This is a genomic window from Pedobacter insulae (genome assembly GCF_900113525.1).
Classification (GTDB): domain Bacteria; phylum Bacteroidota; class Bacteroidia; order Sphingobacteriales; family Sphingobacteriaceae; genus Pedobacter; species Pedobacter insulae.
In genome coordinates this window covers 57,672-115,342 of the sequence record NZ_FOPP01000003.1, presented here as the reverse complement: position 1 = coordinate 115,342, position 57,671 = coordinate 57,672, and the positions used below count along the sequence as shown (strand labels likewise).

The following is a 57,671-nucleotide window of genomic DNA, read 5'->3' as shown; positions in this document are numbered from 1 at the left end:
AAGAAATGATATATCCCTCCTCTGCCATGGGTTCCGATAACGATTAATTCAGCTCCCCATTCATCTGCCTGCTGTATAATACCATGCGTAGCCGTATCAATAATTGATAAATAAGTTGTGGCTATTCCCATGCCATGTTTATTGGCAATTTCTTCTAATAAAAGGTGGCTATTTTCTTTACTGTTATCATAAGCTTCTAAAAAGACCGGTGCTAAAGTAAAATCTGGATTAACCGAAGCAGGTGCAGGCTCAATAATATTGACCAATGCAACCTCAGCATTAAATTTTGAGGCCAGTTCGTAACCTGCTTTCGCAGCCAATTCAGAACAAACACTGTTGTCAACTGCGATTAAAATTTTTTTAAAGTTCATGATGCGTAGATTTGGTGAATATTTAATTAAAAGTAACAAATTTTTGGCTTAAATGTTTGGTTATAAGGGTTAATCCTTATTTTTGGCTATGGAAATTTATCACCTTTGCAGAGTTGCTGTTGCGCCGCTAAGAAATGAACCTTCAGACAGGAGCGAGATTGTATCCCAATTGCTATTTGGGGATCGTGTTAAGCTTTTGGAAAAAACCGAGAAGTGGTGTAAAGTAATTACCTATCATGATGATTATGAGGGATGGATGGATTACAAGCAGCTGAAGTTGATTACTGAAGACGAATTTTTAGCTGAACAAAATTATACATACTTAACGCCTGTTCAATTAGATAATACTTTAATTGCCAGCGATGGGACTAAATACTATTTAACTCCAGGTAGTACCTTGCCAAATTATAAAGATGGCTTTTGTGAGATAGGAGAGGAGAAGTTCCGTGTGACTTCTTTACCTTTTGTGCCGAGAAAAGAAAATTTCAGGAAAGAAGTTGAAGGAAATGCTAAGTTTTTCGAAAACACCTCTTATTTGTGGGGAGGAAGAACTTTTTTTGGAATTGATTGTTCTGGCTTTGTTCAAACCGTGTATAAATTAAATGGCTTACAGTTAAAGAGAGATGCTTCGCAACAGGCCGAACAGGGAGAAACTGTAGATTTTCTAGAGTCTGCAGTGCTGGGTGATTTAGCATTTTTCGACAATGAAGAAGGGAAAATTACCCATGTTGGCTTAATGCTAAACAATCACCAGATTATTCATTCTGCCGGAAAAGTTCATATTGATCCGATTGATGGACAGGGTATTTATAGCGCAGAATTAGGAAGATATACGCATAAATTGAGGATTATCAAACGGTTTTTTTAAGAGACTAGCCCGTCAGTTCTTTCATTAGTTTATCGAAGTTGCCTTTCAACTCTGCTAGTTCCTGTTCAACTTTCGCTAATCGTTCCGCTAGCTCGTTATTTCCTTTTGATGGAACTTCATTTAAATACTCTTCCTCAATTGCTTCAACATCACCAGCAAATAAATGCATATAACGAACTTCTTTCTGACCATGCCTACGTGGTAATTGCTTAATATAGGAAGGAGATTCGTTAGCCAGTTTTTCTAGCGTTTGTTGTACTTCTTCTAAGGTTTCAAACTCATATAATCGTCCCGAATTGGTGTTTATTTCACCGGGTGTTTGCGGGCCTCTTAAGAAGAGCAGGCACATAATGGCTACTTCGGAAGGAAGGAGTGGGAATACAATTGCAAAATTGTGCTTGTATTTAATATTACGGATTGACCCCCCTGTTGCAGTAGAAATTAATCCTGCAATTTTTAAAGAATTTAATGCTGTAATGATTGTGGACTCATCATATTGCACCACAGGTTTCCGCGATGTTTTTTGATTGCACGCTGCGACTAAACCATTCAGTGTCATTGGATAGTAGTCTGGAGTAGTTTTGCATTTTTCCATTAATGCTCCTAAAACTCGTATTTGTTCGGCCTCTAGTATTGGTAAAGCTTTTGGTGTGTCCATTTGCTAAAGTTAACCCAAATAGACAAAAAATAAAATCTAAATTAAGGTTAATTCCCAGATCATCACTTTTCTATCATCACCCGTTGAAATTAAATACTTTCCATCATCAGACCATATCATTTTATTGATGGAGTGACTATGACCCTTGTCAGTTTTCTCTAAGCTTAAATTCTTATACAATTTAAAGTTCTCAGCATCCCACAACTTAATACTTTTATCCTGGCTACAAGTTGCAAAATAGGGGAGATAAGGATGAAATATAATACTGTAAATGCTAAATAAATGCGCTGGGACATTTTGACTTAATTCATAGTTGGGTAAATCCCATATTTTTAACTGCGCGTCTCTACTGCCCGATATCAAATATTTGCCATTAGGTTCATAAGCCATTGAAGTTACTGCAAAGGTGTGGGCTTCCAGGGACTGCTTCACACTATAATCACTTAAATTATAAATCCGGATTAAATGATCTTTACATCCAAAAGCAATCTCGGTTTCGTCGGGAGAAATTGCAATAACCCTTATGGTGTCATAGGCTGCTTGGAAGCGGTAGATTTCTGTAAAGTCTATCAATGACCAAACGGCAACGGTTCCATCTTCTCCAGTAGTAATTAATTCATTCTTGCTTTTAACAGTTTTAATATCAAAAATTGGTTTTGTATGCGCGTTGATTCGGATAATTACTTTCTCTTCACTTAAATCGTATATCGTGAAGGCTCCACTTCTTTCACCTATAAATAATTGGTGATCCTGTACATGGAGGGCATAAACCGAGCTTTGAACTGGCATTTTTACTTTTGCAAAAGCCATTTCCTTCAACGACCATTCTACTACACCCTTGTCATTTCCAGCGCTAAAAAACATTCCCTCTACATCAGCATTCGCTAACGCATAGACTGGATTTTGATGGCCTGAAAGGGTTTTTAAGTGTTTTAGCATATCCGGTACCTTTCGCTTTATTTATGTCGTTTTTCTAGGTTCAATGCGATGTCTTCCAAAGTCTTCCCTTTTTCTCTCAATAAGAACATTAAGTGAAAAATTAAATCCGACGCTTCATTTACAAAATCTACATCAGTTTCCGCAAGCGCAGCAATCACTGTTTCAACACCTTCTTCGCCAACTTTCTGGGCAATTTTATTTAAGCCCTTCTTGCGCATCTTGTCGATATAAGAACCATCAACTGGATTTTCGTACCTGTCAGATATAATATGCTCTAATTCAAATAGAAAGTTCTGATTATATTCCGTGTTAAAACAACTTCTGCTTCCGGTGTGACAAGTGGGACCAACTGGATCAGCTTTGATTAAAATTGTATCCTTGTCACAATCAACAGAGATTGATTTTACAGTTAAAAAATTACCGCTCTCTTCTCCTTTTGTCCATAGTCGATTTTTTGAACGGGAGAAGAAAGTCACTTTACTTTCTTTTTGCGTTTTTTCAAAGGCTTCTGCATTCATATAACCTAACATCAAAACCTCTAAAGTTTGGTTATTTTGTACAATTACGGGAATTAGTCCATTGGTTTTTTCCCAGTCGAGTGTGTTTATATTGATTTTCATTTTTTGTTGTATTTCCGTCATTGCGAAGTATGAAGCAATCTCTGCTAAAGTATTGAGATTGCTTCGTACCTCGCAATGACGCTTTGTACCTTGCAATGACGCTTTGTACCTTGCAATAACGCGTGTGTTTTATATTCTTACAGGAATTCCGTTCTGTCTTAATTCTTGTTTCAGTGCTGGTATCAAAATCTCTCCATAATGAAATACGGAGGCTGCTAATGCTGCATCAACCCCAGCTTTTTGAAATACTTCTGTAAAGTGAGCAGTTTCTCCGGCCCCGCCTGAAGCAATAATTGGGATATTAATCGTTTTATTAATCTTTCCCAACAACTCACAATCGAAACCCTTCTTAGTACCGTCATGGTCCATGGAAGTTAATAATATTTCTCCTGCTCCTAAATCTTCAGCCCTTTTTATCCAGCTTTCCGTTTCAAGGGCTGTGATGAGTCTGCCTCCATTGAGATGAACAATGTTTTTGCCGTTGATATGCTTTGTATCCACTGCTAACACTACAAATTGAACACCAAAATTTTTGGCTAAATCAGCAATTAAACCTGGGTTTTTTACTGCCGCAGAGTTAATACTGATTTTGTCGGCCCCAGCGTTTAAAAGGGCTTCCGCATCGGCAATTTCCGTTATCCCACCGCCTATGGTAAAGGGGATATTCAGTTGCCTGGCTACGGATTTAACCATCTCGATCATTGTTTTTCGTCGCTCATGAGTTGCGGTAATGTCTAAAAAAACAAGTTCATCGGCGCCCTGTTCTGCATATTGCGCAGCTAATTCAACAGGGTCGCCCGCATCGCGCAAGTCGACAAAGTTTATACCTTTAACCGTACGGCCGTCTTTTACATCAAGGCAGGGGATAATTCTCTTACTTAACATTTTTTTGTAGTTACTTTCTTCCTCTCGAGTCACTCGTCATTGCGAGTCACTCGTCATTGCGAGGTACGAAGCAATCTCTCACTAGATTGCTTCGTACCTCGCAATGACGCTATAATTAAAGACTTCGGTTAGATTGTTGACAGCGCCTTTAAGTTCCATTCTTTAATTTCTTCAATGGAGATTCTGTTCTCATAGATAGCTTTGCCAACCACCACACTTCGAATGTCATACTTAGCCAGTTCTTTAATATCTTCTATAGAACTTACTCCTCCAGAAGCAATTAACTTAATCATTGGGGAATGATCCAGTAGTTTTCTATACAAATCAACGGCCGCACCTTCCAATTTGCCATCTTTGTTAATATCAGTGCATAAGAACCGGAAAAAACCCAAAGCGAGACATTTATCAACATAATCCATCAGTTTAATCGGAGAACTTTCCATCCAACCCGAATATTTGATAACTTCATCCAATACGTCTATAGCGATCACAATTTTATTGGCATAGTTGTCTTTTTTTACGAAGGCAGCACTCAGCGCCGGTAAAAAATCCGGATTGCTAATAGCTTGAGTGCCTACAATAACCCGATGTATTCCCGAGTCAAGCAGATTATTTACTTGGTCAATTGTTCTTATTCCCCCGCCATACTGCACGCGCATTTCGGTTTTTTTAATAATGTTGAATAAGGTTTTCTGATTGCTAAAGTCTCCTTTAGCGCCATTTAAATCAATAATATGGATGAAATCTGTGCCATTTGAACGATACCGTTCGATCATTTCTTCAATAGAAACATCGTACTCCGTTTTTTGATTGTAATCGCCTTCACGTAAGCGAACGACTTTACCATCTAAAATATCAATTGCAGGAATTATGTACATTTTATAAACTTAGGTTTGAAAAATTTTTCAATAAACGTTCCCCTTCTTTACCCGATTTTTCTGGGTGAAATTGAACGCCGTAAAAGTTATCCTTTTGTATTGCAGCAGAAAACTTATCTCCATAGTGAACGGCTGCGATATCAAAAATAGGGTTATATTCAATAAAATAAGAATGCACAAAGTAAAATTGTGTTTCAGGAGCAACACCCTCGAATAAGAAATTGTTTTTAAAAGCTATCTTATTCCATCCCATGTGAGGAATTTTAATGCTCAAGCCTTTATCAAAAAGTTTAGTTTTTAATGGAAATATAGCTAAAAGCTCTGCATTTCCTTCTTCAGAATGTGCGGTGAGTAATTGCATGCCAACGCAAATGCCAAGCACAGGAACTTTTAGTACTTTAATGGCATCAACCATGCCGGTTTGGGTAAGTTTTTGCATCGCAGCACCTGCGTGACCCACTCCAGGGATAATGATATGGCTATATAAATCCAAGTCGGCAACGGTATTTACCATACCATAGGTAATATCCTGTCTCGTTAAAGCTGCGGTAAGGGAAAAGATATTTCCTGCGCCGTAATTTATGATTCCTATCATTTTTTTAATTGCTCCTGGTTCATTTTATAAAAGCCCTTTTGTACTCGGTAGTACCAATTTTTCGGCATCTCTTTTTACCGCCATTTTAATTGCTTTTGCAAAAGCTTTAAATATAGCTTCTATTTTATGGTGTTCGTTATCACCTTCAGCTTTAACGTTCAGATTACATTTTGCCGCATCACTAAATGATTTAAAAAAATGGTAAAACATTTCTGTAGGCATATCGCCCACTTTTTCACGCTTAAATTCGGTATCCCACACAATCCAGTTTCTGCCTCCAAAATCTATTGCGACTTGGGCCAAACAATCATCCATTGGTAAACAGAAGCCATACCTTTCAATACCTAGTTTATTTCCCAGGGCTTTGGCAAAGGCCTCGCCTAAAGCAATTCCGGTATCTTCAATTGTATGGTGCTCATCTATGTGTAAGTCGCCATTGGCAATCACTTTTAAATCCATACCTCCATGTCTGGCAATCTGATCTAACATATGGTCGAAAAAGTTCAGCCCTGTTTTTATCGTTGCTTTTCCAACGCCGTCTAGATCTAACTCAATGGCAATGTCGGTTTCATTTGTTTTCCGATGATGCTTTATTTGCCTAGCTCCAGCTCGTAAAAAAGTATAGATATCTTCCCAATTTTTAGTTTCCAAAGCGATAATATCTGTTAATGTATCGGCTTTTTCCATTCCTTCACTGGCACCAAGTGCGTCGTTCTGACGTAAAAAGATAGCTTTCGCGCCTAAATTTCTCGCTAAAAGCACATCATTTAATCGGTCGCCAATTACAAATGAGTTCGCAAGATCATAACCTTCCCCAAGATATTTTGTCAATAAGCCTATGTTCGGTTTGCGGGTAAGTGCATTGTCTCTTGCGAAAGTCCTGTCAATTACAACCTCGCTAAAAATTACCCCTTCATTGGCAAAAGTGTCTATCATAAAATTATGTACCGGCCAAAAGTTTTCTTCGGGGTTAGAAGATGTGCCCAGACCGTCCTGGTTCGTTACCATAACTAGCTCGTAGTCTAGTTCATTAGCGATTTTAGACAGGTAATAAAGGGCTTTTGGATAGAATTTTAATTTGGCAAAGCTATCTACCTGCTCATCTTCTGGTTCGACATTCAAAGTGCCATCTCTATCAATAAATAATATCTGCTTCATTATATTTTTGCTAAAACAGTAAGTAGTTGGTTATTTTCATCAATTGTGCCTATCGTTATTCTTAAACATCCTTCGCAAAGCGAAACTTTTGAGCGATCGCGGACGATAATGCCTTCATTAACCAATGCGTTATAGATATTTAATGCATCAGTTACTGCTACTAATATAAAATTAGCATCCGAAGGATAAACTTTTTTAACTATGGAGATTTTTTCCAGTTCGGCTGTTAACCTGGCTCTCTCGGTAACAGTTGATTTTATCCATTCGTTTACCTGTTGGATATTGCTCAATGCGGCTAATGCAAGATCTTGTGTGGCCTGATTGATATTATAGGGCGGTTTAACTTTATTTAAGATATCGATAACCGGTACGGAAGAGAAAGCCATGCCCAAACGCAATGCCGCTAATCCCCAAGCTTTAGAAAAGGTTTGCAAAATCACCAAATTGGCATATTCTATTAATTCCTGTATAAAGGTTTTTTGCTTAGCGAAATTAATATAGGCTTCATCAATCACTACTAGACCTTTAAAGTTGGCCAAAATGGTTTCGATATCGGTTCTGTTGATTGAGTTTCCTGTGGGATTATTCGGAGAACATATAAAAATCATTTTGGTATTGGCATCTATAGCTTCGGCTATTTTCTCCAAATCCAATTGAAAGTTTGGTAGTAAATCTACCTTTCTTAGCTCAATATCATTGATATTAGCCGAAACTTCATACATACCGTATGTTGGGGGCAAGATGATCACATTGTCTTTGCCGGGGTTACAGAATGCTCGAAACAACAGATCAATTGCTTCATCGCTCCCATTGCCTAAGAAAGTATTTTCGATTGGGACGCCTTTAATTTTACTGATCGCATCCTTTAAATCTAATTGCAGCGGATCTGGATAGCGATTATAGTTTGCCGGCAATGGTGAGCCATAACTGTTTTCGTTTGCATCTAGGAATACACTAGCCTGTCCTTTAAACTCATCTCTTGCGGTAGAGTATGGTTTTAAAGTTTTTATATTTTCTCGTTGTAAGTCTTTGATATTCATTTAGCTTGGATGTTTCTCTAATTTTTATTTTCCTTCAACCTTATTGTAATTGCATTCTTATGGGCTTGTAAACCTTCGGCCGCTGCCAAAACCTCTACTGTAGGCCCAATATGGTGTAAACCCTGTGCAGATAAATGCTGAAAAGTTATTTTCTTTAAAAAAGTATCAACTGAAACTCCAGAATAAGCTCTGGCAAAACCACTGGTTGGCAAAGTGTGATTTGTTCCCGAAGCATAATCGCCCGCACTTTCTGGAGTTAAATTACCTAGAAATACAGAACCCGCATTGATAATGAAAGGGATGAGTGGCTCGAAATCGTTGCATGCCAGAATTAAATGCTCCGGCGCGTAGGTATTACTAAAGTCCATTGCCTGCGTTACAGTTTCTGCAAAAACGATATACGAGTTTGCCATTGCGCGAGCTGCCATGTCCTTTCTTGGTAATTCAATTATTTGCTTTTCAACTTCCATTATTACCTCTTCTATTATTTGTTGGGATGTGGAAACCAAGATGGCCTGACTGTCACTTCCATGCTCTGCCTGGGCCAGCAAATCGGCCGCAACAAATGCAGCATTGGCAGTCTCATCTGCAATGATCAAAACTTCGGAGGGGCCAGCGGGCATATCGATTGAGACCGTATTTTGGACCATCTTTTTTGCTTCGGTAACATAACGATTTCCCGGACCAAAAATCTTATCCACTTGAGGAATTGTTTGGGTTCCGAAAGCCATTGCACTTACCGCCTGGGCACCACCAACTAGGTAAACTTTTTCGATGTCCAGAAGGGTAGACACGTAGGCGATATAGCAGTTAATTTTGCCGTCATTTTGTGGAGGTGAACAAACAACAATTTCTTTGCAACCAGCAATTTTTGCTGGAATTCCCAGCATTAAAAAAGTGCTTGGTAAAACCGCCGTTCCTCCCGGAATATACAAACCAACTTTTTCAATTGCCCTTGTCTCTCTCCAGCAATTCACACCTGGCATGGTTTCTACTTTAGCTTCTACTTGTAGTTGCGTCTCGTGAAATTTATAGATATTTTGATAGGCTATGTCAATAGCATTTTTTACTGATTCTGGCGTTTGATGAGCAAGTTCAGCGAGCTCTGCCTTTCCTATAAAAAGTGAAGATAATTTAACCTTGTCAAATTGTTCTGCGTAGGAGAGGAGTGTGGTGTCTCCACCGTTTTTTACAGCGTTTACAATGTCTTTTACGGTAGAAAACACGAGATTGTCATCCTCAACTTTACGAGAACATAGTTCTTTGACTTTTTGTTGAGTTAAATCTTTATAATTATAGAGTTTCAATATGTTATCTTTTTAATTTAACTATTAGTTAATGTAAAATGTAGCGTGTAAATGTATTATTGAATTAATTTAAGTAATGATTTTCTCAATTGGCATTACCACTATTCCCTGAGCACCTGCGGATTTTAAGCTGTTTATTTTTTCCCAAAAATCTTGTTCCGCTATAACCGAGTGAACGGCAACCCATCCTTCTTCGAACAATGGAACTACAGTTGGACTTTTTACGCCGGGCAATAAATCAACTACTGCTTGTAAGTTTTCTTTCGCTACATTTAAGACAACGTATTTAGTAGCTTTTGCCCTCAGCACAGATTGAATTCTTTGCATCAATTCTAAGACCTCTGCGTTCTGTTCCATTCCCTTGCTACAGATTAAAACGGCTTGCGAATCCATGACATTTTTGAATGGTTTAAGCCCGTTATTTTTTAGCGTTCCGCCAGTGGATACGATATCGAAAATGGCATCGCTTAACCCTAATCCGGGTCCAATTTCTACCGAGCCAGAGATGTTTCTGATCTGCGCATCGACATTGTTTTCTGAAAGATATTTTTGTAAAATTATGGGGTAAGATGTAGCGATTGCTTTGCCATTTAATTGCGACAATTCTGTGATGTTGCTATTGTTTTGAACCGCAATTTTTAGGGTGCATTTTCCAAATCCCAAGGGTTGCAAATAAGACACATCTGCCCCTGCTTCAATGATTACGTTTTCTCCAACGATGCCTAAATCTGCGATGCCATCTTGGACGTATTCTGGAATATCATCATCTCTTAAGAAGAGGATTTCTAAAGGGAAATTCGCAACACTTGCAATTAATGAGCTTTTGTAGTTTTCGAAGGAAAGGCCACAATTTTTAAGAATTTCTACGGATTTTTCGTTTAACCTACCCGATTTTTGGATAGCGATTTTAAGTGTTTTCACTTGTTATAAAATTAGGAATAAGAAATATTGAGTCTGTTTTAAAAAATCGTTTTGCGTACAAAACATTATACTATCTATCGCCACAATGGCGATGATGTAAATGTACGTGATGATTTAAAACTTGAATCATAATATTGCTTTTCTTTCCGTAATTTTGTAGGGAATAGGCTACAAATATAGCTTTGTTATTGTAAATTCAAAAGAATTTGCCATTTAATTTGTTTGATATTGCTAAGTATTTCATTATTATCATTTGCTAAATCCGCTGTAAAATTGAAAAAAACACTTCTGTTTGCCCTGTGTTGTCTGTTTTTTAGCTCGTGTGAATTGTTTACGCCTAAGCCGGAAATAGGCTTAGTTTTGGCTGAACATTTCAATAATAAGTTATATAAAAAATTTGACACTGTATCCTATAACCAAGTTTTCCTCGAGAAGCTGAAAGAATTAAGAAACCACTTGTCGAATCCGAAAATTACTAGTGCTCATTATAAGCAAAATGAGTATAAACCGCTATTGGTGACAAGGTTTTATGCAAACGGAAATTTAGATAGCCTGAGAAAATATATCGAAAATAGTCAGGCAGACGGGTTCAATCCTAAAATTTTTGGTGTTGATGAGTTGACCAGGCTTTTAGCAATACTGAATAGAGACAGATTTAAGACAATAGAAGAAGTTTATCCACTCATTGCCGAGTTGGAAATTAAAACAGCGGATGCTTTATTAAGGTATCACACCTTTATGAAGTACGGAAGCATAAATCCGAGGAAATATTTTAACCGATACTACATAGCTGTTAAACGCCCTGATAGTGTACAATTAGATTCGGTTTTAAATACTGCTGATCTTCTTGCTGTTTTAAGAGCTTCGCAACAGAACAATAAGGCTTATTTGGATTTAAAAAAGGCTTTGGCTTTTTACAGAGATAGCTTAAAAACAGAAAACCATTCGGCAATTACGCTCATAAAGTTGAATATGGAACGTATGCGTTGGCAAATGCCCATTAATTTGGAAGAAGCAGTGGTGGTGAATATTCCGGATTTTTCTTTAACCTGGTTTTTAAAGCAAGATACATTGGCGCATATGAATGTTTGCGTGGGGGCAAAAAGAGAGGAGACTTATGCGGAGAAAATGAAGGTTTTTTTGAAGAGTAGAAAATTGGATGACAAACCTAAAAATCATGAGACACCGCAATTGGTTAGCGTTTTTAATGCGGTACAAGTAAACCCTATCTGGAATATTCCCGTTAGTATTGCTCAAAGTGAGATTTATTATCAAGCCATCAAAGACCCCTATTATTTATCTAATAATAATATTAAGGTTTACTTCCGAGGAAAATTAGTGAATGACCCGGACACGATCAGGTGGGGCAGGTATGCGCGGGAAAAATTGCCATTCCAATTCAAACAAGGTGCTGGAGAAGGAAACGCACTCGGTAAATTTAAATTTGTCTTTGACAATAGTTCTAGTATATACCTACATGATACCAATAATAAATATGGCTTTAAATTAAAAAACAGAGCCATTAGCCATGGTTGTGTTAGAATTGAAGACCCTTTACAGTTTGCTCAATTAATGGTGAAGGATAAATATCAATATGATAATTTGAGAATGGAGGTAGACTTACCGCCATTAGATACGACAAGAAATACGAAGTATCGAAAAATATTGGCGAAAAAGGCGGATACTTTAAAAAGATTTAAACTAAAACCAGCATGGTTTGCCACAAGAAAGAATGTGGCAGTTGTAATTACCTATTATACCGCATGGGTTGAGAATGGAAAAGTTGAAGTAAGACCAGATGTGTACAACTATGATGGGCAACTTTGGGAGGCCGTTAAGAAATATATGTAATGCTTTCGGTTATCCGCCATACACCCCTGGAGTCTCGGTAGGTATTGCTTCCTTACCCCTTAAAGCGCCATTGTGCCGAGATACTATCGGATAGGTACCGGATAGCAAGGCAAGGGATACCGGCTAGGCATTGACAGGATAAGGGTGAAAGACCTCTTAGAGGATAATTTTTTAAGTTAATTAAAACAAATTCGACTTAAAATCCTTAAGTCTGTATGAAGTTACTTTGCCATCAAATTAAAACACTTAAAGTTGTGCTGTTTTTCAGCGTATGTTTAACCCTTTTTATATTGCCGTCTTGTAAAAAGAGCCACTCAGATATCGGGCAAATTGTATTTAAAGAAACTAGGAATAAAGTTTTTAAGGATATTGAAACAGATGTTTTTATTGAGCGATTTAAAGAAACATTCAATCAGCAAAAAAACAAGTATAAAAATCCTAAGTTTTTAGCCGCGCTTTACGAAACCAATGATTTTGAGCCTATCCTTTTAATGAGGGATCTTCCAAATCAAAAGTTAAAAAATGCTGCTGAGGTTATAAGCGATGCGCATGCCCATGGACTAAATCCAGAAACCTTTAAGGCTGCCAGATTTAATGAGCTTATGACCAAAATTTACGATAAAAAAGCTGTCAAATCCGTTGATGAGGCTTATCAAATATTAATTGATCTGGAGTTAACAGCGGCGAATTCAATAACGAATTATAGCAATGCGATACAATTTGGTTTAGTAAGTCCGAGGAGGATTTATGCCCAATACTACACTGAAACCAAACGGCCTGACAGCGCTAGTTTTATTTCGGTTTTTGAGACTAAAGATCTCAATTTGTTTTTGGATAGCATACAACCGCAAAGCAAGGAGTATCTTAGCCTTCAAAAGGCGCTTAAGGATAATGTACAGGTGCCTGGCATGAATAAAGAAGAATCAGAGCGGATTTTAATTGTCAACCTGGAAAGGTTAAGGTGGAAAAATGCACCCACAGAAAAAAAATATGTATGGGTTAACATTCCCGATTTTAGGCTGGATGTGATCGAAAACGGAAAGTCTAGTTTAAACATGAAAGTTTGCGTTGGAGAAGGAAGAAATCAAAACTATACCGATAAATTAGTAGAATATGATGAAAATGACCTAAAAAAAGACAGGCCATTTAATCGAGAAACTCCACAATTGAAAAGTCTAATTCATAGTGTTCAAGTAAATCCAGTCTGGAATATCCCTGAAAGTATTGCCACCAATGAAATAACTAAATTTGCTGCTGCCGACCCTTATTATCTTTCAAATCATAACATTGATGTGTTTTTAGATGGAGAATTAATTGAAGACACAGAAACCATCGACTGGTCGGCCGCAAATGCTGGAAAAACCTATACATTTAAGCAACGTCCTGGAGCTGATAATGCTTTAGGGAAAATAAAGTTTCTATTTAATAACCAAAGCAGTGTTTACTTGCACGATACTCCGTCAAAAAATGCCTTCAAACAGCATATGAGAGCTGTAAGCCATGGTTGTGTACGTGTAGAGCAGCCTTTGGCTTTAGCAACCGCTTTATTTGGAGAGGGAAATAAACTTGAAAAAATAAAAGCTGGGATGGAAGGCAAAAGAGCCGATGCAGAGGATATTGGCTTAACTGATAAAGTTCCGGTATACTTAACCTATTTTACCTGTTGGGTAGACGATCAAGGGGTTCTGCAATTCCGCAAAGATGTTTATGGGTTAGATATTGTTCTTTATACCTATTTACAGCGAATGGCTTAATTTTTAGCCATTCGCAGCAATAGGCTAATCTATTGTTGACTGTTGCTCAAGTGCAAAGTTCGCCGCCAAAGTATGATCAAGATATTTTGAACTATAACGCTCTTCGCTTTTGTTGATAAATAACACTGTTTTATCTCCTATCGTATTAATCACTTTATCAGCGATCTCGGGCGCAACGGCCGGACAACCCTGGCTTCTTCCTAAACGACCCAATGCTTTTATCGTGCCTTTACTAACATAGGGGGCGCCATGAACTACAATCGCACGGCTACGGGCATTATTGTTAAAACCATTGTCCATCCCGTCTAACTTAAGGGATTTGCCATGTATGCCTTTATACACCTCGCCGGTTACATAAAAGCCTAAGCTGCTAGTGTATGATTCGTTTTTATTTGAAAAATTGACCGCTTCGTCTTTACCGCTTCTCTGACCATGCGCTACCCAGGTATTCAATAAGATTTCTTTTTTATCGAGATCTATAATATATAACCTTTTCTGGGTACTTAATTGATCAAAATCAGCAATGGTTAAAATTGATTTTTGAGATAACTGACCTGCTTTTTTCAAATTATAAAAACCAGTAAGGGCCTTTTCAAATGCAGATTTGCTTAATCCTGCTTCTTTTAAGTGAACCTCATTATAAAGTGTAGTAACATGTTGATCGTAAACGCTGTCTACTGTAACAACAACGGGGGTTTTCATTTTGGGTTGCTCCAACTTTTTAGTTGTCCAACTCGTAGTAATAAAGAAAAGTGCGATTGCTGTTAATCCTGATAGTCCTAAAATGTAATTCTTCATAGAGTTTGCTTTTGTTGGCTTGCTATATAATTGTTTACGTATGGGTTTTATCAAATAAGCATTTGGATTAAAGTGAAATAATAATCAAAGATACACATTTTATAATTATTATGTTAAGTTGAATTTCAATATTGCTTTATCGTGACTTTAGTAATCATTTGATTTATAAATCATTAAATGAGATACGAAATTTATTACTAGAAATATAGTTAATTATTTTTAACTTAAGTTTAAATTTTAACGCGATGAAGAAACCAATTATTGTAATGGTAGCGCTTATTGTCCTTTTTGTAGGTGCCTGTATTCGAATGCCTGAACCACAAAATGAAAACAAGACAGTAGATGCGGGCCCAAAGATAGATTCCAGTAAAATTGGACAGCCCATTATAATAGAAACCGACATCATGAAGGATTTCAATAGCTTTTGGAGTTATTATAAAAGTGAAATCAAGTTTTTCGAAGATTTTGTAGCTTTCGATACAAGCGGAATGGAGATGAGTAAAGGAGATTTTTTAAAAACATTGAGCTCCGGTGATTACTATCCATTAAATATTTATTCAAAAGATTCTTTAATTAACTATAAACTTGCAAAAATACCAGCAAAATCGCCTGAGTATGCAGGAGCTTATATAAGGCAGGATTCACGTAACGCATTGGTGCATTTTAAAATGGAAGGCAAACCTATTCCTGCATTTAACTTTACTGATATAGATGGTAAATTATATAGTTCGGAAAATACTAAAGGAAAAATTGTTCTTTTTAAATGCTGGTTTATTAATTGCCCTGCCTGTATACTTGAGATGCCAGCGTTAAATAAAATGGTGCAAAAATATAAGGGTAGGGATGATATATTGTTTGTCAGCCTTGCGATTGATCCTAAAGAGCCGCTCCAAACTTTTCTTAAAAAAACACAATTTGACTATTCAACGGTTCCCAATCAGAAAAAATATATGGACGAACAGTTAAAAGTCTTTGCATATCCCCATCATTTTTTAATTAACAAAAAAGGAATACTGGTTAAGTCGGTAGACGAGGCGCCCGATATTGAAATGATCTTGGAAAGAGAATTAGCAAAGTAAGGCCTGAGGTATTCTGTAATCTCCAAATTTTTTCTATCTTTGGTTTTTAATGAATTTCCTGTATCCAGGCTTTCTTTTTGCACTTTTATCGATCGCAATTCCGGTCATAATACATTTATTCAATTTCAGGAAATTTAAAAAAGTATATTTTAGTAATGTTGCTTTTTTAAAAGAGATTAAAGAACAGAATTCTTCTCAGGAAAAGCTTAAAAATCTACTTATTTTAATAAGTAGGATATTGGCAATTATCTTTTTAGTACTTGCTTTTTCCCGCCCTTTTATTCCTTCCGGACAAAAAAACGATCTAAGCAAGACTAATATCGTGAGTATTTATATTGACAATTCTTACAGCATGGAAGCTGTGAACAAAGAGGGTAATCTACTAGATGAGGCAAAAAGAAAGGCGAAGGAAATCGTCAAGGCTTTTCAACTTAACGATAGGTTTCAGTTACTAACCAATGATTTTGAAGGCAGGCACCAGCGACTGCTGAATGCGGACGAATTAATGCGTGCTATCGATGAGGTGAAGATCTCTGCTGCCAGCCGGCGACTACAACAAGTCATCAATCGTCAGCAGAACATTTTTACGGGATCAAGTAACCGGTTTAGTTATATCATTTCGGATTTTCAAAAAGGCTTTGCGGGGGAGGCTCCCATAGCTGCAGATAAAAATCTTACGATATCTCTGATTAGATTAAAGTCAAATCATCTACCTAATGTTGCGGTAGATAGTGTATGGATGTTATCACCTGTACATCAGACTAATGGAGCCGAGAAGATTGTGGTAAGGTTGAAGAATTACAGCGATGAAACAGCCAAGAATATCCCAGTTAAATTATCAATTAATAACCAACAAAAAGGGATTAGTAGTTTAACAATTGAAGCAGGGAGCACTCAAGTTGATACCTTATCATTTAGCGGCTTGAATTTAGGGTGGCAAAAGGGCGAGCTAGTTATAAAGGACTTTCCTTTAACATTTGACGATGGTCTTAAATTTAGTTTTAACGTAAGTGCTGATCAAAAAGTGCTGAGCATAAATGGGGCAACTACTAACAAATATATTAAAGCACTTTTTAATGCTGATCAATACTTCAGGCTTACAGAGATGCCTGAAAGTAATATTAATTATTCGGCCCTATCTGGTTATAGCCTAATTGTGCTAAATGAATTAAATAACCCTTCAACTGGTCTTGCAGATGCCCTTAGGTTATATGTGGAAAATGGCGGTTCGGTAGTTATTTTTCCTAATTTAAACGCTCAAAAGAATTTGTATAATCAATTTTTTAAAACTTTAAATCTTCCTATTATTGCCGACTTAATAGCGAAACCAACGAAAGTTAGCTCAATAGAACTTAAAAACCCTTTATTTAAAGAGGTATTTGAGAGCCTGCCTGAAAAATTAGATCTCCCGGAAGTAAAACGCTATCTTAGTTTCACTGATAACAATACACGTAACAAAGAAAGTTTATTGCAGTTGCCGGCCAACCAACTATTTTTTACCCGCTATCCCCGAAAGGATGGACAGGTTTATTTAGCTGCAACCGGGCTTAGTGCCGATGATAGTAATCTGGCAGAACACCCTATTTTCGTGCCCTTAATGTATAAAATAGCATTTGCAAGTGTAAGGGAACAACCACTTTATTATGTGGTAATGAAAGATAATGTTTTAGAGAGCAACAAGGTTAATTTAAATAGTGATCAATCGTTAAAGTTGGTGGCTGATAATTTTGAAGTCATTCCAGAAATTAGGCAAACTAGCGGTAAAACGCTTTTATATGTGGCTGATCAAGTGAAGAAATCGGGCTTTTATGATTTAAAGCAAGTTGATTCGGTAATTTCGGTTATTGCTTTTAATGATAATAGAACGGAATCTGATATGCATTACGATGAACCATCAGCCTTGAATAAAATATTAAACAAAGAGCAGATGAGTTTGCTCGATCCGGCAAGCGATTCTATTGAGACGATTGTTTCGACAAAAAATAAAGGGACAGAGTTATGGAAACTTTGTCTAATTTTGAGCGTTATTTTTTTAGCGATTGAAATACTACTGGTCAGATTTTATCATATAAAACATCATTCAAATTCATGAACCTCTTTATCAAGGGAATAACAATTGCAGATTCAAATAGTAAGTTTAACGAACAAACTTGCGATATACGAATTGAACAGGGAAAGATAACCGCCATAGCAAAGCAGTTAAGTCCCGCAAAAGGCGAGCAGGTTTTTGCCGCAGATGGGGCGATCGTTTCTCCAGGTTTTTTTGATTTAAATTGTATGGTTGGCGATCCGGGTCTAGAAACTAAGGAAGATTTACAAACCTTAACAGCTACTGCAAAAGCTGGTGGTTTTACAGGGTTAGCTGTACTGCCCCAAACTAAGCCGGTGGTTCAATCAAAAGGACAGGTTGCCTATATCTTAAATAAGGCTAAAAATAATTTAGTGGATGTATTTCCAATCGGCGCCATCAGCAATGATTTGGAAGGAAAAGAATTGGCAGAATTATTCGACATGAAAAACGCAGGTGCGATTGCATTCTCTGATGGCGATCATCCTATTAAAGATGATGGTTTTATGAGCCGTGCACTACAATATGCACAAGGATTTGATGCGTTATTAATGGTATATCCCGAAAACAGATCTATTGCGGGAAAGGCACAAATTAATGAAAGTGAAAACAGCATCCTTTTAGGAATGAAAGGATTACCCTCGTTGGCAGAAGAAATGCATATTGCAAGAGATATTTACCTGGCAAATTATCATGAGGCTCCGGTTCATATCACTACGGTTTCCACTGCTGGCTCAGTTGCCCTCATTAAGCGAGCCAAAAAAGATGGCGTTAAAATAACTTGTGACGTAGCTGCGCACCAATTAAGCATGACCGAGGATTTACTTAATGAGTTTGATAGTAATTATAAGGTAAAGCCACCTCTAAGGAGCAAAAGCGATGTTAAAGCACTGTTGACAGGATTAAAGGATGGTACTATTGATGCAGTTTGCACCCAGCACAGACCTCATGAGATAGAGTTTAAGGATGTGGAGTTTGAACAGGCATCTTATGGAATTATTACCCTTCAAACTGCATTACCTTTGTTATTAGTTGCCGGATTAAGCCCTGGCATGATTGCGGAAAAACTGTCTATTAACCCTAGAAATTTGTTAGGTTTGAAAGTTCCTTCTATTAATATTGGAGAAATAGCTAACTTAACAGCATACCATCCTGAAGAGGAATGGTTGTTTGATGCTACTACAAATGAATCGAGATCAAATAATTCGCCTTTGCTAGGTAAAAGTTTAAAAGGTAAAGTAAAATTGGTATATAACAATAATCAATTCCAAAAATATGAATAATAGGGTAGAACAGGCATTAATTGCTTCACTAGATAAATTTGCAGAGGCAAAGGGCATAGATTCAATAGCGATTGAACAACGATTAGTGGAAGTTTTTGGGAAGGATATGAACTTTCTGGAGAAAGTTGCAGAGTTCGATGAAGTTTTTGATGAGCAACCCGCTTTTGATGAACTCAGGGAGGTATATTTTGATTTACTGATGATTAATTTCTTTACCAGCGATATTAATAAATTAGAGGAAGATTATCTTGAATCGAAAGAATGGGCGAATATTGAGGAGGAAACGATTGAGCGGGGAACTGAGTTGTTAAATTTGTTACTATACATTAATGAATGTCATGATGAAGAAATCAAACCTGGATTAGAAGATTTTTTAAAAGAATTTCTGTTAGTTGAGGAAGACGAGTTTCAAGACGAGTTTCATATTTATGAGGATTTGATTAGTAATCAGCAATTAGCTGAAAGCAGTGTAGAAGATATCTGTAGTAATGCAGACTTGTTGGAGCTTAGTGAAGAAATGGAAGATCTTTTCGTTCCATTTATGACGTTTTTCTTACAGCCTAATTTGAGTGAGGGAGTGCAATTGGAATTAATCAAATTTAGTAATAATAAGAATTTTGATGTTGCAGTATATACTTTAATTGCTAATTTTAATAAAATTAGATCATAAACTAAACTATTAAAAATGGAACAACAATTAGCAGAAGAACAAATCAAGCCTAATAAACTGGCATTTCAGGTTGCAATTAGCTTTGCAATCTACATTATTATCTTAACCGTGGTAATGAGAGTCTTAGGGATTGATGCCCAAGCTACCGATGTGCCTTGGTATCAAACAGCACTTGTGGTTTTATTATCATGGGTTACCTATATTTATGCGATTTTTTATGCGCAAAAAAAGCATAAAGATGATTTGGGCGGCTTTATGTCGTATGGACGAGGATTTTCAACTGGCTTTAAAGTAGCTGCTTATGCAGGGTTGTTTATTGGTATTCTAATGTTTATCTACTATAAATTTATAGATGCCGCCGGCTTACAGCAGATGATAGACACTGCGATTACGAATGCAAATGGCGACGAGCAAAAGATTAAAGGAATAGAAATGATGGCCGACTATATGATTTATTTTACAGCTTTTGGAGCTGCGATCATGTATGCGATCGTTGGCTTGTTGATTAGCTTAATTACTGCTGCCTTTCTTAAAAAAGATCGTCCGTTACATCAGGATGATCAAGTATAATATTGATTAAGATAAATTTTTAACGTGCAAGTTTTGTCAAAATAATTGATGAAATTTGCACGTTTCTAATAATGCGTCATTGCGAACGAAGGGCGGGAAGAGCCAAGCGAGTGGCAATCTACATTTGAGATTGCTTTGTCGTTCCTCCTCGCAAAGACGATAATACTAAATAAATGGATATATCAATTGTAGTACCTTTATATAACGAAGAAGAATCATTGCCCGAGTTAATGGCTTGGATTGATAAGGTAATGTCGGCAAATAAATTTTCTTACGAAGTTGTGTTCGTTGACGATGGAAGTAATGATGCTTCTTGGGAGGTGATTACAAAGTTAAGGGAAACATATAGTGCCGTTAAAGGCATTAAATTCAGGAGGAACTACGGCAAATCTGCAGCGCTGAATGTGGGTTTCGACGCTGTACAAGGAGATGTAGTTATTACAATGGATGCCGATTTACAAGATAGTCCGGATGAGATACCCGCATTATATAAACGCATTAAGGAAGAAAATTACGATTTGGTTTCTGGTTGGAAAGCAAAGCGATATGATCCGATTACAAAAACTGTTCCTACTAAATTATTTAATGCAGCTACCCGAAAAATGAGTGGAATTCAGTTGAATGATTTCAACTGTGGCTTAAAGGCTTATCGTTTGGACGTAGTTAAAACAATTGAGGTTTACGGAGAAATGCACCGTTACATTCCGGTTATTGCTAAATGGGCAGGTTTTACGAAAATCGGAGAGCAAATTGTTGAGCATCGTGCAAGGAAATACGGTACTACAAAGTTCGGCTTGAGTAGATTTATCAATGGTTTTCTAGATTTACTAACTATTTTCTTTGTAGGTAAATTTGGCAAACGACCAATGCATTTCTTCGGAGCGATTGGGGCATTAAGTGTATTTATCGGAACCCTAATGGCAATTTGGTTAATCGCCGTAAAACTTTATCACATTGCCTGGGGTTCGGCTTATCGAGAAGTAACAGACCAACCGCTATTTTACTTAGCATTAACCGCTGTTATTATTGGTACTCAGTTGTTTTTAGCTGGTTTTGTAGGTGAATTAGTTACTAGAAATGCAGTTGAAAGGAATACTTATTTAATAGAAAAGGAAATAAATTAAGGAATGTTTTTTTCTATTATTATCCCCCTTTATAATCGACCTCAAGAAATTGATGAGCTTTTAGCAACCCTAACCCAGCAAACCTATAATCAATTTGAAGTGTTGGTTATTGAAGATGGTTCTGTTAAAGACGCAAAAGAAATTGTTGCTTCTTATCAAGATCAATTGGATGTAAAATACTTTTTTAAGCCTAATGAAGGCCAGGGCTTTTCCCGCAATTTTGGTTTCGAAAGGGCAAAAGGAGACTATTTTGTTATTTTCGACTCCGACTGTCTGATCCCATCTGACTACTTGGAGATCGTTTCCAAATACCTATTTGAACATCAGCTGGATGCCTATGGCGGACCTGATGCAGCACATGAGAGTTTTACGCCGGTGCAAAAGGCTATTAGTTATGCGATGACTTCACCTTTTACTACCGGAGGAATTAGAGGGAACAAAAAGCACATCGGACAGTTTCATCCCCGTAGTTTTAACATGGGGGTTTCAAGAGCAGTTTATGAAAAGGTTGGAGGGTTTGTGCTAACACGGCTGGGCGAGGATATCGAATATAGCATTAGAATTCATGAAAACGGATTTAAAATCGGCTTGATTCCCGATGCTAAGGTGTACCATAAAAGAAGAACAAGTTTTAGTCAGTTTTATAAACAACTGCATTTTTTCGGCAGGGCAAGAATTAATATTTACAAACATTTTCCATCAACACTGAAACTAGTGCATTTTTTTCCAAGCTTTGCCACGCTAGGAATGATATTGACTTTGCTGTTAAATGTGTTTTATACGCCCTTAGCTTATATTTGTAATCTGCTGGTCTTATTGTATTTTATGTTGATATTTTTTCACTCATGGCAACTTAATAAATCAATTAAAATTGCATTTTTGAGTGTTATAGCATCATTTATCCAGCTTACTGCTTATGGATTAGGATTTATACAAGATTTTTGGAAAAGAGTAATATTTAAACAATCATGATCGACTATTTAAAAGAGAGCTCCTTTGCGGTTAAAGAAGTGATTTTTGACGCATGGAAAGTTACGCGCGACAATTATGTTTCGATTGCAACACTTTGCTTTTTAATTTTTATTACGGCATCTACCTCAACATTTATGGCTTTCTTTATGGGCGAGCTACATGTAGGTATCAGGATTATTATGCTCTTGATCTTTATCATGAGCTATTGCGTTGTAGAATTATGTTTAATCAAATATATATTCAGATTATTAGATCATGAAAATGCGGAAATAACCATCATCGAAACCTTGCCCACTAGACTTGAAATTGGACGGTTTTTAGTAGGTGCAATTTATTTTGGATTAAGCATCTTCCTTGTCGGCATTTTGCTGATGCCTGTTCTTTATATTCTAGAACTTATCCTAAAATTTGGAGTAAATCAAGGAATATTCAATAATTACACACAGGCGGGAGAAATAATCGTAAACATTTCTGTGGGGATTGCGATTCTTAGTATTTTCTTTACCTTTATTAGGATTATCTTTTTCCCTTTCTTCATTATAGATAAACATGTTACTTCATTTGAATCAATTAAATTTAGCTTAGCAACTACTAAAGGAAACTTTATTAAACTCCTATTCATTTTCGTGGGTTTAGTGCTAGTTCAGGCAATTGTATTTGGTTTTTTTTACATCGTAGTTATGACAGGCTTCCGTCTGATCAATTTCTTTTTCGATTATGACATAAACCAATACATCTCTTTGATTGTTGTTGTATTTAGTTCGTTTGTCATAGTTCCCTTTACAACAGCTTTTTTTGCGGTCGCTTATCGTAAAATAATGAGCGAATATGATGGTGATGAACATCCTGATATTATTCACAACATTGTTTAAGAAAATTGCTTCACAGGTATGGGATTAAAAGCAGCATTAAGTAAGCCATTTGCGGCATGGGTTGTAAACAGGATCAAGAGATGGAAAAACAATGCGTTAACTGTTCAGGAAAAAACATTTAAGGCCCTTATCAAAAACGCCAAACACACTTCCTTTGGTAAAGACCATCAATTTTCGGCTATTCACGATTATGATGATTTTAAGACGAATGTACCTATAAATGATTATGAAGGCCTCAGGCCTTATATAGACCGGGTTGTAGATGGCGAGACTGATGTATTATGGAAGGGAAAACCGAAATACTTTGCCAAAACTTCAGGAACCACATCTGGTGTAAAATACATCCCTATATCTAAAGAATCGATGCCCGAGCATATTAAAGCTGCTCGAAATGCTTTGTTAACTTACATTCATGAAACGGGAAATGTTGATTTTGTAAATGGAAAGATGATATTCTTACAGGGAAGTCCCGTAATGGATAAGAAAAACGGCATTTATGTAGGTCGTTTGTCTGGGATTGTGGCAAATTTGGTTCCTGCCTATTTGCAAAAAAACCGGCTTCCTTCCTATAAAACCAATTGCATTGAAGATTGGGAGGCCAAGGTAGATGCGATTGTCGAAGAAACCATCGATCAAAATATGACCCTTATTTCGGGAATTCCACCTTGGGTGCAAATGTATTTCGATAGGTTAATTGAAAAATCAAATGGAAAGAAAATAAAGGATATCTTTAAGAATTTTAGCCTGTTTGTGTACGGCGGAGTTAATTTTGAACCTTACCGTGCGAAGATAGAATCAAGCATTGGCAGAAAAATCGATTCGATAGAAACCTACCCCGCCTCTGAAGGATTTATAGCTTACCAGGATAAACAAGACGATAAAAGTTTGCTGTTATTGGTAGATGCCGGGATATTTTATGAATTTATTCCTTCAGAAGAATATTATCATGAAACGCCTACACGTTTAAGTTTGGCAGAGGTGGAACTGGATAAAAACTATGCACTTATTTTAAATACAAATGCAGGTTTATGGGGATATAGCATTGGCGACACAGTAAAGTTTGTGTCTAAAAATCCCTATAAAATTTTAGTTACCGGACGAATTAAGCATTTTATATCTGCATTTGGTGAGCATGTAATTGGAGAAGAGGTTGAGCATGCCTTGTTAACCGTTGCGAATATGGAAGGTGTGGAAATCACTGAATTTACGGTCGCTCCGCAGGTTAATGCTCCAGCTGGCGAGCTTCCTTTTCACGAATGGTTTGTAGAATTTGGCTCAGCACCGAAAGATATAGTATCATTTAGTAAAAAAGTGGATGAAGCGCTACAACAGAAAAATATTTATTATTTTGACCTCATTGAAGGGAAGATACTACAACCTTTAATAATCCGTACCTTGCAAAAGGATGCATTTGTGAACTATATGCGTAAAGCTGGAAAGTTGGGTGGACAAAATAAAGTACCAAGGTTAAGCAACGATAGAGAGATCGTAAGTAGCCTCGAAAAATATGTAATTAGCTGATTAGCTAGTTTACGAAATTAACAAATTAACCAATTGAAGAATATATCGATATTAGGCAGTACAGGATCTATCGGAACGCAAGCATTAGCTGTAATCCGTGCTAACCCTCATTTATATCAAGTAAATGCATTAACCGCCCAAAACAACGCAAAATTATTAATTGAACAGGCACTAGAGTTTAAGCCAGAGCTGGTAGTGATTACATGTGAAGATCATTATCAGACTGTGAAGAATGCACTTCCTCACCTGCAGGTTTTATGTGGCACTGATGCTTTAATCGCTGCGGTTGAGTTATCACAAACCGATTTGGTATTAACGGCAATAATGGGGGCTGTTGGACTTAAACCTACGATTGCTGCAATTAAAGCTAAAAAGAATATTGGCTTGGCTAACAAAGAAACATTGGTTGTTGCAGGGGAGTTGGTTATGCAACTAGCGGCAGAAAATGGAGTTAAGATCATTCCCGTTGACTCAGAACATTCAGCTATTTTTCAATGCTTAGTGGGGGAGGAGTTAAACCCGATCGAAAAAATATACTTAACTGCTTCTGGTGGACCATTTAGAGGGAAAGATTTGGATTTTCTGTCTACCGTAACTAAAAAAGAAGCTTTGAAACATCCAAACTGGGTGATGGGAGCCAAGATAACCATTGATTCGGCATCTCTAATGAATAAAGGTTTGGAGGCAATCGAAGCAAAATGGCTATTTGGATTGGCTACCGAGCAAATTGACGTAATAGTGCATCCACAGTCTATTATCCATTCAATTGTTCAGTTTACTGACGGGTCTATGAAGGCTCAAATGGGGCTCCCGGATATGAAATTGCCAATTCATTATGCTTTAGCTTATCCTCAAAGAGTACCTAGTAGTTTTGAGCGATTTAGCTTTTTAAAATATCCTTCCCTTACTTTTTCCGAGGCAGATACAAAAAGTTTTCGTAACCTTGAGCTCGCGTTTAAAGCAATGCGAAGAGGAGGAAACATGCCCTGCATTATTAATGCCGCAAATGAAGTTGTTGTGGAAGCATTTTTAAAGGATAAAATCGGATTTTTACAAATGAGCGATGTAATTGAAGAGTGTATGGAAACTATAAAATTTATAGCTAAACCTACTTTAAATAATTATGTAGAAACCGATGAGCAGACACGTATATTTGCAAATCAATGCGTAACAAAATAAATTATAACATATCTAACAGCAAAGAATAATACAATAATAATATATGAACGGACTGATTATGGCGGGCCAGCTTTTGCTGGGATTATCGATACTAGTAATTTTACACGAATTAGGACATTTTTTAGCCGCACGTGCTTTTGGAATAAAAGTTGAAAAGTTTTATCTTTTTTTTGATGCCTGGGGTTTTAAACTGGTAAGTTTTAAAATTGGAGATACAGAGTATGGAATAGGGTGGTTGCCATTGGGCGGTTACGTGAAAATTTCGGGAATGATCGATGAATCAATGGATGTGGAACAAATGGCTTTACCTCCTCAGCCATGGGAGTTTCGATCAAAACCTGCTTGGCAACGCTTAATCGTTATGTTGGGGGGGATTATTGTGAATATTATCGTAGGTATCTTTATATTTTGGATGCTTACTTTTAAATACGGTGAAACTTACATCGCTAACGATCAATTAGTTAATGGTGTACATCCAGGTATTGTTGGTCAGCAAATGGGTTTACAGAATGGAGATAAAATCCTGGCCATAAATGGACAAAAAGTTGTTAGGTTCGAAGAAATAATTACCTCTAAAGTTTTACTGGGAAGCCCAAAATTAACCATTTCTCGTGAAGGCAAAGCGATAGATTTAACTGTGCCAGAGTCTGTATTGGATAGCATTAGTAAGCATAGCATGGATGAGTTTATTGAGCCTAGGGTTATTGCCAAAGAAATATCCAGTGTTAACGGACCAATGGGGGAGAAGACAGGCTGGCTCGCTAAACTTAAACAATCCATTTTTGGAAAACCTGAAAAAGTGCAAACTCCAGCTTATGATGCAGGGGTGAAAGAGGGTGATAGCGTAATCTCAATTAATGGTAAGCCAGTAAGATTTATAGACGATTTTACTACTGCAGTGCAAGCTTCGGCAGGTAAAACAATTGTTTTAAAGGTTAAAAGAGATCGTAATGAACTTATACTAAACCCTAAAGTAAGCAACGAAGGTACAATTGGCATTTATATTACCAGAGATAAATTACCAACCCGTCATATAGATTATACTTTCTTTGAGTCATTTGGCGTTGGTACAACTAAAGGCTGGACGACTTTTGCGGACAATGGAAAAGGGATATGGAAAATGATTACAGGAAAGGTTAGTGCCCGTAATATTAGCAGTCCGATTGGTATTGCAAAGGTGTATGGAGCCGAGTTTGACTGGTTTAATTTCTGGCGTTTAACTGGTTTAATTTCTATGGCATTGGCTTTTATGAATTTATTGCCTATCCCGGCTTTAGATGGAGGGCATGTTGTATTCCTTGTCATAGAAATGATTAAAGGAAAGCCGCTTGGCGATAAATTTATGGAGCGAGCTCAAGTGGTGGGCTTTGTCATATTGTTAAGCTTAATGGTTTTCGCTTTTGGAAATGATATTTTGAAGATTTTTAATAAATAAGTTGATTAGCTAATTAGCTAATTGGCTAATTAGCTAATTAACCAATGAATTACTTCGATTTTTACGAAATACCAATTAGTTTTAATCCTGACCAGGATGTAGTTAAGCAAAAATTTTATGCACTAAGCAAAAAGTATCATCCAGATTTTTACATTAACGAAAGTCAAGAAAAACAGGAGGAGATTTTAGAACTATCGACGCTAAACAATAAATCATTTCAGGTATTAAGAGATGATCAAAAACGCTTACAATATATCCTTCAATTGAAAGGCCAGTTGGTTGAAGGAGAGAATTACGCCTTACCACAACATTTTTTGATGGAAATGATGGAAGTAAATGAAGCCCTCATGGAAATGGAATTTGATCCAGATCCTGATAAAATGACAACATTAACCAATCAGATTTCCGAGATTGAAGATGCTTTAAGGAGAGATTTGCATGCGTTAACTGCTTCATTCGACCAAAGCGATGAGGAGTCTCAGGAAGCAAGTTTAAAAGAAATTAAAGATCTATATTATCGCAATAAATACCTGTATCGGATAAAAGAAAGGCTTAGCCGGCTTTAGAAAGGGAATATCGAGTTAAATATTGCTAAATACAGGGTCATGTCATAAATACCTAGATAGCTTTGAGTTCTAAGAAGCTATCCTTATTTTTAGTGCTTATATCGTTATAAAATGACTTCGTTAAACATTTTCAGAAAAGTAGCAGTGGCTGAAGGCCTGTCTTATATTTTATTAATATTTGTGGCCATGCCGTTAAAGTATTGGGCGGAAATGCCTTTAGCGGTAAAATATACTGGTTGGGTACATGGTTTGCTCTTTGTATTATACGGCATTTGCTTAGTAATGGCCTGGCAAGAAAGAAAATGGAATTTTGGAAAGGTAGTATTGATCTTCGTTGCTTCATTGTTACCATTCGCACCCTTCATTGTAGATAAAAGGTTGAAGGACGAAGGTTAAGAGTATTGCAATTATTTCATATATTTAACTTGCCTGGAGAGCTTAATTCTCTGCAAACTATTAGATATTTATGAAATTCAAAGCTGTTCGTATAGGGCTGTTGTCGTTAAGCCTACTTTTTATCACTATTGGTACTTTTGCACAAAGAAAAACAAAGAAGCAAGAGGTTTTAACGGATCGGCAATTTTGGTTGCAGCAATTAGATATAATGGTTAGGCCAGTTTTATCTAGTTTGGCTAAAGACAGTCTCAGAATTGTAATGCCCAAAGTTACCTCTATCCGGGCAGACAATAAGGAGTCTAGAATCAAAGTGCAATATGTTGAAGTGTTAGGAAGGGTGTTATGCGGAATTGCCCCCTGGCTCCAATTGGAAGGGGGACCTGCCCAAGAAGTTGCACTTAGAAGTCAGTATCGTACATGGGCAATAGCGAGCCTCGAACATGCTTTAGATTCTAATGCAAATGATTTTATGCGTTTTGATCTAGCAGGGCAACAATTGGTTGATGCTTCATTTATAGCGATTGCCGTAATGCGGGCCCCTTGGCTTTGGGAAAACCTCGGCGCAAAAAATCAGCAGTTGTTGATGAAAGCGATCCTTACTACTCGGCAATTCCGACCAGGTTTTTCAAATTGGTTACTATTTTCTGCACTGAACGAAGCTTTTTTTGCCAAGTTTGGTTATCCATGGGATCCCATGCGTGTTGATTATGCCTTGCAGCAAATGGAACAGTGGTATGTTGGCGATGGAATGTATAAAGATGGAACTAATTATGCTTTTGATTACTATAATAGCTTCGTAATCCACCCATACTTAGCTTCGATTGCCGAGGTGATTAAGAAAAAAACGAATATCTATAATGCCATGTTCGAGAAGATAAAAAATCGAAACGAACGATACGCAGTCATACAAGAACGCTTGATTGCGATGGACGGTACTTTTCCGGCGACAGGAAGGTCACTTATTTACCGGGGTGCAGCTTTCCATCATTTAGCTGATATGGCCTATCGAAAGGCACTTCCAGCACAGCTAAGTCCTGAGCAGGTGAGGGGGGCGCTAACCGCAGTGCTTAAGAAAACACTAGAAAGTCCAACCACTTATAAAAACGGCTGGCTCACTTTGGGACTTTATGGCGACCAGCCTAATATAGCAGATTCTTATAATAATCAAGGTAGTCCATACCTTGCCACAGCTATATTTTTACCGCTGGGATTGCCAGAAACAGATCCTTTTTGGGCAGGGAAGCCTGTTAAATGGAGCTCACAAAAAATTTGGAGCGGAGAAAATTTTGAGAATGACCATGCGGTCGGCATAAAATAAACGCTGTAAAATTTGCGTAGTTAAATAACTACATATATATTTGTAGTCAAATAGCTACATAATGAACTTAAGACGAGATGTATTTCAGGCCATTGCCGACCCAACCAGGAGGGCCATTCTCCTTTTACTTGCTACCCAATCGATGGCTGCGGGCGCTATTGCTTCGAATTTCGACACAGCGAGACCTACAATTTCTAAGCATTTGCAGATCCTTACCGAATGTAAGTTGCTGCGACAAGAACAAAACGGTAGGGAAATTCACTATCATGTAAATGCTAAAACAATGAAAGAGGTTGCCGACTTCATCGAACCATTTCGTCAGATGTGGGATGAAAGGTTTAATAAATTAGAGGATATCATGAAAAAATACAAAGCATAATGATGGAACGGAAAACTAAAATCAGTGCCGAAAATGGTAAGCAGGAACTTGTAATCACAAGGGAGTTTGATTTGCCTTTGGAGTTGCTTTTTAAGGCTTATGTAGAACCAGAAATTGTGGAACAATGGATGGGTACGAAGGTTTTGAAACTAGAAAATAAAAAGCATGGAGCTTACTTATTTGAGACTTCAGATCCCAAAGGGAATGTTGCCTTTTTGGCCAGTGGAGTAATACACGACTTCGTTCCTGATGAAAAGATTACGCGCACATTCGAAATGGAAAATACACCTTTTGCACCGCAATTGGAATTTTTAACATTTGAAAAGTTAACTGATCATACCAGCAAACTCACTATGCACGTAGTGTATAAATCTGTAGCACTTAGAGACCAGCTATTGCAGCTTCCTTTTGCGCAAGGAATTAGTATGGCGCATGATCGATTAGAAAGTTTGTTTAATAACCTAAATAAATAATGATGACGAAGACAAATAAAATTATCTATTGGATTGCTACTGCATGGCTTGCCTTGGGCATGTTATCAACTGGCGTAGTGCAGCTAATCCAACTTAAAGAAGAGGTTTTGATGATGTCCCATTTGGGTTACCCTCTCTATTTTCTGACTATATTAGGCGTGTGGAAAATTGCAGGCGTAGTGGCGATACTGATCCCTAAGTTTCCATTAATAAAGGAATGGGCTTATGCAGGATTCTTTTTCGCCATGTCGGGCGCAATATTTTCTCATATAGCTGTTGGAGATGGTGCAAAGGATTTTTTTGGCCCTGTTTTGCTAATCGTTCTCACGGTTCTGTCATGGTACTTTAGGCCAATTGATAGAAAAGTTATTTCAATTAATTAAAATTTTATCAAATGAAAAAACAATTGTCGCCCGCACAAAACGCAGAATTACTGATGATTTTGCGAACACGTTTTGAGAAAAATATGAATCGCCATAAAGGCATAGAATGGACTAATGTACAAGCCAGGCTAGAAGCGAATACCGAGAAATTATGGACGCTCGATGAAATGGAGATTACCGGTGGTGAGCCCGATGTAGTTGGCTATGATCAAGCAACAGATGAGTATATTTTTTATGATTGTGCTCCTGAAAGTCCCAAAGGCCGTAGAAGTGTTTGTTATGATCATGAAGCATTAGCAGCAAGAAAAGAACATAAACCAGGCAATAGTGCCATTGGGATGGCGGCAGATATGGGTATTGAGCTGTTAACTGAAGAACAATACCGCCATTTGCAGGAGCTTGGGAATTTCGATACTAAAACATCAAGTTGGATTGTAACACCTCCGGAAATAAGGAAGCTAGGCGGAGCGATATTTGGCGATTTTCGATACGCCACAGTGTTTATCTATCATAATGGTGCAGAATCATATTATGCGGCGAGAGGATTTCGGGGCTCTTTGAGAGTTTAACAACACGAAAAAAGCTATCATTTTTTGATAGCTTTTTTATTTGATAATTACTTTGTGCTATGATGCCACCACCCAAAAAATCATTCCGATATGTATTAAGAGGCTAAATAGAAAACAAGTAAATGTGGTTCGAATTCCGGACCCGCCCATATTTGCTACAAAATTAGTAAAGAAACAAAACATGGTGATGACCAGGAAAGAAATAGGAGCATTAAAAAACCCAATTAAGATTAATGGAAGAGGTAGCAAAATGGCGGCATGAATACTCAATGATATCAAGAACCAAAGTGTACTATTATTTTTTTGCCCATCTACAAAGGCAAGATATTTTTTCCAGGCGCTATCATTGCTTGGGGCCTTTTCATTTGCTGCAATCCAGTTAGCAGCTGTAGTTGTTTTTAACGTTGCCATAATTGATAATTTTATAGTACAAAGTTGCGTGAATTTGGATAAGTCGTTAAGGTGTGTAGTCAGCCAAAAAAATGATCTGCATCAGTTTTGGCGTTGGTTTCCATAATCAACGTTGCAATTTTTCAGCTTAATAGGCACTTTCCGGTCTTAAAAAACAAATAACGCTTTATAAGGATCGCTGCTAAAATATTTTATAAAATATTTGCACAACCAAATGGTTGTCTTTATATTTGACAACCATTTGGTTGTATAATGATAGAAAGAAGAGATGTATTTCAAGCTATTGCTGATCCAACAAGGAGAATCATCATTAGTAAATTGTCGCAGAGACCGCTAAATATCACGCAAATTGGCGAGGATCTTAAAATGAGCAAGCAGGCTATTGCCAAACATATAAGGATATTGAGAGAATGCGGAATGATTGTTATGAATCAAAAAGGAAGGGAACAAGTATGTGAAGCCCAACTTACCCAACTTGATGAAGTAACTGACTGGGTAACGCAATCCCGTAAATTATGGAACCAACGATTTGAAAAACTAGATCAGTTTCTTGCGTCAACCAAAAAATAACATACATATGAAATCCGAAGAAAATGAATTACTAATTAGCCATCTTTTTGATGCACCCAGGGATTTAGTGTTTAATGCGTGGACAGATCCTGAGCAATTAAAGCACTGGTACGCACCAGATGGATGTACTATTGAATTTAAATCAATCGAAGTCAAAGCAGGCGGACATTTTCATTACGTTATACAAGATCCTCTACATGGCTCTTGTTGGATTGTTGGCACTTACTTGGAAATTCTGCAAAATGAAAAATTAGTCTTTACCATGGTGATGTCGAATGAGGCTGGAGAGGCTGTGAGCTCGCTTGCTAATGGCAAAGTAGAAGATTGGCCCGAGCGTCATGTTGCCAGGGTCAGCTTCGAGTCAATCGGCCAGCGCACAAAGATGACTATTCATCAGACAGTAGACGAAGAAAAGGCAAAAGAAACAGGTGCTTACCAAAGCTGGATTAAGATGTTCAATAAATTAAATCTACTTGTTAAACAAACCTCCTAATGAAGAAGCTTTTAATTTTAACTAGCTTAATTGCATCAAACTTATCTATAAATGCACAATCGCTTTCAAAAAGCGGCTACGCTTCGGTTAACGGTATCAAAATGTATTATCAGGTTTACGGAGAAGGTAAACCACTTGTATTGATACATGGCGGTGGCTCTACAATTGAAACATCTTTTGGCAGGATAATTCCTATGCTATCAATGCATCGCAAAGTCATTGCTTTAGAACTTCAGGCTCATGGAAGAACCAGCGATAGGAATAGCGATCTTTCCTTTGAACAAGATGCTGATGATGTGGTTGGTTTACTACAGCAGTTAAAGATTAACAATGCTGATTTCTTTGGTTTTAGTAATGGTGGAACAACAGCATTGCATATTGCAATTCGATATCCAAAAGTGGTAAACAAAATTGTTTTAGGCTCTGCGCTTAGTAAGCGAAACGGTGTTCCTGCACAATTTTGGGAATTTATGAAGCAAGCCAATTTGGATAATATGCCGCAAGAACTAAAAGATGCTTATGTAAAAGTTGCACCTGACCCTTCAGGACTTCAAATTATGCATGATCGGGATGCGAAAAGAATGGTAAATTTTAAGGATATTCCTGACGAACAGATAAAGGCAATCAAGGCTCCTGCACTCATTATTATTGGAGATAAAGATGTAATTATACTTGAACATGCGTTGGAAATGCGCAGAATGTTACCAGGTTCAGAATTAGCCATCATTCCTGGAGTTCATGGCGAATACATTGAAGAAATAACTACACTAAAGTCTAACTCACAGCAGGCGGGTTTTGTAATTCAAATGATTGAAAAATTCCTAGATAACGCTAGATAAAATTCACGAGAGTTTTATCTTAATGGAAACGGGATAAAATACAAATGCCATTTCTGGTATGAGAAATGGCATTTTTGATAACAGTCTTAGTAAGTACTCGGAGCGGGAATCGAACCCGCACGCCTGTTGAGGGCACAGGATTTTAAGTCCTGCGTGTCTACCAGTTCCACCATCCGAGCTTAAAAGCAATAAAGCTTTTAAAATAAATGCCTCCTGGTAGGAAGGCATTTAGAGCGAAAGACGAGATTCGAACTCGCGACCCCGACCTTGGCAAGGTCGTGCTCTACCAACTGAGCTACTTTCGCATTAATTAAACATTATCCAATGTTTTCCCTTTTGGAGATGCTTGCGAGCAGACATCCGTTCCGTTTGGGAATGCAAATATAAACAGATTTATATTCCTGTCAAGAAATATTTTAATAAAAATTGCACTAGCTAGGTAAGTTGTTGGCTTTCAGTACATCAAAAATTAAATCATTTTCAAAACCTTTGCCTTGAAGGTAGGTAACGAGCTTAAATTTCTTTTTTAGCATATCTTTTTCAGTTAGAGCAATGGATTTTTTCTCTGCAGTAGCCAATAAAACTGCTAAATAGTCATCCATTTCAATCCCATTCAGCGCTTTTTGGATTAGCTTATCAGGAACTTTCTTCAATTTAAGCCCTTGTTTAATTTTTATTTTTCCCCACTTCTTTATTTTAAACTTCCCAGACGTATAGGCATAGGCAAACCTTTCCTCATTTAAAAAGTTGGTTGTAATGAGCTCGGAGATTACTTCCTCTACCTCATTTGGGAATAAATTCCATTCATAAAGCTTATTTCTAACTTCCTGTTGCGAACGCTCTTGATAGGCACACCAACTCTCCGCTTTTAATAAGGCAGTTTTTTTATCTAAAATGAGTGGCTTTGGTTGACTAGTTTTCATAAATAATTGTTGAAATTCGTAAAAAAATAGCAGCAATTCTCTATTTATTGTTTTTTACTATGAGCGAACTTCAATACTCGATAAAATATATTGCACAAATTTTAAAGGGAAAGGCATTTTTGCCAAACCCAAATGTCTGTATTGAAAACTTGTTAACCGATAGCCGTACGCTTGTTAGCCCAGCAAAATCTTTATTCTTTGCGTTCTCAGCAAAACGCAACGGGCATGAATTTATTAGCCACGCTTATCAAAATGGTGTTAGAAATTTTGTCATTAGCGACGAAAACTATGTTGAGAAATATGAAGAGGCTAATTTTATAGTAGTCGATGATGTGCTAAAAGCCCTTCAAAATATAGCAAGCTTTCATAGAGCCCAATTTAATTTGCAGGTTGTGGGGATAACGGGAAGTAATGGAAAAACGATTGTTAAAGAATGGTTATATCAATTACTGACAGCTGATTTTAATATTGTAAGAAGTCCGAAAAGCTTTAACTCCCAAATCGGTGTACCTTTATCTGTTTGGCAAATAGCTGAGGTACATAGTCTCGGTATTTTTGAAGCAGGGATTTCCACAAGTGGAGAAATGCAGGCGCTTGCAGCAGTTATTCATCCAACGATTGGTATTTTAACAAATATTGGAGAAGCTCATGCAGCTGGTTTTGAATCAAAAAGGCATAAATTAAAAGAAAAATTAAAGCTTTTCGAAGAAGTTGAACTGTTTATTTATGCACCTGAATATACATCAACCCTAGAGATTTCCGAATTACCTGGTAAGAAGAAGTTTTCATGGAGCACAAAGGAGCCGGCAGATTTGCATATACAACACATTGAAACAAAGAAAGAAGAAAGTTACATTGAAGCCAGCTATCAAGGGGCTCAAATTAGTTGTACCATTCCTTTCACGGATAAAGCCGCTCTTGAAAATGCAATTATTTGTTGGGCTACTTTATTGGCTTTAGATTATAGTCCAGCAGAAGCAAGTATCCGGTTAGATAGATTAACCGGGGTTAACATGCGGTTAGCGTTAATTAACGGAATTGAAAATTGTTCTATCATCGATGATTCGTATAGTGCTGACATATCATCTTTGGCTATTGCCTTGGATTTCTTAAATCTTCAAAATCAGCATCCTAAAAGAACACTGATCTTGTCAGATTTATACGAAACAGGAAAAAGGACCAAGGATCTGTATACTGAAATCGCTGCATTACTGCAACAAAAGAAGGTAGATCATTTAATCGGAATTGGGCCTGATATATCAGCATTTGCAAACTTATTTAAGTTGGAAGCTTCTTTTTATCAAAATACCCAGGAGTTTATCAGGAACTGGCAGGCTTTGCATTTTAACAATGAAACTATTTTAATTAAAGGAGCTAGAAAGTTTGAATTTGAACGGATTAGTAAATTGCTGACATTGAAAATTCATGACACGGTACTCGAAATAAATTTAAACGCCTTAGCGGAAAACCTGCAGTTTTATAGAAGTAAGTTAAAGCCTGGTGTAAAAACAATGGCTATGGTTAAAGCTTTTTCTTATGGAAGTGGAAGCTTTGAAATTGCCAATCTATTACAGTATCAAAAAGTAGACTATTTAGCCGTAGCTTATGCAGATGAAGGAATTGCATTGAGAAGGGGAGGAATAAGTTTACCTATTATGGTGATGAGTCCGGAGCCATCGGCTTTTGAAGCATTAGTTAAATATAGATTAGAGCCCGAGTTGTATGATGTCAATATCTTGAAAAGCTTTATCAATTTTCTACCCGATGAGAAAGCGGGCTTTAAAGTTCATATTAAATTGGATACGGGGATGCATAGATTGGGTTTTGGCAAGGAAGAACTGCCTGAGCTTATCAATCTTTTGTTAGGTACTGAAAAATTAAAAATTGAAAGTATTTTTACTCATTTAGTAGCCAGCGATCAGGCAAAACACGATGACTATACCATGTCTCAAATCTTGGCATTTTCTACAGCATACCAGGAAATAACCACACGCCTGAAATATTTTCCCTTAAAGCATGTTTTAAATACCTCTGGTATCACCAGATGGCAAGATGCGCAAATGGATATGGTAAGGATCGGGATTGGTTTATATGGGTTTGATAACGCATTGCCTGCTAACAAGGGCTTGCAAGCGGTAGCTGTGTTAAAAACAACCGTCACGCAGGTTAAAAATATTAATGCCGGAGAAACGGTTGGCTACGGACGTTTAGGGAATATGCCTAAGGGCGGAAGTATCGCAACGGTTAAAATTGGTTACGCCGATGGCTATAGCCGAAAATTTGGTAACGGAGTAGGTAAAATGTTAATCAATGGCCAACTGGTGCCCACTATAGGCTCTATCTGTATGGATATGTGTATGCTTGATGTTACGGGTATAAAAGTTAATATAGGAGATGAGGTAGTTGTGTTTAACCACCAACATACAATAGTAGACTTGGCCGAGCAGATTGATACAATCCCTTATGAAATATTAACAAATGTTTCTCAGCGAGTAAAAAGGGTATATTTTTTTGAATAATGACCTCACAATATTTTATTAATTTTGCAGCATGAACAGAATTGGAAGAGCACTTCTTAATTATCTTATCAAGGGCTTACTAATCGTAGTGCCGGTAGCCTTAAGCATTTTCATTGTTGTATGGGCGGTTACTACGGTCGACAGTTGGTTAAATATTAATAATATTCTCGGAGTTGATCCTAAAACAGGAGCAAACAGAAATATTCCCGGATTGGGTTTAGGATTGGTATTAACCATTATTTTAATAGCCGGCATCTTCGTTACGAATTTTGTAACCGAACCTATGTACGGTTGGTTCAAACGGATTATGAATCGCTTGCCACTCTTAAATTTTATATTTTCTTCCATTAAAGATTTAACAGAGGCATTTGTAGGAGATGAAAAGAAATTTAATCACCCTGTGCTGGTAGAAGTAGAAGGGGGAATGAAAAGAATTGGGTTTTTGACTCAAAATGATTTGACAAAGTTAGCGTTGCCAGGTGATGCTATTGTATATTTCCCGTTTTCATATTCTTTTGCGGGACAAGTTTATGTAGTTGCTAAAGACAAGATAAAGGCACTGGATATGAGCGCGGCCGATGCAATGAAATTAGTGGTAAGTGGAGGTGTTAGTCATTTTTAACACACTAACAGGTCCGCATCAATATAGGTATCAGCAAAATGAGGAGGATGATAATAATTCCTCTAGAAAAAAATTCCCTGATAAAAAACCCTGAGAGTAACATTAATTCGTCATCCGTGTCGCTATGCACCGTACCGGAGGTAGATTCTGAATAGTATTGGATCTGCTTATCTTTGTGATTAGTAATGACCCATTGAGATAGCCAACTGTTAGTGTAGCTCCAGGAAGCATGATCGAGGCTGTTGAAAGTAACGGTAGCTTTTAATTTTAATGCATTATAGGTAATAACACCAATTTGATTATGGTGCTCGTCTCTGATTTTTGTAACTGGATGCAAGAAACCCTCAGAAGTAAAATAATAGTTTTTTAAAGCTATCCCCCTGGCATTATTTTTCCACGAGCTAAAAACTAAGCTTCCTTTAATTTCCCCATTGGCGTATAATTGATAATTGCTATCAAATAACCCCTTTCTCCAAGCTAACAAGTTTTCCATAAGACCTCCCTTCAATTAAATAGACAATTGAGATAGGCAATAGTTACATGGAGTTTGCGAGATACAATAAGATTTGATTAAAATCTGACAAAGTGATTTTAGAAGTTAGGTTTTAATACATATTTATCATAGAACCTGAAAATATGCTCTGCTGCTTCTTCGGCCGTATCAACTAATCTAAAAAGATTTAAATCTTCTGCATGGATATTATGTTCCTGTTCAAGCATAGTGGTTTTAATCCACTCGATAAGTCCACTCCAATAAGCTACACCCACTAGTACGATTGGAAAGCGAGCAATCTTGCCAGTTTGGATCAAGGTAATTGCTTCAAATAACTCATCCATAGTCCCCATTCCTCCGGGTAATACTACAAAGCCTTGAGAGTATTTCATAAACATTACCTTGCGGATAAAGAAGTAATCGAAATCTAATAATTTATTATGATCGATGTACTTATTGTGAAATTGCTCAAAAGGTAAGTCGATATTTAAACCAACCGATTTACCACCATTCATATGTGCGCCTTTGTTTCCAGCTTCCATAATTCCAGGACCACCACCGGTAATTACCCCATATCCCCGTTCTGTAAGCAAACGGCCGCATTCTACTGCAATTTCGTAATAGGGGTTAGTCTCTGCAGTTCGCGCAGATCCAAAAATACTCACACAAGGACCAATTTTAGCCAATTTTTCGAACCCATCCACAAACTCGGCCATGATTTTGAAAATCTGCCAGCTATCGGTAACTTTAATTTCTTGCCAATCCTTATTCGCAAAAGCACTTCTTATCTTTTCTTCACTCGTCATCTTCTATTTCAATTATTCGTTGAGTTTATCATTAAACCGTTGTACACCAAACGGCGCTCTTAAAAGCGTGTTTGCAGATCAGTTTTTTTGCTGATCAATAGCAAGCCTACAAAGGTAATCAATCCATTTACCAAAATTAGTTCTACACTGAACACATAACCGCCCAGTAATGTTGTTGAATAGGCATTTAACAAATAACAAAGCGCTGGAGAAAGCAAGCAAACGATTGGAACTAACCTGTCATGTACCCCTCTGTTTTTAACAAATAGTCCGAAACTATATAGGCCCAAAAGAGGACCATAAGTATAAGAAGCTACTTTAAAAATGCCTTTTACTACTGATTCATCATTCACTGCATTAAACAGGATAATGACTAAAAACATCACAATAGAAAAACCAACATGAACAATGTGCCTGGTTTTAACAGCATTTTTGTTATTTAGATTTTCTTTTTTTGCCATTCCTAAAAAGTCTACACAAAAAGAAGTGGTTAAGGCCGTTAATGCACTATCTGTGGTGGCAAATGTTGCAGCAGTTAAGCCTAGCATGAAAACAATTGCGGGAATAGTGGCCAAGTGGTTTAAGGCTATTTCGGGAAATAGAAAGTCGGTACGAGGCTTCCCTGTTATATGATCTAATGGGATTTCAATTCCATTTTTTGTTGCATATACATATAATAAAGCGCCCACACTTAAGAAAAAGATGTTTAAGATTACAAACACGCCAGTAAAAGTAAACATGTTTTTTTGCGCTTCCTTAATGGTACCCATACTCAGGTTTTTTTGCATCAAGTCCTGATCCAGACCAGTCATGGCAATTGTTACGAAAATACCACCCAGCAAGGCCTTACTTACATGAAAACCATTGGATAAAAAGTCTTCATAAAAGAATATTTTAGCATAACCACTATTTTTAACGGTCTCAAAAGCCTGTGGGATACTTAAATCTAAACTGTTACATATAAAGTATATGGTTAAAAAAACCGACAACACTAAGAAAAAGGTTTGTAACGTATCCGTAATGATAATTGTTTTCAATCCGCCCTTAAAGGTATAAGACCATATTAATCCTAACGAAATAAGTACGGTCGCCCAAAAAGGAACTCCATAAGAATCAAATATAAATCGCTGCAAGACAATAACAACTAAATATAATCTAAAAGCCGATCCAATGGTTCTACTAATAAGAAATATAGATGCGGCAGTTTTATAACTAATATGCCCAAGTCGTTGTTCAATATAACTATAAATTGAAGTTAACCGCATCCGGTAGTAAAGGGGTAATAAAACTGTTGCGATAATGATAAAGCCAATGGCATTACCGAGTACAAATTGAAAATATTGAAACTGATTTCCCGAAGGTGCGCCAACTTCGCCAGGTACAGAAATGAATGTTACACCTGAAAGAGCAGTGCCTATCATCCCAAAGGCAACCAGATACCATTTCGAATTACGATTGGCTAGAAAGAAGGTAGAATTGTCGGATGATTTTTTTGAAGTTGCAAAAGCAATGATGATTAAAACGGCGAAATAGCCAATTAGGAAAGATAAAAGTATAGCTGGACTCATAATTTATATTTAGCAGTTAAATGTAAGAATTTACCGACTGAAATCATCTTTTTTATTTAAGTTTGTTCAATGAATTTCTCTTCTAAACTGCTTGAAGACGCAGTACACGAATTCTCAAAGTTGCCAGGTGTAGGACAAAAGACTGCACTCAGATTGGTTTTACATTTGCTAAATAAGGAACAAGAAGAAGTTATGCATTTTAGCAATACGCTCATTAAACTCAAACAGCAAATTAAACATTGTACGGTATGTAATAATATTTCTGATCATACTATCTGCAGTATTTGTGCAGCTCCTAAACGAGATAAGGAATTAATTTGTGTGGTAGAAGATACAAGAGATGTAATGGCCATAGAGAACACTAACCAGTTTTTTGGGGTGTATCATGTGTTGGGAGGGTTAATTTCGCCCATGGATGGGATTGGCCCGTCTGACTTGTTTATTGACGGGTTAGTGGAAAGAGCGGCAAAAGGATCTGTCAAGGAAATAATTTTAGCATTAAGCGCAACAATGGAAGGAGATACCACGCTGTTCTATCTCCATAAACGATTAAAGGATTTCCAAATCCCAATTAGTACCATCGCAAGAGGCATTGCCTTTGGTGGTGAGTTAGAGTATGCTGATGAAGTAACTTTAGGACGATCAATCATTACACGTGTCCCATATGAAAATTCGATCTTGAAATAAAATGAAGAAATTAGCTGGATTTACTTTAGGGTTAATGCTATCACTCGCTAGTTTTGCCCAGATTAAAATTCATTCTCACAATGATTATACACATGCCAAACCGTTATTGCAAGCGTATGCCTATCAAGTTTATGAGATCGAAGTTGACATATTTTTAATCGGAGATTCCCTTATCGTAGCGCATAGTAAAAAGGATAAGGATTTAACTAGAACAATCAATGCAATGTATCTTGATCCCATTGCAAATTGGACAAAAGACGATGCAAAAAGGGGTGTGAAGACAAATTATGGGTTTCGCTTAATGATAGATTTAAAGGATAGTTGGAGTGATGTTTACCCGGTTTTGCGCAGAGAGATTGAAAAATATGGTAAATTATTTGATAAAGGCAAGGATAAGAATGCCATTCAGATTGTAATGAGCGGTAACCGACCAGCAGATTCATTGTATCACAAGTTCCCTAGTTGGGTGTATTTTGATGGCTTACCAAACATTAATTATGCTAAGGCCGACTTGAAAAGAGTAACCATGATCAGCGATAATTTTGCTGCTTATAGTAAATGGAAGGGAGTAGGGGAAATTCCAGCCGCGGATAAGCTCAAACTGAAAAAGGTAATTGACCAAGCACATCGTTTAAATAAACCTATGCGTTTTTGGGGAGCACCGGATACACAAGAATGTTGGCAACAGTTAGCGGATTTGGGTGCGGACATTATAAATACCGACAAAATAGTGGAGTGTAAAACTTACTTCGAACATAAATAATGGATTTTAAAAATAAAGTTGTAATCATTACGGGGGCCTCATCAGGTATTGGAAAGGCATTGGCTGAAGAATTAGCACAACGGGGAGCAAACTTGGTTTTAGGAGCAAGACAATATGTAACACTTTGCGAAATAACGGCTGATTTAGAGGCAAAGTATGCCATAAAGGCGGTTGCAGTGCAGGCCGACGTTAGCAGGGAAGAGGATTGCGAGCAGCTAATCAAACAAACAGTTACAACATTTGGTAGGGTGGATGTGTTAATCAATAATGCTGGTCTTTCCATGCGTGCATTGTTTAAGGATTTAGATTTAGCGGTGATCAGAAATTTAATGGACGTAAACTTTTGGGGTTCTGTTTATTGTACCAAATATGCTTTGCCTGAGATTTTAAAAACCCAAGGCAGCATTGTGGCGATATCTTCTATTGCGGGCTATAGGGGTTTGCCGGGACGGACCGGTTATTCTTCTTCAAAGTTTGCTATGAACGGGTTTATGGAGGCATTACGAACCGAACTGCTCAAAACTGGCGTGCATGTAATGGTGGCATGTCCAGGGTTTACAACATCGAATATCCGGGTTGCTGCACTGGCAAAAGATGGCGTAGCGCACGGAGAAACAAGCATGGAAGAAGGCAAAATGATGACCGCCGAAGAGGTTGCCATCCGCATTAGTGACGGTATTATTAAGCGTAAACGTACGTTGATCATGACCGGACAAGGAAAACTTGCGGTATGGATGAATAAATTATTTCCAGCTTTTACCGATAAAAAAGTTTTTGAATTGTTTGCTAAAGAGAAGAATGCATTGATTAAGTAGTATGTATGCAAGGCGTAATTTAATTTTGTTTTTCAGTTTACTGACTTTCCTTAATTTATTAGGTGCGCTTTCATACGCTCAGTCAAACAAATCGAAACCACAAACCAGTGCAGATTATATTGATATAGTTAAGCATTACCGTTATTTAAATCCAGATTCTGCTCTGTATTTTGTGAAAGAAGGCATTGCTAAAGCAAAACACGATAAGGATAGTGTTAGCCTGGCGGCACTCATCAATCAACATGGTATGATTGATGATAATGCAGCGCGCTACAAAGATGCCTATCATAAATATTTACAAGCGGAAACGCTCTATCGAAAACTAAACGATAAAATAGGTTTAGCGTCAACTTTGGTTAGGCTTGGGGTAGTGGAGCAACGAAAGGGAAATTATGCTAAATCTTTGGGTTATTTTTTCAATGCCCTCAAAATCAGTGAGAATAGTAATGATAAGCTTGGGATGTTGGAGGCCAGAGTCTGTCTTTCTGAGTCCTATCTAAACATAGGTGAATATGACAATGCTATTGGTCAGCTCCGTACCGCGCAAGCTATCAATGCACAAATCCCTCTTTCCAATTTTACATTGAATATGTATATCAGCTTTGGAAATGTTTATATCAAATTAAAGCAATACGACCAAGCGATCACTTATATCAATGAAGGTCTCTCAAAAAGCAATAAGGTAGCGTATAATGGATTGAAAATTAGCTTGCTTATTAAGTTAGCACAGGCTTACCACGAGAAAGGTAGCGATATGGAAGCCATTAAAATATTGAAAGAAGCATTGGCATTTTCGAAGGAAATTAAAAATGTGCTCAGACAGTTAACTTGTTTTTTAGATCTGGCTAAAATTTATGTCGAACAAAAGTCACTCACCCAGGCATTAACTTATTATAAGGAGGCGCTGGCCATCACAGAAACTTATAAGCTGTACAGACAACAGATTGATATTCTGAATAACATGAGTGTTCTGTATAAGACAACGGGGAACTTGACCCAGGCTTTAAGGTTGAAAGAAAGAAGCTATGAGTTAGCGGATGAATTCTATTATAAAGATATGCTGAAGCAGATTACTAGTTTAGAAACGGCCTATGATCGCGAAAAATCCAATGCGAGGCTTCGGGAACTAGAGCTTATCAATAGTAAGGAAAAGTCTTTTAACAGCGTCATTTTATCGATAGCAATCGGAACACTTATTGTATTGTTGGTTACTTTCGCCTTTTATTATAGATCTACGTTTTTAAATTCATTGCTTAAACGTACAAATCAACAGCTGGCAGAAAGTAATGCGCTGAAAGACAGATTTTTTTCAATTGTGGCACACGACATAAGATCACCGCTCGTGTCTACAATCAGTATTTTAAAATTAATTCATAATAATGAATTGGATGACGAGCTTAGGAGCGAAATGGTTCAAAAATTAGCCCTTCACTGTGAAAATAGCTTAGAGATTTTAGATAAGTTACTAAAATGGGGTCAAATGCAGATTAAAGGGGTAAGGCTTAATACCTCCGAATTTAGCCCCATATCTAATATCGATAAAAACGTAGCACTATTTCAGGAAGCCGCCGAGAAAAAAATGATGACTATTACCATAAATGTTCCGCAGAATATAATGCTACAAGCGGATGCAGATCATTTTGATTTCGTTATCAGAAATTTAATTGCCAATGCTATCAAATTTACGCAAACAGGAGGTGAAATTGAACTTAGGGCTCAGCCAGTGGTTAATAACATGATTAGGTTTGAAGTTAAAGATAACGGTGTAGGGATTAGCAAGGCTAGAATTGATAAGTTATTTGAACTTTCTGCAGTAGGTACAAAAGGTACCTCATCAGAAGAAGGTACAAGCTTAGGACTTATGATCTGTAAGGAATTTATATTGGCCAATAAAGGAGAAATAACGGTGGAGAGCGAAGTGGGTAAAGGAACTGTGTTTACTTTTACTTTGAAAGGTTTTCTAAAAAATTTAGCATAAAATGAAAACAAGTTTGCATTTAATTAAAAACTATTACATATTTGTAGCAGAATGATACAAGTAAACACAAATAAAAACTGGTGGTGGCATAACGCAATAGCGTGATGTAACCTCTTTTTGTGCTTATTTTTTATAAAGATATTTAGAAGGTTGCTTATTTAAGCAACCTTTTTTGTTTTAAAACCATGAAGAAAATTTTAAACCATTTATTCGAAAATAAAAGCTTCAGTAGGACTGAGGCGCAGCGAATCTTAACAGCCATTGCGCTGGGTGAATTTAATAGTTCGCAGATTGCGGCTTTTATTACTGCATACGGCATGCGAAATATTACCGTTGATGAATTGCAGGGCTTTCGTGACGCTATGCTGGATTTATGTTTAAAAGTCGATTTTTCGGATTTTGACCTGGTTGATCTTTGTGGTACAGGTGGAGATGGGAAAGATACTTTTAATATTTCGACGCTTGCTTCATTTGTTGTAGCAGGCGCCGGATACAAGGTGGCTAAACATGGCAATTATGGTGTTTCTTCTGGCTGCGGTTCTTCCAATGTAATGGAATATTTGGGATATACCTTTACAAATGATGAAAGCAAACTAAAACATAGTCTTGAACAAGCTGGCATCTGTTTTTTACACGCACCGCTGTTTAATCCAGCTATGAAAACCGTGGCTCCGATCAGAAAAGAGCTAGGCGTTAAGACTTTTTTTAATATGCTCGGCCCCATGGTAAATCCATCCCAGCCTAAGAATCAAATTGTTGGTGTGTTTAGCCTGGAGCTTGCCCGCTTATATGCTTATCTCTATCAACAAACGGATAAAAATTATACCATTATCCATGCAGTTGATGGTTTTGATGAAATTTCATTAACCTGCGATTTCAAGACATTTAGTAAAAAAGGCGAAGCATTATTTAAGGTTGCTGATTTAGGTTTCGAAGAAATCGTAGAACAGGATATTCAAGGAGGTAACACTGTCGAATCATCAGCAGAGATCTTTATGAATATTTTAAATCAGCAAGGAACCGATGCACAAATTAATGTAGTTTTAACGAACGCAGCACTAGCTATCCAGACTATCAAGGGGGATGCATCGTTCGCTGATTGCTATTATGAGGCTGAAGATTCATTGATGGGCAAAAGAGCATTGAAAAGCTTTAAAAATCTTGTAGGCGTTTAATTATAAGCTAAGCATTAGGATGATAAACCTGCAACTAAAAATATGTGGAATGAAGCATGCGTCAAATATTGCTGCAGTAGCAGCGCTAAAACCGGCTTACATGGGATTTATTTTTTACCCTAAATCTCCACGTTTTATAACTGAGGTCTCTGCAGAATTGATAAAGTATATTCCGAATGGCATAAAAGCTACAGGAGTTTTTGTAAATGAAGACATCGAGGTAGTTAAAGGTCACATTTTTAAACACCGATTAAAGGCGGTGCAGTTGCATGGAAACGAAAGTGTAGCATATTGTGAAGCAATCAAGTTAACAGGTATAGAGGTTATAAAAGCATTTGGATTAGCCGAAAGCTTCGATTTTGCTCAATTGGTAGCTTATCAAAATGTGGTAGATTATTTTTTATTCGATACACAAACTGCCGGCCATGGCGGCTCGGGTAGGGTATTCGACTGGAATCTATTACAGCATTATACCTTGGATAAACCTTATTTTTTAAGCGGGGGAATAGATTTGCAGCATACTCAAAGCCTTGAAGAAATAAACGATCCGAGGCTTTATACGCTCGACATAAACAGCAAGTTCGAGGTAGAACCTGGACTAAAAGATATTGATAAGATTAAGAAATTTATTAACAGTTTTGACAAATTCTAGGCACGACGCATTAATTGTCAAGCAAAAACATTGATTATGGATTATTTTGTAAATGATAAAGGATACTATGGTGATTTTGGGGGAGCTTACATCCCAGAAATGTTGTACCCAAATGTAGAGGAGTTAAGACAGCAATATTTGTCAATTATTCAGGAGCCAAGCTTTCAGCGTGAATTTAAAGCGTTACTGAAAGATTATGTCGGCCGTCCTTCGCCCTTGTACCTGGCAAAACGCCTGTCTGAAAAGTACGGCGCTAATATTTTCTTGAAAAGAGAAGATTTAAATCATACGGGGGCCCATAAAATTAACAACACTATCGGACAGATTTTATTGGCCGAAAAACTAGGTAAACGCCGGATTATTGCGGAGACAGGAGCGGGACAACATGGCGTAGCAACTGCAACGGTTTGTGCCTTGCGGGGCTTAGAGTGTATCGTTTACATGGGTGAAGTAGATATTAAACGACAGGCGCCCAATGTTGCACGGATGAAAATGTTGGGCGCCACAGTTGTACCGGCAACTTCTGGAAGTAAAACTTTAAAAGATGCCACCAATGAGGCTATGCGCGACTGGATTAATAATCCAATTGATACACACTATATTATAGGTTCTGTAGTGGGGCCGCATCCCTATCCCGACATGGTGGCTACCTTTCAATCGATTATATCAGAAGAAACAAAAAAGCAACTGTTGGAACAAACAGGTAGCGCTGAACCAGATTACGTTTTGGCCTGCGTTGGTGGTGGAAGTAATGCTATCGGAATGTTCTATCATTTTATAAATGATGAAAATGTTAAGTTGATAGCGGTTGAAGCAGGGGGTAAAGGAGTAAACTCGGGATATTCAGCCGCTACTACGGCTCTAGGCAAAGAAGGAGTTTTGCATGGGAGTAGAAGTATTTTAATGCAAACAACAGATGGCCAGGTAGTAGAACCACATTCGGTTTCTGCAGGGCTAGATTATCCGGGAATCGGTCCACAACATGCACACCTGTTTAAAACGGGACGAGGAAAATATGTGTCTATTACCGACGATGAATCACTAAATGCAGGTTTATTGTTAACAAAATTAGAAGGTATTATACCCGCGATTGAAAGTGCACACGCCTTAGCTTACTTAGAGTATATGAATTTTAACGGAGGCGAAAATGTTGTGGTTTGCTTGTCTGGTAGGGGCGACAAAGACATGGAAACTTATATGAAACATTTTAATTTATAACCCCAAATCGTCATTGCGAGGAGTTGCGAAGCATGAAGCAAAGCAATCTGCTTGACAAAAAGATAAAAGATATGAACAGACTACAACAACTTTTTCAGACTAAGAAGAAAAACCTCCTTTCTATTTATTATACCGCAGGATATCCAAATTTAAATGATACCGTTAAAATTGCAGAGGCATTAGAGAAAGCAGGGGCTGATTTCATGGAAATAGGCTTTCCCTATTCAGATCCGGTTGCCGATGGACCAACTATCCAGGCTAGCAGCAAAGAAGCATTAGATAATGGCATGACGCTCGAAGTTCTTTTTGAGCAGTTAAAAGATTTGAGAGAAAAAGTCTCTATTCCAATTTTACTAATGGGTTATGTTAATGTAGTGCTGCAATACGGTGTAGCCAACTTTTGTAAGAAATGTAAGGAGGTTGGCGTGGACGGTTGCATTATTCCAGATTTACCCATGTACGAATATGAAGAACTTTATCGTGGGTGCTTCGATGAGAACGGCATTAGTAATATTTTCTTAGTAACACCACAAACTTCGGATGAGCGAATTCGAAAGATTGATAGTTTAAGTAATGCCTTTATTTATCTGCTATCTTCGGCAGCAACAACCGGAAAGGATTTAGCTGTTACCGAAAATGCAAGAGCTTATTTTTCCCGTATCCAATCTATGAACCTGAATAATCCCATCATGATCGGATTTGGGATTTCTGACAAACAGACGTTCAACTCGGCAAATGAATATGCCAGCGGAGCAATTATTGGAAGTGCTTTTGTGAAAAATATAGATAAAAACGAGTTGGAAGGGAGTATTAACAGCTTTATGAGCCAATTTAAATAATTATTCCATTCCGACCCACCATTCCTTAAAGGTTTGCTGATCATTTTTTAGATAAACAAGTTCTCCTATCATTGGCGTTACCAGAGGAATTGGGTTTTGAAGATTTTTATTGAGTGCAGAAATTCTGATGAGAGGCTCATCCCAAGCATGGTTGGCCATGATAAATTTTGATGAATGAACTGGAAATAAGCGTTGGGCTTTTAAATCTTGTGCCGCTTTCAGCGCTTCTTCTGGAAGATGGTGGATATATCTCCATTTAATATCATATTGCCCATTATCTAAAATAGCTAGGTCAAACGGGCCATATTTACTGCCTATCTCTGCATAATGGGTGTCGTAACCACTATCTCCGCCAATAAAAATTTTCGTCGTTGGTGATTGCAGCACATACGAGAGCCACAAGGTATTATTTTTTTTAAAACCTCTGCCCGAAAAATGTCTTGCCGGAGTGGTATATACCATAAATCCACCCGCTAAATCTATTTCTTCATTCCAATCTCTTTCTATGAGCTGGCTCTCTTGATACCCCCATTTCTCGAAATGTGAACCAACCCCTAATCCGCAAATAACCTTTTTTACTTTCGGTCGTAACGCCACCAAAGTTTCGTAGTCTGTGTGGTCATAATGGTCGTGGGAGATAAATAGATAGTCTATTGGGGGTAAATCGGCTACTGTATATTGATCGGTTCCTCTAAATGCTTTGTTGGTTCCTGGAAGGGGAGATGCGTTGCCACTAAACACAGGGTCTACCAATATTCGTTTGCCATCTAGTTGAATGAAATAAGAAGAATGGCCAAACCAGACCATGATATCTTCATCAATAGCTAAATTCAATAAATCTGTTTTAACAGCCGGTATTGCGTCTGTCGGACTTCGATGAGGGTTTCGCTTGAAAAAGAATTCGCTAATAACTTGATAGTAGCTGTATCCCTCGGTAATTTCTGGCGTGTAATGCTCGTTTTGGAATTTTCCATCTCTGAAATTCGGCGATTTCTTAATCTTCTCTAAACGGGCGCCGACTGGTTCTTTTCCAAATTTAGCTTGCTGTATATAAATAATGGTTGCAATGATGAAGATTGCAACTAGACTAACTACTGTGATCATAATCCATTTAATTAAGCGAAGTGTTTTGCTCTTCATGATAAATAGCACAAGAAAAAACTAGGCAGACTTGACTGTTTTTAAAAAGACAAAACCTAATAATCCAGCAATTAATGAAGTACATAATATGGCAAATTTTGCTTCCAAAATATGGCTAAGGTCGGCAAAGGAAAGTAACGAAATAAATATTGACATCGTAAAACCTATTCCCGCTAGCATTCCCACTCCCATAACGTGTTTCCAGTTTGCGCCCGATGGGAGCCTTGCCAATTTTATCTTCACTGCAAACCAAGAAAATAGGGTAACTCCAATTGTCTTCCCAAAGAATAAACCAAAGAAAATTCCTAAACCAAGGGGAGAAATAAGACCGGTGATCATTTCTTTTTCGAATGTGATATTTGTGTTTGCTAATGCAAAAATTGGCATAATTAAAAAATTTACCGGAACGGTTAAAAAGTGTTCCAATTTTTCCAAAGGCGATGCGATGGCCGTTGCGTTTGTTGGAATGGTAAAGGCCAACAGTACACCAGCAATTGTAGCATGAATACCCGAATGATGAACAAAATACCATAGGAATATTCCAGGTATTAAATAAAACCATAGTGAAGTAACCTTGAAATAATTTAATGCTATCAAAAAGGCGAAAACGCCACCAGCCATTAACAGATAATTCCAATGGATCTCAGCGGTATAGAATATTGCGATGACCAAAATTGCGCCTAAATCGTCAGCAATAGCTAATGCGGCTAGAAATATTTTCAGAGATGCGGGAACACTTTTACCTAGTAAGGCGATAATAGCTAAAGCAAATGCGATATCAGTGGCCATCGGGATGCCCCAGCCTGCTGCTGTATCTTCACCCTTGTTAAAGAAGAAATAAATTAATGCCGGAATAATCATTCCGCCAAATGCGGCAAGTACCGGTAACGACGCTTTTTGTAAACTTGATAACTCTCCTTCTACTAATTCTCTTTTTATTTCTAATCCTACTAAAAGGAAGAAAATAGCCATCAAACCATCGTTTACCCAAGCAGAAATACTATAAGTTAGTTGGAAAGGACCCAATGTAGTGCCGATTTGCTGCGCTAAAAAGTTGCTGAAGCTGTCTTTTTCGCCAGAGTTGGCAATACACAAAGAGATTGCAACACAAATTAACAGCAGTAAGCCACCAACTTTTCCGGAATTGAAAAACTTTTTGAAAATAGCAAGATTAATTTTTTTCTCCATGCGCTAAAAGTAAGAATTTATTGGGTAATTTATAGGAATGCTGCTAAATCCCCTTTTCCCTCTCTGATAATTTCAAAGGAACCGGTTGTACAATCAACTACTGTTGAAGCTTCATTATCACCATATCCTCCGTCAACAACAGCGTCAATAAGTTCTTGATACTTCTCGTAAATAAGCTCTGGGTCTGTAGAATACTCAATCAGCTCATCATCGTCTTTAATTGATGTAGAAATAATGGGGTTTCCCAGGGCTTCGACAATTGATCTTGCAATTTCATTATCGGGAACACGAATACCCACTGTTTTCTTATTAGAGCTGAGTAGCTTCGGTACGTTATTATTTGCATTAAAAATGAATGTAAACGGTCCGGGTAATGCTTTTTTTAATACCCTAAACACCGTTGTGTCTATTGGTTTGATAAAATCAGAAATATGCCTTAAGTCCGAACAGATAAAAGAAAAGTTAGCCTTCTCTGGCTTGATGCCCCGGATACGGCAGATTTTCTCAATGGCTTTCTGATTGGTAATGTCGCAACCCAAACCATACACAGTGTCAGTAGGATAAATAATTATTCCCCCTTTTTTTAGGATTTCTACAACCTGCTCAATCGCTCTCGGATTTGGATTTTCAGGATAAATCTTTATTAGCATACTCAAAAATAACAAAATTGCCTGCTACTTGTTTATGTTTCGTAAGATTATACGCATATCCTAAGAGATTTTTGAGTATATTGAATCAAAATATAAGTTATGAGAAAAGCTTTTGTTGCTATTGCAGCCTTCCTTGTTGCCCTAACTGTTATGCTAGGTCTATTGTATCCACCCTTATGGTGGTCGTTTATTTTTACAGGTCCTTTTGTGCTTTTAGGAGTTTATGATTTATACCAGCCTAAACATAGTATTGTACGTAACTATCCTGTTTTCGGGCGACTGCGCTATTTTATGGAAGAATTAAGGCCAAAAGTTTATCAATATTTTGTAGAAAGTGATACAAATGGAAAGCCCTTTAGCCGCTTGAATCGATCGCTCATTTATCAAAGAGCTAAAAAAGAAAATGACACCATTCCCTTTGGAACGCAATTAGATGTTTATGAAAACGGATATGAGTGGCTAAGTCATAGCATTGTTGCGATTAGTCATCACGAGCTTGATATCAATCCGAGGGTATTGGTTGGCGGACCGGCCTGTAAACAACCCTATTCGGCAAGTATATATAATATTTCGGCCATGAGTTTCGGGTCGCTTAGTAAGAACGCAATTCTTGCCTTAAATGGCGGCGCTAAAATGGGGAATTTTGCCCATAATACCGGCGAAGGAGGTATTAGTGATTATCACGCAAGTCCGGGCGGAGATTTGATATGGCAAATTGGAACAGGTTATTTTGGTTGCCGGCATCATGATGGGTCTTTCAATTATGAAGCCTTTGAGGAGCGTTCAAAAGCTGAAAACGTTAGGATGATCGAAATTAAATTATCTCAGGGCGCTAAACCCGGGCATGGAGGTATGTTGCCTGCAAAGAAAGTAACTCCCGAAGTAGCAAGGATCCGTTTAGTAAAGGAAGGATTTGATGTAAATTCTCCGCCTGCACATGCGGCATTTTCTACACCTATAGAGATGATGGACTTTGTTAAGAGATTGAGAGATTTGTCTGGAGGCAAACCCATTGGTTTTAAGTTATGCATCGGTCGCAGAAGTGAGTTTTTAGCGATTTGCAAAGCAATGGTAGAAACTGGTATTTATGTTGATTTTATTACAGTAGATGGGGGCGAAGGGGGAACTGGTGCTGCACCACAGGAGTTTTCGAATGCAGTGGGGATGCCTTTAAGAGAGGCTGTCGCATTTGTTTACGATATATTAACTGGTTTTGATTTAAAGAAGCATATCAAAATTATTGCATCGGGTAAGGTTTCGTCGGGTTTCGACTTGGTTAAAAATATAGCATTGGGAGCAGATTTGTGTAATTCTGCCCGCGGAATGATGTTTGCCTTAGGCTGTATCCAAGCGTTGGAATGTAATAGTAATACGTGTCCTACAGGGGTCGCTACGCAGGATGAGAGTTTAATGAAAGGCTTGGTTGTGGAAGACAAAACAGTAAGGGTATTTAATTTTCACCGTTTAACGGTACAAAGTGCGGTTGAACTTTTGGGTGCGGCAGGTCTACGTCACCCTTATCAATTAACGAGGGCTTACGTAAACCGCAGAATGACTCAAAATGTGATGCAATCTTATCTTGAAACTTATCCTTATATACCGGAAGGAAGCTTACTAAAAACGCCATACCCGGCACAATTTGAACTGGGTATGGCGTTAAGTACGGCTGCTAGTTTCGCGCCGACTGACTATAAAGTTTCTGCCGTAGATTATCAAGCTGCAAGCTCACATCAAATCTAATGATTTAAAAATCTGCGTTTTTTGGGAATCTTGGAAAAGCAATAACATCTCTAATATTGGTCATTCCAGTTACAAAAAGCACTAATCTTTCAAATCCAAGGCCAAAACCTGCATGAGGTACCGATCCAAATCTCCGCGTATCTAAGTACCACCATAGTTCGTCTTGTGGTATATCCATTTCTTCCATACGCTTGGTTAATTTATCTAGGCGTTCCTCACGCTGTGAGCCGCCAATCATTTCTCCTATACCCGGAAAAAGCACATCCATGGCAGCTACTGTTTTACCATCTTCATTCATGCGCATGTAGAATGATTTGATATCTTTCGGATAGTCAGTTAAAATAACAGGTTTTTTAAAGTGTTTTTCAACAAGATAACGCTCATGTTCTGATTGTAAATCTGCTCCCCATTCGTCTATCAGGTATTTAAATTGCTTTTTCTGATTAGGCTTAGAATGTTTTAAAATCTGTATGGCTTCTGTATAAGTTAAACGCTCAAAGTCATTTGCTAAACAGAAGTTTAATTTTTCTATCAAAGTCAGTTCGCTTCTTTCTTGTTGAGGCTTTTGTTTTTCTTCATCTAATAGCCGATCATTTAGGAAAGCTATTTCCTCTTTACAATTAACTAGAGCATAATTGATGATGTATTTCATCATATCTTCTGCCAATTGCATGTTATCCTCCAGATCTGCAAAAGCAACCTCGGGTTCAATCATCCAAAACTCTGCTAAGTGGCGCGTTGTATTAGAGTTTTCTGCTCTGAAAGTTGGACCAAATGTATAGATTTGACCAAAAGCTGTAGCGGCTAACTCCCCTTCAAGCTGTCCGGATACCGTTAAGTTAGTAGCTCGGCCAAAAAAATCGGCCGAAAAATCTACTTTGCCATCTTCGGTTCTCGGTGTATTATCAAAATCTAAAGTAGTTACTTTAAACATTTCTCCAGCACCTTCCGCATCACTGGCAGTTACAACTGGGGTATGCATATAGACAAAGCCCCGTTCATTGTAAAATTGGTGGATGGCAAATGCTAAGGCATGACGAACTTTAAAGACAGCATTAAATGTATTTGTTCTGAAACGCAAATGTGCAATCTCTCTTAAAAATTCCAGACTATGTTTCTTAGGTTGTAACGGGTATTGCTCCGCATTGCTATCTCCAAGTATTTCAATAGAAGAGGCTTTAATATCGACTTTTTGGCCTTTTCCCAGAGATTCAACAATAGTACCTTTTACAGCCAGTGCAGCGCCCGTAGTTATACGTTTTAATAACTCCTCTGGAGTATTGGTAAAATCGACTACAATTTGGATGTTTCCCATGCACGATCCGTCATTCAGGGCAATAAATTGATTGTTACGAAAAGTTCGCACCCAACCCATAACAGTTACTTCTTTGTTAAATACTGTGGTGTCCAGTAAATCTTTAATTTTTTCTCTCTTTATCATTCTGCAATAGCTTTTATAAGGGGGTCAAAAATAAGGATTTAAACCTAAAAGATGAGAAAATTAGGATAATATTTATTATTATAACTTAAGTTTGTAGAGGTTAAATCTATCAATACTTTGTCTGTGAAAATTTTTGGAAAACATATTAACGGAAAGCAGCTAGTTGGTGATCATAAGTTGTTTTCACTAGAGGAGCGGATTTTCAACACCGTTTGCATTATTTCGTTTCTCACCATGTGTTTTGAAGTCCCTTTTAACTTTAGTATCGGGTTGATTGTGCCTGGAAGTCTTTGTGTTTTCGGTCTTTTTTTTGCCGCATTTCTATATTATCTATCTCGTTTTAAAAGAAGGTCGGCCATAGGGATTAAGCTTTTCTGTTTTGTGTGCAATCTACTTTTTATAGTCAACTATTTTTTTAATTCAGGAATTTTTGGACCCAATCTTTTATTATTTTCACTCGCTTTTTTGTTGAGTGTTACTATTACTCCAAAAAGTCAGCTTAAAATTTGGGTGTCTCTTAATTTAATAACGGTATTTGCAATTTTAGCTATTGAATATTTATATCCAACCCTGGTGAAAAATGTTTACGACAATGGCTTAAATAAAACTATCGATTTCGCAATTACTTATTTTGTGACCGTTGTGCTTACTTATTATGCCATTAGCTATGTGAGGAAGAATTATGATATTGAAAAAAAGTCCGTAATCGATCAGAATTTTGCAATTGAACGTCAGAAAGATGAGCTAGAACGTTTGAACTCAGAAAAAGATAAGCTTTTTTCCATTGTTACACACGATCTTAGAACGCCACTTAATTCCATTCAAAGCTATTTAGAGTTACTTTCAGTAACTGATTTAGAGGAGGAAGAACGTAAAGATTTAAAGCAAAAGTTGTTAGGGATTACCAAAGATACGTCAGATATGTTAACCAATGTATTATTGTGGTCTAAAACTCAAATGGAAGGTTCCCGTGCAACGTTAGCCCCTTTAAATGTTAAAGACGTTATAACAGGGGCGCTGAACGTTGAGAAGCAGCTAGCAGGTAACAAAGGGATAGCATTCGAGATTGTTTGTGACGAAGATCTGGGTATCAGCGCCGATAGAAATATGTTTGAGTTGGTGTTAAGGAACTTAGTCAATAATGCAATAAAGTTTACGTCAAAAATGGGTTCAGTAAAGGTGTCAGCAATTCCAAAAGGTAAGGAGTGTCACATCCTGATACAGGATAATGGTTTGGGAATTGACGAATCCCAAAAAAGTAAGTTGTTTCAGTTGAAAGCTGCCTCTACTTATGGTACTAATAACGAAAGAGGCATAGGGGTAGGTTTAATATTGTGTAAGGAGTTAACCGAATTGCAGGGTGGTGAGATTTGGTTTGAAAGCAAGTTAGGAGAGGGTTCAATCTTTTATCTCTCATTTAATTTGGTAGATTTATAGAAAAAAAGGTATTATTTCTTTAATTTTTTCTTTTTTTTTCATTTTTTGTAATTACATCTCGCTTTTATATGAGTTTTTCTGGTAAAATCTATTTTATTACCTAATTTTTCATATATATTGTTGTATTAAATATATTGTTTTGTTAATATGTGTTAAATAATTAGTGGTTTATTGATTTTTTAGTGTAAATTTTTGTTTTTTGTGTTGAAAATTTAAATAATATCTATATATTTGTGGTGTTCATACAAAAAGTACATTTATATTTGGTTTGATTAAGGCTCTAGTTGGATGACTAGAGCCTTGTCATTAAAAAATCGCAGAATATTAACTAACATAGAACTAAAACCAACCAACCTAAACTAAAAAAGCCAGTCGAATTCGACTGGCTTTTTTAGTTTAGGATTATTATTTGCTTTTAAGCAAGAACTTTAGTCACTAAATCTGCAGCATCTTTTAATGCAATAGCAGAATAAACTTTAAGTCCAGAATCATCAATTAATTTTTTAGCCTCCACTGCATTTGTTCCTTGTAAACGACAGATAATTGGAACTGGCACGTTACCTATTTCTTTGTAGGCATCAATTACACCTTGTGCAACGCGGTCACACCTCACAATACCACCGAAGATATTGATTAAGATAGCTTTCACATTTGGGTCTTTTAAAATTATATTAAAGCCTGCTTTAACCGTAGTGGCATTGGCAGTACCACCTACATCTAAGAAATTGGCAGGTTCACCACCAGCAATTTTAATAATGTCCATAGTAGCCATCGCTAATCCAGCCCCGTTTACCATACAGCCCACATTCCCATCAAGCTTCACGTAGTTTAAATTGCTTTCACTAGCTTCAACATCCGTCGGATCCTCTTCTAGTTTATCGCGCATGGCCGCGTAATCAGGGTGACGGAATAGTGCATTTTCGTCAAGATCTACTTTTGCATCAACAGCAATAATTTTATCATCGCTTGTTTTTAATACCGGGTTAATTTCAAACATAGAAGAATCTGTACTTTCATATGCTTTATACAACGCAGATACAAATTTCACCATTTCTTTATGCGCAGCACCGGTTAAACCAAGGTTAAACGCGATTTTTCTCGCTTGAAAACCTTGTAATCCAACTTTTGGATCAATTTCTTCTTTGAATATCAAGTGTGGAGTATGCTCAGCAACTTCTTCAATATCCATTCCGCCTTCTGTACT

58 protein-coding genes and 2 tRNA genes (2 of these 60 cut by a window edge) are annotated in these 57,671 nt (G+C 37.3%); 36 read left to right on the top strand and 24 right to left on the bottom strand.

All coding sequences use genetic code 11. The features are described from left to right. Positions 1-371: the 5' portion of a universal stress protein gene (locus BM207_RS05790; protein WP_090992628.1), read on the bottom strand. It extends 73 nt beyond the left edge of the window; the window shows 371 of its 444 coding nt (coding positions 1-371); its start codon is at positions 369-371; the stop codon falls past the left edge of the window. An 88-nt stretch (positions 372-459) separates the two neighbouring features. Here BM207_RS05790 and BM207_RS05785 point away from each other — a divergent pair, with 88 nt between their 5' ends. Beyond that, positions 460-1,239 carry a C40 family peptidase gene (locus BM207_RS05785; protein WP_090992627.1) on the top strand — a complete coding sequence of 260 codons (780 nt, stop codon included), beginning with the start codon at positions 460-462 and terminating at the stop codon, positions 1,237-1,239. Positions 1,240-1,243: 4 nt separating this feature from the next. On the opposite strand, the gene BM207_RS05780 is transcribed toward BM207_RS05785, so the two are convergent. The 10 genes from BM207_RS05780 to hisG form a co-directional block, all read right to left on the bottom strand. Beyond that, on the bottom strand, positions 1,244-1,897 hold the full coding sequence (locus BM207_RS05780) for a YceH family protein (protein ID WP_090992626.1): 654 nt from the start codon (positions 1,895-1,897) through the stop codon (positions 1,244-1,246). 36 nt (positions 1,898-1,933) lie between these two features. After that, positions 1,934-2,836, bottom strand: a complete 903-nt coding sequence (locus BM207_RS05775; RefSeq protein ID WP_090992625.1) for a WD40 repeat domain-containing protein — start codon at positions 2,834-2,836, stop codon at positions 1,934-1,936. 17 nt (positions 2,837-2,853) lie between these two features. Further along, positions 2,854-3,456 carry a bifunctional phosphoribosyl-AMP cyclohydrolase/phosphoribosyl-ATP diphosphatase HisIE gene (gene hisIE, locus BM207_RS05770; RefSeq protein WP_090992954.1) on the bottom strand — a complete coding sequence of 201 codons (603 nt, stop codon included), beginning with the start codon at positions 3,454-3,456 and terminating at the stop codon, positions 2,854-2,856. A 129-nt stretch (positions 3,457-3,585) separates the two neighbouring features. Continuing rightward, positions 3,586-4,341: an imidazole glycerol phosphate synthase subunit HisF gene (gene hisF / locus BM207_RS05765; RefSeq protein ID WP_090992953.1), complete on the bottom strand. Its 756-nt coding sequence runs from the start codon at positions 4,339-4,341 to the stop codon at positions 3,586-3,588. A gap of 128 nt (positions 4,342-4,469) precedes the next feature. Next, positions 4,470-5,219 carry a 1-(5-phosphoribosyl)-5-[(5-phosphoribosylamino)methylideneamino]imidazole-4-carboxamide isomerase gene (gene hisA, locus BM207_RS05760; RefSeq protein WP_090992624.1) on the bottom strand — a complete coding sequence of 250 codons (750 nt, stop codon included), beginning with the start codon at positions 5,217-5,219 and terminating at the stop codon, positions 4,470-4,472. Between the two features lies 1 nt (position 5,220). After that, positions 5,221-5,814: an imidazole glycerol phosphate synthase subunit HisH gene (gene hisH / locus BM207_RS05755; RefSeq protein WP_090992623.1), complete on the bottom strand. Its 594-nt coding sequence runs from the start codon at positions 5,812-5,814 to the stop codon at positions 5,221-5,223. A 24-nt stretch (positions 5,815-5,838) separates the two neighbouring features. Beyond that, positions 5,839-6,972 (bottom strand): bifunctional histidinol-phosphatase/imidazoleglycerol-phosphate dehydratase HisB, encoded by a 1,134-nt coding sequence (gene hisB / locus BM207_RS05750; RefSeq protein ID WP_090992622.1) that lies wholly within the window; start codon positions 6,970-6,972, stop codon positions 5,839-5,841. Then, the gene (hisC, locus tag BM207_RS05745) at positions 6,972-8,012 is read right to left on the bottom strand and encodes a histidinol-phosphate transaminase (RefSeq protein WP_090992621.1); all 1,041 of its coding nucleotides are present in this window, start codon (positions 8,010-8,012) and stop codon (positions 6,972-6,974) included. The genes hisB and hisC overlap by 1 nt, the downstream gene beginning before the upstream one ends. A 17-nt stretch (positions 8,013-8,029) precedes the next feature. Beyond that, on the bottom strand, positions 8,030-9,319 hold the full coding sequence (hisD, locus tag BM207_RS05740) for a histidinol dehydrogenase (protein WP_177217067.1): 1,290 nt from the start codon (positions 9,317-9,319) through the stop codon (positions 8,030-8,032). A 69-nt stretch (positions 9,320-9,388) separates the two neighbouring features. Beyond that, on the bottom strand, positions 9,389-10,240 hold the full coding sequence (hisG, locus tag BM207_RS05735; protein WP_090992619.1) for an ATP phosphoribosyltransferase: 852 nt from the start codon (positions 10,238-10,240) through the stop codon (positions 9,389-9,391). A gap of 327 nt (positions 10,241-10,567) precedes the next feature. Between hisG and BM207_RS05730 the strand changes: the two genes are divergently transcribed. Both BM207_RS05730 and BM207_RS05725 read left to right on the top strand, forming a co-directional pair. Next, a complete protein-coding gene (locus BM207_RS05730; RefSeq protein ID WP_245768043.1) occupies positions 10,568-12,091 on the top strand; it encodes a L,D-transpeptidase family protein in 1,524 nt (507 codons plus the stop codon). Between the two features lie 215 nt (positions 12,092-12,306). Continuing rightward, the gene (locus BM207_RS05725) at positions 12,307-13,845 is read left to right on the top strand and encodes a L,D-transpeptidase family protein (RefSeq protein WP_090992618.1); all 1,539 of its coding nucleotides are present in this window, start codon (positions 12,307-12,309) and stop codon (positions 13,843-13,845) included. A 24-nt stretch (positions 13,846-13,869) separates the two neighbouring features. Here the strand turns inward: BM207_RS05725 and BM207_RS05720 are convergent, their stop codons facing one another. Further along, the gene (locus BM207_RS05720) at positions 13,870-14,643 is read right to left on the bottom strand and encodes a murein L,D-transpeptidase catalytic domain family protein (RefSeq protein WP_090992951.1); all 774 of its coding nucleotides are present in this window, start codon (positions 14,641-14,643) and stop codon (positions 13,870-13,872) included. A gap of 245 nt (positions 14,644-14,888) precedes the next feature. Between BM207_RS05720 and BM207_RS05715 the strand changes: the two genes are divergently transcribed. The 18 genes from BM207_RS05715 to BM207_RS05630 all read left to right on the top strand — a co-directional run bounded on the left by BM207_RS05715 (position 14,889) and on the right by BM207_RS05630 (position 31,500). After that, complete coding sequence (locus BM207_RS05715) at positions 14,889-15,722, top strand: TlpA family protein disulfide reductase (RefSeq protein ID WP_090992617.1); 834 nt, start codon at positions 14,889-14,891, stop codon at positions 15,720-15,722. A 49-nt stretch (positions 15,723-15,771) separates the two neighbouring features. Beyond that, positions 15,772-17,814 carry a vWA domain-containing protein gene (locus BM207_RS05710; RefSeq protein ID WP_090992616.1) on the top strand — a complete coding sequence of 681 codons (2,043 nt, stop codon included), beginning with the start codon at positions 15,772-15,774 and terminating at the stop codon, positions 17,812-17,814. Further along, complete coding sequence (locus tag BM207_RS05705) at positions 17,811-19,073, top strand: dihydroorotase (RefSeq protein ID WP_090992615.1); 1,263 nt, start codon at positions 17,811-17,813, stop codon at positions 19,071-19,073. Before BM207_RS05710 ends, BM207_RS05705 begins: the two co-directional genes overlap by 4 nt. Further along, a complete protein-coding gene (locus BM207_RS05700) occupies positions 19,066-19,743 on the top strand; it encodes a hypothetical protein (protein WP_090992614.1) in 678 nt (225 codons plus the stop codon). The genes BM207_RS05705 and BM207_RS05700 overlap by 8 nt, the downstream gene beginning before the upstream one ends. 15 nt (positions 19,744-19,758) lie before the next feature. Continuing rightward, on the top strand, positions 19,759-20,313 hold the full coding sequence (locus tag BM207_RS05695; protein ID WP_090992613.1) for a DUF4199 domain-containing protein: 555 nt from the start codon (positions 19,759-19,761) through the stop codon (positions 20,311-20,313). 173 nt (positions 20,314-20,486) lie between these two features. Then, the gene (locus BM207_RS05690) at positions 20,487-21,437 is read left to right on the top strand and encodes a glycosyltransferase family 2 protein (protein ID WP_090992612.1); all 951 of its coding nucleotides are present in this window, start codon (positions 20,487-20,489) and stop codon (positions 21,435-21,437) included. A gap of 3 nt (positions 21,438-21,440) precedes the next feature. Further along, positions 21,441-22,409: a glycosyltransferase family 2 protein gene (locus BM207_RS05685; RefSeq protein WP_090992611.1), complete on the top strand. Its 969-nt coding sequence runs from the start codon at positions 21,441-21,443 to the stop codon at positions 22,407-22,409. Then, positions 22,406-23,281 (top strand): DUF7847 domain-containing protein, encoded by an 876-nt coding sequence (locus tag BM207_RS05680; protein ID WP_090992610.1) that lies wholly within the window; start codon positions 22,406-22,408, stop codon positions 23,279-23,281. The genes BM207_RS05685 and BM207_RS05680 overlap by 4 nt, the downstream gene beginning before the upstream one ends. 18 nt (positions 23,282-23,299) lie before the next feature. Beyond that, positions 23,300-24,802 (top strand): GH3 auxin-responsive promoter family protein, encoded by a 1,503-nt coding sequence (locus tag BM207_RS05675; RefSeq protein WP_090992609.1) that lies wholly within the window; start codon positions 23,300-23,302, stop codon positions 24,800-24,802. 33 nt (positions 24,803-24,835) lie between these two features. Then, positions 24,836-25,981, top strand: coding sequence for a 1-deoxy-D-xylulose-5-phosphate reductoisomerase (locus BM207_RS05670; RefSeq protein ID WP_177217066.1), 1,146 nt, complete (start codon positions 24,836-24,838; stop codon positions 25,979-25,981). Positions 25,982-26,024: 43 nt separating this feature from the next. After that, positions 26,025-27,416, top strand: coding sequence for an RIP metalloprotease RseP (gene rseP, locus BM207_RS05665; protein WP_090992607.1), 1,392 nt, complete (start codon positions 26,025-26,027; stop codon positions 27,414-27,416). A gap of 44 nt (positions 27,417-27,460) precedes the next feature. After that, positions 27,461-27,982 (top strand): Fe-S protein assembly co-chaperone HscB, encoded by a 522-nt coding sequence (gene hscB / locus BM207_RS05660; RefSeq protein ID WP_090992606.1) that lies wholly within the window; start codon positions 27,461-27,463, stop codon positions 27,980-27,982. A gap of 111 nt (positions 27,983-28,093) precedes the next feature. Next, positions 28,094-28,378, top strand: coding sequence for a DUF3817 domain-containing protein (locus BM207_RS05655; RefSeq protein ID WP_090992605.1), 285 nt, complete (start codon positions 28,094-28,096; stop codon positions 28,376-28,378). Positions 28,379-28,448: 70 nt separating this feature from the next. Next, the gene (locus tag BM207_RS05650; protein WP_090992604.1) at positions 28,449-29,696 is read left to right on the top strand and encodes a DUF2264 domain-containing protein; all 1,248 of its coding nucleotides are present in this window, start codon (positions 28,449-28,451) and stop codon (positions 29,694-29,696) included. 61 nt (positions 29,697-29,757) lie between these two features. Then, the gene (locus BM207_RS05645; protein WP_090992603.1) at positions 29,758-30,075 is read left to right on the top strand and encodes a metalloregulator ArsR/SmtB family transcription factor; all 318 of its coding nucleotides are present in this window, start codon (positions 29,758-29,760) and stop codon (positions 30,073-30,075) included. After that, positions 30,075-30,548: an SRPBCC domain-containing protein gene (locus BM207_RS05640; protein WP_245768042.1), complete on the top strand. Its 474-nt coding sequence runs from the start codon at positions 30,075-30,077 to the stop codon at positions 30,546-30,548. Before BM207_RS05645 ends, BM207_RS05640 begins: the two co-directional genes overlap by 1 nt. After that, positions 30,548-30,931 (top strand): DoxX family protein, encoded by a 384-nt coding sequence (locus tag BM207_RS05635; RefSeq protein WP_245768041.1) that lies wholly within the window; start codon positions 30,548-30,550, stop codon positions 30,929-30,931. Before BM207_RS05640 ends, BM207_RS05635 begins: the two co-directional genes overlap by 1 nt. Positions 30,932-30,942: 11 nt before the next feature. Next, the gene (locus BM207_RS05630) at positions 30,943-31,500 is read left to right on the top strand and encodes a DUF4256 domain-containing protein (RefSeq protein WP_090992602.1); all 558 of its coding nucleotides are present in this window, start codon (positions 30,943-30,945) and stop codon (positions 31,498-31,500) included. A 57-nt stretch (positions 31,501-31,557) separates the two neighbouring features. Here BM207_RS05630 and BM207_RS05625 read toward each other — a convergent pair whose 3' ends face one another. Next, positions 31,558-31,911, bottom strand: coding sequence for a hypothetical protein (locus BM207_RS05625; RefSeq protein ID WP_090992601.1), 354 nt, complete (start codon positions 31,909-31,911; stop codon positions 31,558-31,560). A 252-nt stretch (positions 31,912-32,163) separates the two neighbouring features. On the opposite strand from BM207_RS05625, the gene BM207_RS05620 reads away from it, so the two are divergent. From BM207_RS05620 to BM207_RS05610, 3 genes are read left to right on the top strand one after another with little or no spacing between them, the layout of a single operon-like run. Continuing rightward, on the top strand, positions 32,164-32,481 hold the full coding sequence (locus tag BM207_RS05620) for an ArsR/SmtB family transcription factor (protein WP_090992600.1): 318 nt from the start codon (positions 32,164-32,166) through the stop codon (positions 32,479-32,481). Between the two features lie 7 nt (positions 32,482-32,488). Then, the gene (locus tag BM207_RS05615; protein ID WP_090992599.1) at positions 32,489-32,974 is read left to right on the top strand and encodes an SRPBCC family protein; all 486 of its coding nucleotides are present in this window, start codon (positions 32,489-32,491) and stop codon (positions 32,972-32,974) included. Continuing rightward, a complete protein-coding gene (locus BM207_RS05610) occupies positions 32,974-33,813 on the top strand; it encodes an alpha/beta fold hydrolase (RefSeq protein ID WP_090992598.1) in 840 nt (279 codons plus the stop codon). The genes BM207_RS05615 and BM207_RS05610 overlap by 1 nt, the downstream gene beginning before the upstream one ends. Positions 33,814-33,907: 94 nt before the next feature. On the opposite strand, the gene BM207_RS05605 is transcribed toward BM207_RS05610, so the two are convergent. From BM207_RS05605 to BM207_RS05595, 3 genes are all read right to left on the bottom strand, one after another. Further along, positions 33,908-33,992, bottom strand: a tRNA-Leu gene (locus BM207_RS05605). 53 nt (positions 33,993-34,045) lie between these two features. Beyond that, positions 34,046-34,118, bottom strand: a tRNA-Gly gene (locus tag BM207_RS05600). 126 nt (positions 34,119-34,244) lie between these two features. Beyond that, the gene (locus BM207_RS05595; RefSeq protein WP_090992597.1) at positions 34,245-34,736 is read right to left on the bottom strand and encodes a regulatory protein RecX; all 492 of its coding nucleotides are present in this window, start codon (positions 34,734-34,736) and stop codon (positions 34,245-34,247) included. 59 nt (positions 34,737-34,795) lie between these two features. Between BM207_RS05595 and BM207_RS05590 the strand changes: the two genes are divergently transcribed. After that, positions 34,796-37,255, top strand: a complete 2,460-nt coding sequence (locus BM207_RS05590; RefSeq protein WP_090992596.1) for a bifunctional UDP-N-acetylmuramoyl-tripeptide:D-alanyl-D-alanine ligase/alanine racemase — start codon at positions 34,796-34,798, stop codon at positions 37,253-37,255. Between the two features lie 31 nt (positions 37,256-37,286). Next, positions 37,287-37,877, top strand: coding sequence for a DUF502 domain-containing protein (locus tag BM207_RS05585; protein WP_090992595.1), 591 nt, complete (start codon positions 37,287-37,289; stop codon positions 37,875-37,877). A 4-nt stretch (positions 37,878-37,881) separates the two neighbouring features. On the opposite strand, the gene BM207_RS05580 is transcribed toward BM207_RS05585, so the two are convergent. From BM207_RS05580 to BM207_RS05570, 3 genes are all read right to left on the bottom strand, one after another. After that, on the bottom strand, positions 37,882-38,370 hold the full coding sequence (locus tag BM207_RS05580; RefSeq protein ID WP_090992594.1) for a hypothetical protein: 489 nt from the start codon (positions 38,368-38,370) through the stop codon (positions 37,882-37,884). Between the two features lie 98 nt (positions 38,371-38,468). Then, the gene (locus tag BM207_RS05575; RefSeq protein ID WP_090992593.1) at positions 38,469-39,176 is read right to left on the bottom strand and encodes an LOG family protein; all 708 of its coding nucleotides are present in this window, start codon (positions 39,174-39,176) and stop codon (positions 38,469-38,471) included. Between the two features lie 59 nt (positions 39,177-39,235). Then, a complete protein-coding gene (locus tag BM207_RS05570) occupies positions 39,236-40,744 on the bottom strand; it encodes a sodium:solute symporter (protein WP_090992592.1) in 1,509 nt (502 codons plus the stop codon). Between the two features lie 69 nt (positions 40,745-40,813). Here BM207_RS05570 and recR point away from each other — a divergent pair, with 69 nt between their 5' ends. From recR to trpA, 8 genes are all read left to right on the top strand, one after another. Then, on the top strand, positions 40,814-41,431 hold the full coding sequence (gene recR, locus BM207_RS05565; protein WP_090992591.1) for a recombination mediator RecR: 618 nt from the start codon (positions 40,814-40,816) through the stop codon (positions 41,429-41,431). A gap of 1 nt (position 41,432) precedes the next feature. Beyond that, positions 41,433-42,194 (top strand): PI-PLC domain-containing protein, encoded by a 762-nt coding sequence (locus BM207_RS05560; protein WP_090992590.1) that lies wholly within the window; start codon positions 41,433-41,435, stop codon positions 42,192-42,194. Continuing rightward, the gene (locus BM207_RS05555) at positions 42,194-43,009 is read left to right on the top strand and encodes an SDR family oxidoreductase (protein ID WP_090992589.1); all 816 of its coding nucleotides are present in this window, start codon (positions 42,194-42,196) and stop codon (positions 43,007-43,009) included. Before BM207_RS05560 ends, BM207_RS05555 begins: the two co-directional genes overlap by 1 nt. A 1-nt stretch (position 43,010) precedes the next feature. Then, positions 43,011-44,987: a tetratricopeptide repeat-containing sensor histidine kinase gene (locus tag BM207_RS05550; RefSeq protein WP_090992588.1), complete on the top strand. Its 1,977-nt coding sequence runs from the start codon at positions 43,011-43,013 to the stop codon at positions 44,985-44,987. A 185-nt stretch (positions 44,988-45,172) separates the two neighbouring features. Further along, positions 45,173-46,162 (top strand): anthranilate phosphoribosyltransferase, encoded by a 990-nt coding sequence (gene trpD / locus BM207_RS05545; RefSeq protein ID WP_090992587.1) that lies wholly within the window; start codon positions 45,173-45,175, stop codon positions 46,160-46,162. A gap of 49 nt (positions 46,163-46,211) precedes the next feature. Next, complete coding sequence (locus tag BM207_RS05540) at positions 46,212-46,814, top strand: phosphoribosylanthranilate isomerase (RefSeq protein ID WP_245768040.1); 603 nt, start codon at positions 46,212-46,214, stop codon at positions 46,812-46,814. A 36-nt stretch (positions 46,815-46,850) separates the two neighbouring features. Then, positions 46,851-48,032: a tryptophan synthase subunit beta gene (gene trpB / locus BM207_RS05535; RefSeq protein WP_177217064.1), complete on the top strand. Its 1,182-nt coding sequence runs from the start codon at positions 46,851-46,853 to the stop codon at positions 48,030-48,032. Positions 48,033-48,103: 71 nt separating this feature from the next. After that, positions 48,104-48,871 carry a tryptophan synthase subunit alpha gene (gene trpA, locus BM207_RS05530; RefSeq protein ID WP_090992947.1) on the top strand — a complete coding sequence of 256 codons (768 nt, stop codon included), beginning with the start codon at positions 48,104-48,106 and terminating at the stop codon, positions 48,869-48,871. Here trpA and BM207_RS05525 read toward each other — a convergent pair whose 3' ends face one another. Genes BM207_RS05525 through BM207_RS05515 form a run of 3 tightly spaced genes read right to left on the bottom strand, consistent with a single transcriptional unit; the run spans position 48,872 to position 51,849 of the window. After that, positions 48,872-50,011 (bottom strand): MBL fold metallo-hydrolase, encoded by a 1,140-nt coding sequence (locus BM207_RS05525; RefSeq protein WP_245768039.1) that lies wholly within the window; start codon positions 50,009-50,011, stop codon positions 48,872-48,874. A gap of 21 nt (positions 50,012-50,032) precedes the next feature. Further along, positions 50,033-51,199 carry a Na+/H+ antiporter NhaA gene (nhaA, locus tag BM207_RS05520; RefSeq protein ID WP_090992585.1) on the bottom strand — a complete coding sequence of 389 codons (1,167 nt, stop codon included), beginning with the start codon at positions 51,197-51,199 and terminating at the stop codon, positions 50,033-50,035. Positions 51,200-51,228: 29 nt separating this feature from the next. Next, positions 51,229-51,849, bottom strand: a complete 621-nt coding sequence (locus BM207_RS05515; protein WP_090992584.1) for an L-threonylcarbamoyladenylate synthase — start codon at positions 51,847-51,849, stop codon at positions 51,229-51,231. A gap of 99 nt (positions 51,850-51,948) precedes the next feature. Here BM207_RS05515 and BM207_RS05510 point away from each other — a divergent pair, with 99 nt between their 5' ends. Continuing rightward, positions 51,949-53,589, top strand: coding sequence for an FMN-binding glutamate synthase family protein (locus tag BM207_RS05510; protein WP_090992583.1), 1,641 nt, complete (start codon positions 51,949-51,951; stop codon positions 53,587-53,589). Positions 53,590-53,593: 4 nt separating this feature from the next. Here the strand turns inward: BM207_RS05510 and asnS are convergent, their stop codons facing one another. Continuing rightward, a complete protein-coding gene (gene asnS / locus BM207_RS05505; RefSeq protein WP_090992582.1) occupies positions 53,594-55,030 on the bottom strand; it encodes an asparagine--tRNA ligase in 1,437 nt (478 codons plus the stop codon). A gap of 510 nt (positions 55,031-55,540) precedes the next feature. Between asnS and BM207_RS05500 the strand changes: the two genes are divergently transcribed. Further along, on the top strand, positions 55,541-56,467 hold the full coding sequence (locus BM207_RS05500; protein WP_177217063.1) for a sensor histidine kinase: 927 nt from the start codon (positions 55,541-55,543) through the stop codon (positions 56,465-56,467). Positions 56,468-56,882: 415 nt separating this feature from the next. Here the strand turns inward: BM207_RS05500 and sucC are convergent, their stop codons facing one another. Next, positions 56,883-57,671, bottom strand: partial view of an ADP-forming succinate--CoA ligase subunit beta gene (sucC, locus tag BM207_RS05495; RefSeq protein ID WP_090992580.1) — the 3' portion only. 402 nt of this gene lie beyond the right edge of the window; only the last 789 of its 1,191 coding nucleotides appear in the window; its start codon lies off the right edge, out of view; it ends in the stop codon at positions 56,883-56,885.

What these genes read in the sequence shown, in the direction of transcription:
- BM207_RS05675 (WP_090992609.1), top strand. Translation starts at nt 23,300, where the DNA reads ATGGGATTAAAAGCAGCATTAAGTAAGCCATTTGCGGCATGGGTTGTA.
- BM207_RS05585 (WP_090992595.1), top strand. Translation starts at nt 37,287, where the DNA reads ATGAACAGAATTGGAAGAGCACTTCTTAATTATCTTATCAAGGGCTTA.
- BM207_RS05780 (WP_090992626.1), bottom strand. Translation starts at nt 1,897, where the DNA reads ATGGACACACCAAAAGCTTTACCAATACTAGAGGCCGAACAAATACGA.
- BM207_RS05680 (WP_090992610.1), top strand. Translation starts at nt 22,406, where the DNA reads ATGATCGACTATTTAAAAGAGAGCTCCTTTGCGGTTAAAGAAGTGATT.
- BM207_RS05580 (WP_090992594.1), bottom strand. Translation starts at nt 38,370, where the DNA reads ATGGAAAACTTGTTAGCTTGGAGAAAGGGGTTATTTGATAGCAATTAT.
- BM207_RS05555 (WP_090992589.1), top strand. Translation starts at nt 42,194, where the DNA reads ATGGATTTTAAAAATAAAGTTGTAATCATTACGGGGGCCTCATCAGGT.
- BM207_RS05645 (WP_090992603.1), top strand. Translation starts at nt 29,758, where the DNA reads ATGAACTTAAGACGAGATGTATTTCAGGCCATTGCCGACCCAACCAGG.
- BM207_RS05695 (WP_090992613.1), top strand. Translation starts at nt 19,759, where the DNA reads ATGGAACAACAATTAGCAGAAGAACAAATCAAGCCTAATAAACTGGCA.
- hisC (WP_090992621.1), bottom strand. Translation starts at nt 8,012, where the DNA reads ATGAATATCAAAGACTTACAACGAGAAAATATAAAAACTTTAAAACCA.
- BM207_RS05615 (WP_090992599.1), top strand. Translation starts at nt 32,489, where the DNA reads ATGAAATCCGAAGAAAATGAATTACTAATTAGCCATCTTTTTGATGCA.
- BM207_RS05635 (WP_245768041.1), top strand. Translation starts at nt 30,548, where the DNA reads ATGATGACGAAGACAAATAAAATTATCTATTGGATTGCTACTGCATGG.
- recR (WP_090992591.1), top strand. Translation starts at nt 40,814, where the DNA reads ATGAATTTCTCTTCTAAACTGCTTGAAGACGCAGTACACGAATTCTCA.
- BM207_RS05515 (WP_090992584.1), bottom strand. Translation starts at nt 51,849, where the DNA reads ATGCTAATAAAGATTTATCCTGAAAATCCAAATCCGAGAGCGATTGAG.
- hisIE (WP_090992954.1), bottom strand. Translation starts at nt 3,456, where the DNA reads ATGAAAATCAATATAAACACACTCGACTGGGAAAAAACCAATGGACTA.
- trpD (WP_090992587.1), top strand. Translation starts at nt 45,173, where the DNA reads ATGAAGAAAATTTTAAACCATTTATTCGAAAATAAAAGCTTCAGTAGG.
- BM207_RS05620 (WP_090992600.1), top strand. Translation starts at nt 32,164, where the DNA reads ATGATAGAAAGAAGAGATGTATTTCAAGCTATTGCTGATCCAACAAGG.
- BM207_RS05625 (WP_090992601.1), bottom strand. Translation starts at nt 31,911, where the DNA reads ATGGCAACGTTAAAAACAACTACAGCTGCTAACTGGATTGCAGCAAAT.
- BM207_RS05590 (WP_090992596.1), top strand. Translation starts at nt 34,796, where the DNA reads ATGAGCGAACTTCAATACTCGATAAAATATATTGCACAAATTTTAAAG.
- hisA (WP_090992624.1), bottom strand. Translation starts at nt 5,219, where the DNA reads ATGTACATAATTCCTGCAATTGATATTTTAGATGGTAAAGTCGTTCGC.
- trpA (WP_090992947.1), top strand. Translation starts at nt 48,104, where the DNA reads ATGAACAGACTACAACAACTTTTTCAGACTAAGAAGAAAAACCTCCTT.
- BM207_RS05550 (WP_090992588.1), top strand. Translation starts at nt 43,011, where the DNA reads ATGTATGCAAGGCGTAATTTAATTTTGTTTTTCAGTTTACTGACTTTC.
- BM207_RS05700 (WP_090992614.1), top strand. Translation starts at nt 19,066, where the DNA reads ATGAATAATAGGGTAGAACAGGCATTAATTGCTTCACTAGATAAATTT.
- hisF (WP_090992953.1), bottom strand. Translation starts at nt 4,341, where the DNA reads ATGTTAAGTAAGAGAATTATCCCCTGCCTTGATGTAAAAGACGGCCGT.
- BM207_RS05560 (WP_090992590.1), top strand. Translation starts at nt 41,433, where the DNA reads ATGAAGAAATTAGCTGGATTTACTTTAGGGTTAATGCTATCACTCGCT.
- BM207_RS05705 (WP_090992615.1), top strand. Translation starts at nt 17,811, where the DNA reads ATGAACCTCTTTATCAAGGGAATAACAATTGCAGATTCAAATAGTAAG.
- BM207_RS05685 (WP_090992611.1), top strand. Translation starts at nt 21,441, where the DNA reads ATGTTTTTTTCTATTATTATCCCCCTTTATAATCGACCTCAAGAAATT.
- BM207_RS05690 (WP_090992612.1), top strand. Translation starts at nt 20,487, where the DNA reads ATGGATATATCAATTGTAGTACCTTTATATAACGAAGAAGAATCATTG.
- BM207_RS05775 (WP_090992625.1), bottom strand. Translation starts at nt 2,836, where the DNA reads ATGCTAAAACACTTAAAAACCCTTTCAGGCCATCAAAATCCAGTCTAT.
- BM207_RS05540 (WP_245768040.1), top strand. Translation starts at nt 46,212, where the DNA reads ATGAAGCATGCGTCAAATATTGCTGCAGTAGCAGCGCTAAAACCGGCT.
- rseP (WP_090992607.1), top strand. Translation starts at nt 26,025, where the DNA reads ATGAACGGACTGATTATGGCGGGCCAGCTTTTGCTGGGATTATCGATA.
- BM207_RS05525 (WP_245768039.1), bottom strand. Translation starts at nt 50,011, where the DNA reads ATGAAGAGCAAAACACTTCGCTTAATTAAATGGATTATGATCACAGTA.
- BM207_RS05570 (WP_090992592.1), bottom strand. Translation starts at nt 40,744, where the DNA reads ATGAGTCCAGCTATACTTTTATCTTTCCTAATTGGCTATTTCGCCGTT.
- asnS (WP_090992582.1), bottom strand. Translation starts at nt 55,030, where the DNA reads ATGATAAAGAGAGAAAAAATTAAAGATTTACTGGACACCACAGTATTT.
- BM207_RS05595 (WP_090992597.1), bottom strand. Translation starts at nt 34,736, where the DNA reads ATGAAAACTAGTCAACCAAAGCCACTCATTTTAGATAAAAAAACTGCC.
- BM207_RS05640 (WP_245768042.1), top strand. Translation starts at nt 30,075, where the DNA reads ATGATGGAACGGAAAACTAAAATCAGTGCCGAAAATGGTAAGCAGGAA.
- BM207_RS05630 (WP_090992602.1), top strand. Translation starts at nt 30,943, where the DNA reads ATGAAAAAACAATTGTCGCCCGCACAAAACGCAGAATTACTGATGATT.
- nhaA (WP_090992585.1), bottom strand. Translation starts at nt 51,199, where the DNA reads ATGGAGAAAAAAATTAATCTTGCTATTTTCAAAAAGTTTTTCAATTCC.
- BM207_RS05785 (WP_090992627.1), top strand. Translation starts at nt 460, where the DNA reads ATGGAAATTTATCACCTTTGCAGAGTTGCTGTTGCGCCGCTAAGAAAT.
- BM207_RS05650 (WP_090992604.1), top strand. Translation starts at nt 28,449, where the DNA reads ATGAAATTCAAAGCTGTTCGTATAGGGCTGTTGTCGTTAAGCCTACTT.
- BM207_RS05710 (WP_090992616.1), top strand. Translation starts at nt 15,772, where the DNA reads ATGAATTTCCTGTATCCAGGCTTTCTTTTTGCACTTTTATCGATCGCA.
- BM207_RS05575 (WP_090992593.1), bottom strand. Translation starts at nt 39,176, where the DNA reads ATGACGAGTGAAGAAAAGATAAGAAGTGCTTTTGCGAATAAGGATTGG.
- hscB (WP_090992606.1), top strand. Translation starts at nt 27,461, where the DNA reads ATGAATTACTTCGATTTTTACGAAATACCAATTAGTTTTAATCCTGAC.
- BM207_RS05725 (WP_090992618.1), top strand. Translation starts at nt 12,307, where the DNA reads ATGAAGTTACTTTGCCATCAAATTAAAACACTTAAAGTTGTGCTGTTT.
- BM207_RS05655 (WP_090992605.1), top strand. Translation starts at nt 28,094, where the DNA reads ATGACTTCGTTAAACATTTTCAGAAAAGTAGCAGTGGCTGAAGGCCTG.
- BM207_RS05715 (WP_090992617.1), top strand. Translation starts at nt 14,889, where the DNA reads ATGAAGAAACCAATTATTGTAATGGTAGCGCTTATTGTCCTTTTTGTA.
- hisB (WP_090992622.1), bottom strand. Translation starts at nt 6,972, where the DNA reads ATGAAGCAGATATTATTTATTGATAGAGATGGCACTTTGAATGTCGAA.
- BM207_RS05720 (WP_090992951.1), bottom strand. Translation starts at nt 14,643, where the DNA reads ATGAAGAATTACATTTTAGGACTATCAGGATTAACAGCAATCGCACTT.
- BM207_RS05510 (WP_090992583.1), top strand. Translation starts at nt 51,949, where the DNA reads ATGAGAAAAGCTTTTGTTGCTATTGCAGCCTTCCTTGTTGCCCTAACT.
- hisH (WP_090992623.1), bottom strand. Translation starts at nt 5,814, where the DNA reads ATGATAGGAATCATAAATTACGGCGCAGGAAATATCTTTTCCCTTACC.
- BM207_RS05610 (WP_090992598.1), top strand. Translation starts at nt 32,974, where the DNA reads ATGAAGAAGCTTTTAATTTTAACTAGCTTAATTGCATCAAACTTATCT.
- trpB (WP_177217064.1), top strand. Translation starts at nt 46,851, where the DNA reads ATGGATTATTTTGTAAATGATAAAGGATACTATGGTGATTTTGGGGGA.